At 69.8% G+C, this 48,294-nt stretch carries 54 protein-coding genes (2 of these 54 running past the window's edge); 19 read left to right on the forward strand and 35 right to left on the reverse strand.

What is annotated here, in order from left to right:
* The 4 genes from ABC319_RS11910 to ABC319_RS11925 all read left to right on the forward strand — a co-directional run.
* Window positions 1-71 carry the 3' end of a DUF1491 family protein gene (locus ABC319_RS11910; protein ID WP_413070438.1) on the forward strand. It extends 253 nt beyond the left edge of the window, so the window shows 71 of its 324 coding nt (coding positions 254-324); its start codon lies off the left edge, out of view; it ends in the stop codon at window positions 69-71.
* A gap of 153 nt (window positions 72-224) precedes the next feature.
* Window positions 225-911: a cell wall hydrolase gene (locus tag ABC319_RS11915; RefSeq protein ID WP_413070439.1), complete on the forward strand. Its 687-nt coding sequence runs from the start codon at window positions 225-227 to the stop codon at window positions 909-911.
* A gap of 70 nt (window positions 912-981) precedes the next feature.
* Window positions 982-1,479 (forward strand): MmcB family DNA repair protein, encoded by a 498-nt coding sequence (locus tag ABC319_RS11920; RefSeq protein WP_413071684.1) that lies wholly within the window; start codon window positions 982-984, stop codon window positions 1,477-1,479.
* Between the two features lie 144 nt (window positions 1,480-1,623).
* Window positions 1,624-2,283, forward strand: a complete 660-nt coding sequence (locus tag ABC319_RS11925; protein ID WP_413070440.1) for an RBBP9/YdeN family alpha/beta hydrolase — start codon at window positions 1,624-1,626, stop codon at window positions 2,281-2,283.
* 10 nt (window positions 2,284-2,293) lie between these two features.
* Here ABC319_RS11925 and ABC319_RS11930 read toward each other — a convergent pair whose 3' ends face one another.
* The 7 genes from ABC319_RS11930 to ABC319_RS11960 form a co-directional block, all read right to left on the reverse strand.
* Window positions 2,294-2,818 (reverse strand): CAP domain-containing protein, encoded by a 525-nt coding sequence (locus tag ABC319_RS11930; protein ID WP_413070441.1) that lies wholly within the window; start codon window positions 2,816-2,818, stop codon window positions 2,294-2,296.
* Between the two features lie 83 nt (window positions 2,819-2,901).
* Window positions 2,902-3,534, reverse strand: a complete 633-nt coding sequence (locus ABC319_RS11935) for a L,D-transpeptidase family protein (RefSeq protein ID WP_413070442.1) — start codon at window positions 3,532-3,534, stop codon at window positions 2,902-2,904.
* A 7-nt stretch (window positions 3,535-3,541) separates the two neighbouring features.
* Window positions 3,542-4,204, reverse strand: a complete 663-nt coding sequence (locus tag ABC319_RS11940; RefSeq protein WP_413070443.1) for a PEP-CTERM sorting domain-containing protein — start codon at window positions 4,202-4,204, stop codon at window positions 3,542-3,544.
* 293 nt (window positions 4,205-4,497) lie between these two features.
* Entirely contained in the window at window positions 4,498-5,055 is a 558-nt protein-coding gene (locus ABC319_RS11945) for a septal ring lytic transglycosylase RlpA family protein (RefSeq protein ID WP_413070444.1), read from the reverse strand.
* 133 nt (window positions 5,056-5,188) lie between these two features.
* Window positions 5,189-6,232, reverse strand: coding sequence for an extracellular catalytic domain type 1 short-chain-length polyhydroxyalkanoate depolymerase (locus tag ABC319_RS11950; protein WP_413070445.1), 1,044 nt, complete (start codon window positions 6,230-6,232; stop codon window positions 5,189-5,191).
* 303 nt (window positions 6,233-6,535) lie between these two features.
* Window positions 6,536-6,820: a hypothetical protein gene (locus tag ABC319_RS11955; protein WP_413070446.1), complete on the reverse strand. Its 285-nt coding sequence runs from the start codon at window positions 6,818-6,820 to the stop codon at window positions 6,536-6,538.
* Between the two features lie 72 nt (window positions 6,821-6,892).
* Entirely contained in the window at window positions 6,893-7,483 is a 591-nt protein-coding gene (locus ABC319_RS11960) for an ankyrin repeat domain-containing protein (RefSeq protein ID WP_413070447.1), read from the reverse strand.
* Window positions 7,484-7,552: 69 nt separating this feature from the next.
* Here ABC319_RS11960 and ABC319_RS11965 point away from each other — a divergent pair, with 69 nt between their 5' ends.
* The 3 genes from ABC319_RS11965 to ABC319_RS11975 are packed head-to-tail and all read left to right on the forward strand — an operon-like array spanning window position 7,553 to window position 9,263.
* Entirely contained in the window at window positions 7,553-8,140 is a 588-nt protein-coding gene (locus tag ABC319_RS11965) for an SCO family protein (RefSeq protein WP_413070448.1), read from the forward strand.
* Complete coding sequence (locus tag ABC319_RS11970) at window positions 8,128-8,571, forward strand: YcgN family cysteine cluster protein (protein WP_413070449.1); 444 nt, start codon at window positions 8,128-8,130, stop codon at window positions 8,569-8,571. Before ABC319_RS11965 ends, ABC319_RS11970 begins: the two co-directional genes overlap by 13 nt.
* Window positions 8,568-9,263 (forward strand): M48 family metallopeptidase, encoded by a 696-nt coding sequence (locus tag ABC319_RS11975; protein ID WP_413070450.1) that lies wholly within the window; start codon window positions 8,568-8,570, stop codon window positions 9,261-9,263. The genes ABC319_RS11970 and ABC319_RS11975 overlap by 4 nt, the downstream gene beginning before the upstream one ends.
* Here the strand turns inward: ABC319_RS11975 and ABC319_RS11980 are convergent.
* The 7 genes from ABC319_RS11980 to hisC all read right to left on the reverse strand — a co-directional run bounded on the left by ABC319_RS11980 (window position 9,239) and on the right by hisC (window position 16,751).
* The gene (locus ABC319_RS11980; protein ID WP_413070451.1) at window positions 9,239-11,353 is read right to left on the reverse strand and encodes a transglycosylase domain-containing protein; all 2,115 of its coding nucleotides are present in this window, start codon (window positions 11,351-11,353) and stop codon (window positions 9,239-9,241) included. The genes ABC319_RS11975 and ABC319_RS11980 overlap by 25 nt on opposite strands.
* A gap of 69 nt (window positions 11,354-11,422) precedes the next feature.
* The gene (gene msrB, locus ABC319_RS11985; RefSeq protein ID WP_413070452.1) at window positions 11,423-11,824 is read right to left on the reverse strand and encodes a peptide-methionine (R)-S-oxide reductase MsrB; all 402 of its coding nucleotides are present in this window, start codon (window positions 11,822-11,824) and stop codon (window positions 11,423-11,425) included.
* Window positions 11,825-11,855: 31 nt separating this feature from the next.
* Window positions 11,856-12,956, reverse strand: coding sequence for an NAD(P)/FAD-dependent oxidoreductase (locus ABC319_RS11990; RefSeq protein ID WP_413070453.1), 1,101 nt, complete (start codon window positions 12,954-12,956; stop codon window positions 11,856-11,858).
* Window positions 12,935-13,618: a methyltransferase domain-containing protein gene (locus ABC319_RS11995; RefSeq protein WP_413070454.1), complete on the reverse strand. Its 684-nt coding sequence runs from the start codon at window positions 13,616-13,618 to the stop codon at window positions 12,935-12,937. Before ABC319_RS11995 ends, ABC319_RS11990 begins: the two co-directional genes overlap by 22 nt.
* A complete protein-coding gene (locus ABC319_RS12000) occupies window positions 13,615-14,679 on the reverse strand; it encodes a type III polyketide synthase (RefSeq protein ID WP_413070455.1) in 1,065 nt (354 codons plus the stop codon). Before ABC319_RS12000 ends, ABC319_RS11995 begins: the two co-directional genes overlap by 4 nt.
* Window positions 14,680-14,685: 6 nt before the next feature.
* Window positions 14,686-15,630, reverse strand: a complete 945-nt coding sequence (locus ABC319_RS12005; RefSeq protein ID WP_413070456.1) for a prephenate/arogenate dehydrogenase family protein — start codon at window positions 15,628-15,630, stop codon at window positions 14,686-14,688.
* Window positions 15,630-16,751: a histidinol-phosphate transaminase gene (gene hisC, locus ABC319_RS12010; protein ID WP_413070457.1), complete on the reverse strand. Its 1,122-nt coding sequence runs from the start codon at window positions 16,749-16,751 to the stop codon at window positions 15,630-15,632. Before hisC ends, ABC319_RS12005 begins: the two co-directional genes overlap by 1 nt.
* A gap of 62 nt (window positions 16,752-16,813) precedes the next feature.
* Between hisC and metX the strand changes: the two genes are divergently transcribed.
* The 3 genes from metX to ABC319_RS12025 are packed head-to-tail and all read left to right on the forward strand — an operon-like array spanning window position 16,814 to window position 18,974.
* Window positions 16,814-17,929 carry a homoserine O-acetyltransferase MetX gene (gene metX / locus ABC319_RS12015; protein ID WP_413070458.1) on the forward strand — a complete coding sequence of 372 codons (1,116 nt, stop codon included), beginning with the start codon at window positions 16,814-16,816 and terminating at the stop codon, window positions 17,927-17,929.
* The gene (metW, locus tag ABC319_RS12020) at window positions 17,926-18,513 is read left to right on the forward strand and encodes a methionine biosynthesis protein MetW (protein WP_413070459.1); all 588 of its coding nucleotides are present in this window, start codon (window positions 17,926-17,928) and stop codon (window positions 18,511-18,513) included. Before metX ends, metW begins: the two co-directional genes overlap by 4 nt.
* Window positions 18,514-18,569: 56 nt before the next feature.
* Entirely contained in the window at window positions 18,570-18,974 is a 405-nt protein-coding gene (locus ABC319_RS12025) for a response regulator (RefSeq protein ID WP_413070460.1), read from the forward strand.
* Between the two features lie 86 nt (window positions 18,975-19,060).
* On the opposite strand, the gene ABC319_RS12030 is transcribed toward ABC319_RS12025, so the two are convergent.
* From ABC319_RS12030 to ABC319_RS12055, 6 genes are all read right to left on the reverse strand, one after another.
* Window positions 19,061-20,536 (reverse strand): sensor histidine kinase, encoded by a 1,476-nt coding sequence (locus ABC319_RS12030; protein WP_413071685.1) that lies wholly within the window; start codon window positions 20,534-20,536, stop codon window positions 19,061-19,063.
* Window positions 20,537-20,867: 331 nt separating this feature from the next.
* Window positions 20,868-21,437 carry a single-stranded DNA-binding protein gene (ssb, locus tag ABC319_RS12035; protein WP_413070461.1) on the reverse strand — a complete coding sequence of 190 codons (570 nt, stop codon included), beginning with the start codon at window positions 21,435-21,437 and terminating at the stop codon, window positions 20,868-20,870.
* A 15-nt stretch (window positions 21,438-21,452) separates the two neighbouring features.
* Window positions 21,453-23,315: a ferrous iron transporter B gene (gene feoB, locus ABC319_RS12040; protein WP_413070462.1), complete on the reverse strand. Its 1,863-nt coding sequence runs from the start codon at window positions 23,313-23,315 to the stop codon at window positions 21,453-21,455.
* 1 nt (window position 23,316) lies between these two features.
* Window positions 23,317-23,571, reverse strand: coding sequence for a FeoA family protein (locus tag ABC319_RS12045; RefSeq protein WP_413070463.1), 255 nt, complete (start codon window positions 23,569-23,571; stop codon window positions 23,317-23,319).
* A gap of 297 nt (window positions 23,572-23,868) precedes the next feature.
* Window positions 23,869-24,552: a COQ9 family protein gene (locus ABC319_RS12050; protein WP_413070464.1), complete on the reverse strand. Its 684-nt coding sequence runs from the start codon at window positions 24,550-24,552 to the stop codon at window positions 23,869-23,871.
* Window positions 24,549-25,523 (reverse strand): DMT family transporter, encoded by a 975-nt coding sequence (locus ABC319_RS12055; RefSeq protein WP_413070465.1) that lies wholly within the window; start codon window positions 25,521-25,523, stop codon window positions 24,549-24,551. The genes ABC319_RS12050 and ABC319_RS12055 overlap by 4 nt, the downstream gene beginning before the upstream one ends.
* Before the next feature lie 68 nt (window positions 25,524-25,591).
* On the opposite strand from ABC319_RS12055, the gene ABC319_RS12060 reads away from it, so the two are divergent.
* Complete coding sequence (locus ABC319_RS12060; RefSeq protein WP_413070466.1) at window positions 25,592-26,680, forward strand: alkene reductase; 1,089 nt, start codon at window positions 25,592-25,594, stop codon at window positions 26,678-26,680.
* A 54-nt stretch (window positions 26,681-26,734) separates the two neighbouring features.
* On the opposite strand, the gene ribH is transcribed toward ABC319_RS12060, so the two are convergent.
* From ribH to ABC319_RS12095, 7 genes are all read right to left on the reverse strand, one after another.
* Window positions 26,735-27,148 (reverse strand): 6,7-dimethyl-8-ribityllumazine synthase, encoded by a 414-nt coding sequence (gene ribH, locus ABC319_RS12065; RefSeq protein ID WP_413070467.1) that lies wholly within the window; start codon window positions 27,146-27,148, stop codon window positions 26,735-26,737.
* The gene (gene ribB, locus ABC319_RS12070; RefSeq protein ID WP_413070468.1) at window positions 27,148-28,299 is read right to left on the reverse strand and encodes a 3,4-dihydroxy-2-butanone-4-phosphate synthase; all 1,152 of its coding nucleotides are present in this window, start codon (window positions 28,297-28,299) and stop codon (window positions 27,148-27,150) included. The genes ribH and ribB overlap by 1 nt, the downstream gene beginning before the upstream one ends.
* Complete coding sequence (locus ABC319_RS12075; RefSeq protein WP_413070469.1) at window positions 28,280-28,891, reverse strand: riboflavin synthase; 612 nt, start codon at window positions 28,889-28,891, stop codon at window positions 28,280-28,282. The genes ribB and ABC319_RS12075 overlap by 20 nt, the downstream gene beginning before the upstream one ends.
* On the reverse strand, window positions 28,864-29,877 hold the full coding sequence (ribD, locus tag ABC319_RS12080; protein WP_413070470.1) for a bifunctional diaminohydroxyphosphoribosylaminopyrimidine deaminase/5-amino-6-(5-phosphoribosylamino)uracil reductase RibD: 1,014 nt from the start codon (window positions 29,875-29,877) through the stop codon (window positions 28,864-28,866). The genes ABC319_RS12075 and ribD overlap by 28 nt, the downstream gene beginning before the upstream one ends.
* Before the next feature lie 8 nt (window positions 29,878-29,885).
* On the reverse strand, window positions 29,886-30,215 hold the full coding sequence (locus ABC319_RS12085) for a hypothetical protein (RefSeq protein WP_413070471.1): 330 nt from the start codon (window positions 30,213-30,215) through the stop codon (window positions 29,886-29,888).
* A 195-nt stretch (window positions 30,216-30,410) separates the two neighbouring features.
* On the reverse strand, window positions 30,411-31,076 hold the full coding sequence (locus tag ABC319_RS12090) for an energy transducer TonB (protein WP_413070472.1): 666 nt from the start codon (window positions 31,074-31,076) through the stop codon (window positions 30,411-30,413).
* Window positions 31,077-31,167: 91 nt separating this feature from the next.
* On the reverse strand, window positions 31,168-32,496 hold the full coding sequence (locus ABC319_RS12095; protein ID WP_413070473.1) for a glutamate--tRNA ligase: 1,329 nt from the start codon (window positions 32,494-32,496) through the stop codon (window positions 31,168-31,170).
* 84 nt (window positions 32,497-32,580) lie between these two features.
* Between ABC319_RS12095 and ABC319_RS12100 the strand changes: the two genes are divergently transcribed.
* Window positions 32,581-33,516, forward strand: a complete 936-nt coding sequence (locus ABC319_RS12100; RefSeq protein WP_413070474.1) for a ribose-phosphate pyrophosphokinase — start codon at window positions 32,581-32,583, stop codon at window positions 33,514-33,516.
* Between the two features lie 14 nt (window positions 33,517-33,530).
* Here the strand turns inward: ABC319_RS12100 and ABC319_RS12105 are convergent, their stop codons facing one another.
* Entirely contained in the window at window positions 33,531-33,884 is a 354-nt protein-coding gene (locus tag ABC319_RS12105; protein WP_413070475.1) for a PilZ domain-containing protein, read from the reverse strand.
* Window positions 33,885-33,908: 24 nt separating this feature from the next.
* Complete coding sequence (locus ABC319_RS12110; protein WP_413070476.1) at window positions 33,909-34,433, reverse strand: sterol desaturase family protein; 525 nt, start codon at window positions 34,431-34,433, stop codon at window positions 33,909-33,911.
* 126 nt (window positions 34,434-34,559) lie between these two features.
* On the opposite strand from ABC319_RS12110, the gene sucC reads away from it, so the two are divergent.
* From sucC to ABC319_RS12125, 3 genes are all read left to right on the forward strand, one after another.
* Complete coding sequence (sucC, locus tag ABC319_RS12115) at window positions 34,560-35,759, forward strand: ADP-forming succinate--CoA ligase subunit beta (RefSeq protein WP_413070477.1); 1,200 nt, start codon at window positions 34,560-34,562, stop codon at window positions 35,757-35,759.
* Between the two features lie 222 nt (window positions 35,760-35,981).
* Window positions 35,982-36,731, forward strand: coding sequence for an electron transfer flavoprotein subunit beta/FixA family protein (locus tag ABC319_RS12120; RefSeq protein ID WP_413070478.1), 750 nt, complete (start codon window positions 35,982-35,984; stop codon window positions 36,729-36,731).
* Window positions 36,728-37,657 carry an electron transfer flavoprotein subunit alpha/FixB family protein gene (locus tag ABC319_RS12125; RefSeq protein ID WP_413070479.1) on the forward strand — a complete coding sequence of 310 codons (930 nt, stop codon included), beginning with the start codon at window positions 36,728-36,730 and terminating at the stop codon, window positions 37,655-37,657. Before ABC319_RS12120 ends, ABC319_RS12125 begins: the two co-directional genes overlap by 4 nt.
* Window positions 37,658-38,172: 515 nt before the next feature.
* Here the strand turns inward: ABC319_RS12125 and ABC319_RS12130 are convergent.
* Window positions 38,173-38,601, reverse strand: coding sequence for a MarR family winged helix-turn-helix transcriptional regulator (locus ABC319_RS12130; RefSeq protein ID WP_413070480.1), 429 nt, complete (start codon window positions 38,599-38,601; stop codon window positions 38,173-38,175).
* A 97-nt stretch (window positions 38,602-38,698) separates the two neighbouring features.
* Here ABC319_RS12130 and ABC319_RS12135 point away from each other — a divergent pair, with 97 nt between their 5' ends.
* Entirely contained in the window at window positions 38,699-39,124 is a 426-nt protein-coding gene (locus ABC319_RS12135; protein ID WP_413070481.1) for an organic hydroperoxide resistance protein, read from the forward strand.
* Window positions 39,125-39,214: 90 nt separating this feature from the next.
* Here the strand turns inward: ABC319_RS12135 and ABC319_RS12140 are convergent, their stop codons facing one another.
* The 3 genes from ABC319_RS12140 to ABC319_RS12150 are packed head-to-tail and all read right to left on the reverse strand — an operon-like array spanning window position 39,215 to window position 42,592.
* A complete protein-coding gene (locus ABC319_RS12140; RefSeq protein ID WP_413071764.1) occupies window positions 39,215-39,799 on the reverse strand; it encodes a hypothetical protein in 585 nt (194 codons plus the stop codon).
* The gene (nhaA, locus tag ABC319_RS12145; RefSeq protein WP_413071686.1) at window positions 39,762-41,003 is read right to left on the reverse strand and encodes a Na+/H+ antiporter NhaA; all 1,242 of its coding nucleotides are present in this window, start codon (window positions 41,001-41,003) and stop codon (window positions 39,762-39,764) included. The genes ABC319_RS12140 and nhaA overlap by 38 nt, the downstream gene beginning before the upstream one ends.
* Window positions 41,003-42,592: a lysine--tRNA ligase gene (locus ABC319_RS12150; RefSeq protein ID WP_413070482.1), complete on the reverse strand. Its 1,590-nt coding sequence runs from the start codon at window positions 42,590-42,592 to the stop codon at window positions 41,003-41,005. Before ABC319_RS12150 ends, nhaA begins: the two co-directional genes overlap by 1 nt.
* A 53-nt stretch (window positions 42,593-42,645) precedes the next feature.
* Between ABC319_RS12150 and ABC319_RS12155 the strand changes: the two genes are divergently transcribed.
* Window positions 42,646-43,212, forward strand: coding sequence for a Uma2 family endonuclease (locus ABC319_RS12155; protein ID WP_413070483.1), 567 nt, complete (start codon window positions 42,646-42,648; stop codon window positions 43,210-43,212).
* A gap of 48 nt (window positions 43,213-43,260) precedes the next feature.
* On the opposite strand, the gene ABC319_RS12160 is transcribed toward ABC319_RS12155, so the two are convergent.
* Window positions 43,261-43,593, reverse strand: a complete 333-nt coding sequence (locus ABC319_RS12160; RefSeq protein ID WP_413070484.1) for a hypothetical protein — start codon at window positions 43,591-43,593, stop codon at window positions 43,261-43,263.
* Window positions 43,594-43,771: 178 nt separating this feature from the next.
* On the opposite strand from ABC319_RS12160, the gene ABC319_RS12165 reads away from it, so the two are divergent.
* Window positions 43,772-46,522 (forward strand): ATP-dependent DNA helicase, encoded by a 2,751-nt coding sequence (locus ABC319_RS12165; protein WP_413070485.1) that lies wholly within the window; start codon window positions 43,772-43,774, stop codon window positions 46,520-46,522.
* Window positions 46,519-47,067 (forward strand): SixA phosphatase family protein, encoded by a 549-nt coding sequence (locus ABC319_RS12170; protein WP_413070486.1) that lies wholly within the window; start codon window positions 46,519-46,521, stop codon window positions 47,065-47,067. Before ABC319_RS12165 ends, ABC319_RS12170 begins: the two co-directional genes overlap by 4 nt.
* A gap of 19 nt (window positions 47,068-47,086) precedes the next feature.
* On the opposite strand, the gene ABC319_RS12175 is transcribed toward ABC319_RS12170, so the two are convergent.
* Window positions 47,087-48,294 carry the 3' portion of a dihydrolipoyl dehydrogenase gene (locus ABC319_RS12175; protein WP_413070487.1) on the reverse strand. The gene runs 217 nt beyond the window's last position, so only the last 1,208 of its 1,425 coding nucleotides appear in the window; the start codon falls outside the window, past its right edge — the gene reads right to left on this strand; it ends in the stop codon at window positions 47,087-47,089.

The raw sequence follows: 48,294 nt of genomic DNA on the forward strand, positions 1-48,294 counted from the left end.
ATCTGTGGGTGATCGAACTGAACGTCCCGGGTGCGCAACGACTCGTCGCTGAAACGATCGCGGCGAATTGACGCGACGGCGGCAAACGGCAACGCGGAACTTGTCGTAAGCGCGTTGTGCCGCGGCCGGGTGCGATCCGGGTCGGTTACGCAGTCGGGGGGAAGCCCGGACGATCGCCCACAAGCGATCGGGTCCGTGATCCAACCGCATATCGTTTTGAGTGAATGACGTTGTTTTCCCGGGTCGCGACCGTCGCGGCCATGACCCTCTCTCTCGCCGGGCTGATTGCCACGACCCCCGGCTGGGCCCATGAGCTCGATCAATCCCTGATCGCGACTCCGGCTCTCGCCACGCTCAACACGCTGGCCCCCCATGTTGTTCCCGCCAACCAAGGCGTCCTTGTCGATGGACAGCCGCTGCAGGTCGAGACTTCGTCTCCCGCTCCGGCCGCCGATCAGGTCATCGCTCCCGCCGTTCTCGACGATCAGGAGGACGATTTCGACACCCTTGCAGAAGCCGTCGCCGCCCAGGACGGCGAATCGACGCTCGATGGTGCCACCCGCTGCCTCGCCGGCGCGATCTTCTTCGAATCCAAGGGTGAGCCGCTGTCGGGCCAGCTCGCCGTTGCCCAGGTCATCCTCAACCGGGCGAAGTCCGGCCGCTTCCCCTCCGACGTCTGTGCCGTCGTCAAGCAGCGCGGGCAGTTCGGCTTCGTGCGGGGCGGGCAGATCCCGTCGATCAACGAGAATGTCGCGGCATGGCGCACTGCCGTTGCCGTCGCCCGCGTCGCGCTCGCCGATGCGTGGGATAGCCCCGCGGACGAGGCGCTGTATTTTAACACGCCGGGCCGCGCGCCGGCCTCGGGCATCCGCCGCGTCGCCGCGATCGGCAACCACGTCTTCTATCGCTGAGACGGGTCGTCGATCCCGGCGGATCGCCGGGTGATCTTGTCATGTTCGCCGGATGTTCTATCATCCGGCGATGCTCGACACGGCTCCTCCTTCCTGCCTGAACGATGACGATCCCGCCCTGTGTGCCGCGGATGTGGCGCGCGGGGTATCGCGCCTGCTGCTGCGGCACGATCTGGCGCCGATGGCGGAGGTGTCGCTCGATGGCGGCCGACGCGCCGACCTGATGGCGCTGGATGCCCGCGGCGCCATCGTCGTCGTGGAGATCAAGGTGTCGCGCGCCGACCTGATGGGCGACGGCAAGTGGCCGGACTATCTCGACCATTGCGACCGATTCTTCTGGGCGGTGCCGGCCGGATTCGATTTGCGCCCGCTCGACACCCCCGCCTTCCTGCCGGCACGAACCGGTGTGATCGTCGCCGATCGTTATGATGCGGAAATCGTCCGCGAGGCGCACAGCGTTCCTTTGCCCGCCCACAGCCGCCGCCGCTGCACCCTGGCATTCGCCCGCCGTGCCGCCCGCCGACTGACGATGACGCTCGATCCAGAGGCAGCGAACCTGATCGGTTGATGCTGTTCGGGCCGGCGCGTGTTTCCGGCCGATCATCGCAACCAGGGCCTGCCTGTATTGTCTAGTAAATGGATAGGAATTACATCGGCAGCGTTGAGACATCCATATGTCAGGGGCGAAATCAGCCCCGATCAGGAGGTTGCCATGTTCCACGATGGTGAAGCGATCGGCCCTACCGTCCTCATGGTGCCGGGCCTCGGTGGCTCGGGACCGTCACATTGGCAGTCGCTCTGGGCGGCGAGGCGCACCGACACCAGCACGGTCGATTTCGGCGACTGGAACACGCCCCATCGCAACAGCTGGGTGTCGACGCTGGACCGGGCCATCGCCAACGCCCAGGCACCGGTAATCCTGGTGGCGCACAGCCTGGGCTGCCTGGCCGTTGCATGGTGGGCTCACCTGTCGCCACAGCCTTATGGCTGGCCTGTCGCCGGCGCGTTGCTGGTAGCGCCGGCTGATGTCGATCGACCGGCGATCCAGGAGGAACTGCGCGGGTTTTCGCCCAGTCCCACGGTGCTGCTGCCCTTTCCATCGACCGTCGTCGCCAGCCGCAACGATCCGTGGATCTCCGCCCAGCGCGCCCACAGCTATGCCGCAGGCTGGGGAAGCCATTTCGTCGATATCGGCGAGGTCGGCCACATCAACGCCGCCAGCGGTATCGGTCAGTGGCCCGAGGGTGAGGAACTGCTGGATCGGGTGGTCGCGGCGGCGCTGGACGGGCATGCCCGGCCGCGGTCGCCGGGCGATGCCCGGGCCATGCTCGCGCACCGGCAGCCTGAGGCGCGCTCGCCCCGGCTCGCCTGAGCATCACGCCTCAGAAGGGGCGTTCGCCCGTATAGTTGCCCGCCTGGCTGTACCGGCAGACCAGTACGTCCTCGCGCGTGCCGGCGACGATCGCGCAGCCGACGGCATCGGTCTCGCGCCACATCATCTGCGTATAGTGATCGACATCGGCGACCCGGCCGGTGACGCTGTTGTTGGGGAAGGTGCCCTGCTTGAAATAGCGGCGTTCGCGGATCCAGGCGCCGATCATCGCCTCGATCGCAAAGGCGCCGCGCGTCCCTGCCCACAGATTCTCGCCCTGTGGACGCAGCGGGTTCTCCGGCGCATGCTGGAACGCCCCTGTCGTCGCCAGATGGCTGGCCCAGCGCCTTGCATCGGTGGCCAGCCCCGCGTCCCAGCGTAGCGGCGGGACCCCCAGAACAGCGCGTTCGCGATTGTGCCCGGCCAGCAGTCGCCCGTCCGGACTGGACGTCAGACCGGTCGCACCAAGGACCAGCGGTGACAATGCGAGCACCGCCGCCCGTGCCAGCCAATGTGCCGATCGACCGTCGACCACCCGAAAACCTCCACCGCAGAATGCGGCGAAGAATGGTCATCGACAGGTAATCAATCGGTTAAAGCGGCTGAGACCAACGACGATCAGGTGCGCTGGTGCGGCGATCCGGTGGTCGCCGGCAGAATGGCGACCGGATCGCCCCGCTTCACGACGGCGAACAATTGGCGGGCGAACGCCTCCGGCACGCCGATGCAGCCATGGGTGGCCGATCCCCGGCGCACCGCGCTGGCGTGGATGGCCACGCCGTCGCCCGTCAGCCGCAGCATATATGGCATCTCGGCATCGTACAGGCTCGATCGATGCTGCGTCGCCTTCGCCAGGATCGGAAAGATACCGGTGGGCGTGGGCTTGCCGTCGGTACCGTACAGGATCACGGCGGTGCCGATCTCGTGGCCCGCGCGGAACACCGAGATTGTTTGCTGCGCCAGGTCGATACGGACCCATGTATCGCCTTCGGGCACGGCGGCATCGTTCCAGCGAAACTCGCCATAATGCATCGCGGTCGGTGTATTCAGCAGGCTGCGTACCGGACGCACTTCGCCATCCGGCATGCTGAGCGTGGGGAGGCGGTCGCTAGGAAAACTGATGCGGACGGCATCGGTGGACGCGTCGGCGGCGTGGGTCGGAACGGTCGTGCGATCATGCGGACCACTCACCGCCACGCCCGTCATCAGCGCGGCGACGGCGCACAGCGTCACTGTCCAGCCCGATCGCATGATCGGCTCAGCGTGCGGTGAGCCGGGTGGTGCCCGTCGACCTGCGACGGCGGAGCCCCATGCCCGCCGCGAAGAATCCCAGGATCGTCATCAGCCACGTCGACGGTTCCGGTATGGCGCTGACCGGCGGCGTGCCCGGATCGACCGGCGTCGTGCCGCCGCCGCCACCACCACCGCCGCCACCGGGGATGAAGCCCGACACGGGCACACCGACGCCCGGCGAGAATCCGGGGCCACCGCCCAGCGGCGCCGGTGCACCGGCAAGGGGATCGCCGAACGCGTCGGCAGGGATCACCGGCAACGGGGTTCCGAGCGGTACCGCGGCAGCGCCCGGGGGCACGGCGGTCGGTCGGGCACGCTCCTGCCCCAGTACACGCTCGACCGGCGCCTTCGGTGCGTAGGCCAGCTTGGTTTGCGTCAGCGCGCCGGGTGCTCGGGCCCCCGGCGAGCGGGCGGCGAGTATGGCAGCGGGATCGGCCATCGCCGATGCCAGGGCGCTCTCCACCGCCGCGCTGTGACTGAACAGCAGGATGGCCGACACGGTCGCTGCCGACATGCCGCCGATCGTCGCGATCGGCTTGGCAGCCTGGCCGAGCGGAGTCGATCGGAACACGGTTCCGATCCGGTAGCCGATCGCTGCCATCCTCCCCTTCACGTCGATCGAGAGCATCTGCTCCTCCCTTTCCGCGCGCCGTTGCGCACCACATCCCGGCCGTCTTCGGTACGGGCCGCAGCCACGCCGACTCAGCGTGACTGTCGGAATGGATTACAGGAAAATGAACGAAAAGTTCCGACGTTATCGTGCAACACTTCGTCGCAAAGTGACACGACGAACCCGTTCGGGGAGGAAAGATCCGAAGTGGCCGTTCCACGGTGATACGGGCGGCACGACCGGTAACCTTTCTCCATGACCTGTCCGAGGCATGGCAAAGGCCCGAAAAGGTCGAGTCGCAGACGGGGAAACTAGGGCGTTCGGGCAGCAGACAACTGGCTGCGGAGGTTCTGCAGCACGCGCGCCGATACGGGGGGCAGCGGCCGTGCGGCTTTGCCCTTCCTCAGGCGCTGCCGATCGGCTTCGGGCGGGTCGATACGCCGGACCCTGACCGCCGTGGAACCTCGTTCACGAAAGCCCAGGGCCTCGGCGGCGCCTTTGGACAGGTCGATGATCCTCGCGCCGCCCGCAAACGGCCCGCGATCGTTGATCCGCACGACGATCCGCCGGCCGCTGTCGAGGGAGGTCACCTCGGCGTAGGTCGGCAGCGGCAGGGTGGGATGGGCCGCGGTGATCCAGCGCGCGCGGAACCGTTCGCCATTGGCAGTCCGGTTACCCGACTCACTGCCGTACCAGCTTGCATAGCCAAGCATGTCGAACGAGGGGTCGGCCGCGGGGACATAGGTGACGCCGCGCACCTGATAAGGCGGCCCGATCCGCACGGGGACATCCCGGACCGCCGCGCCGCCCGCACAGCCGCCCAGCAGCAACACCACGCCGCCTGCGATCAATCCATTGGTCTTCGACATGGCGCCAGGCTGTAGCATCGAGCGAACGGGCGCGTCCGGTGGCAATTTCGGTCGGGAACCATGCGCAATGCTACACGCGGCGCGTGGCGAGGAGATGTCGAGCAGGGCTATCGATAACTCGCCACGGGCGGTTTTACCGCATCAGGCCGGCTGCCCGCAACGCATCCTCGATCACCTGGGCGGGACCTGCCTGCACCGGAGATCGGGCCGGTTCCGGGGCGACATGCGGCGTCGCGGTCGTGACGACGACGGGGCGACGTACGGCGGCCGGCGTATCGGTCAGTTGCCAGAATGCCGCGATGTGGCGCGTCGACGAGATGCCCATATCGAGCATGTGCGGCCCGGCGACTTCGCTACCCTCGCTACCCCGCGCGTCGAGCGGCGTGCCGTGGCCCATCCCGGCGATCCGGTATTCCTCGATCACCGGCCGGTCCGCCGCATCCCGCCACAGCCGATGCTGGAAGCCGTCGACCACATTGGTCTCGGCTGCTCCGTCACCCACCCCGTGCAGTGTCTGCCACTGTGCCAGGGTCGCGGCCGCGTTGCTGGGATGGACGGTCGGGTCGGTGCTGCCATGCCACACCGAAATGCTCGGCCAGGCACCGCGATGATCCGATGCCGCACGGACCGATGCGGCGAGTGCCATCGCGTCGGCGGCGCCATGACCGCGCATCCGGTCGAGCGCCTGGACCACCGACGTGGCGCTGCCATAGGGGAGCCCGGCAATGATCGCGCCGCCCGCGAACAGCTCCGGATAGGTGGCCAGCATCACCGACGTCATCGCCCCGCCCGCCGACAGTCCGGTCACGAAAATGCGGGTGGGATCGACGCTGTACTCGCGCGCGACCGTGTCGATCATCGCGCGGATCGACGCCGCCTCGCCACGCCCGCGGCCGATGTCCTCCGGCTGGAACCAGTTGAAGCAGAGGTTGGGATTGTTGGCGCGCTGCTGCTCCGGATAGAGGACGACGAAACCGTGCCGATCGGCGAGCCGCGACCAGCCGGAACCGGCATCGTAGCTCGCCGCCGTCTGGGTGCAGCCGTGGAGCACGACGACCAGCGCCGGCCGATCGATTACGGTATCCGGGACGTGGATGTGCCCGCGAAGGTTGCCGGGATTGTCACCGAACTCACCCAGATCGCGCAGACGATCGCCCGCGCCGCCGGTCTTCGTCATCGGCAGGGGGAGCCTGGCCTTCGCCAGACGTTGAATCGTGTCGGACAATCGTCGCATGCGAACACTCCATTAGCGGATCGTCCGCCCAGCACGCGCCATCTTGTGCTGCATTGCACAATATGGACCGATACGCGCACATAACAACCCGTTTGAGTTCGCCACCGTCATGCGAATGGCTCGCCTCGGCATCACGACCGAACGATGCCGCCCAACTCGCCGCCAACGAATAACGGCTAGCGGGCGGCGTAAATTCGAATCTCAACTTCGATGCCAACACATGAGATCAGGCAGCAGCGGCGAGGGTCAGTCCGCTTTGGCCCGCCGCTTCGCCGGCTTGCCGCGGCCGGCGGGCTTGCGCCGCTTCGGTTTGCGGTCGCCCCTCAGCAGGAACGTGCCAGCAATCGCGGCGATGGCACCGACACCGGCGACGATCGCGATGGTCAGCAAATTGTTCGAGTGCTCATCGGCATCGTCGTCGTCGTGAGCGGGCCGGACGGCAGCGCTCGGGGCATCATGGTGCGGGTGGGGCGGCTCGGCCCGTGGAAAGGGCGACTGGTTGCCGGGCGGGACGGGTGGGGAATGCGTCATGGGAAACTCCTTCGAATCCCATGACGAACGCCCGGCTACCCCAGCGGTTCACCGGCGCCCCGGGAGCAAGCCCTAAAGCCGCGGACCGGCGACGTTCGGCCTGGCACGCTTGGGAGCCTCGGCGAACAGCTTGGCGATGGCGCCGGCACGACTGTCCTGATCGGCATAGTCGCGTGCGGACATGCCGGCGATCACGTCCTTCTGGTCGGGATCGGCCTTGGCCGCGAGCAGCACGCGAACCATGTCGATGCTGCGGCTCTGTACCGCCAGGATCAGCGGGGTGACGCCCGACTGGTTGCCCAGATTGGGATTCGCCTTGCCGGCGATCAGTGTCGGCAGGATGTCGCGCTGGCCCTGCTGCACCGCCAGCAGCAGCGGCGTATTCCCCTGACGGTCGCGAAGGTTCGGATCCGCGCCCTTCTGCAGCAGGTAGCGAACATATTTTTCGTCGCCGCGCTTCACCACGATGTGCAGCGCGCCCTCGCCGGAACTAGCCTCACGCGTGTTGACGAGGTTGCTGCCGGGGCGATCAAGCATGTCGATCACCTCGTTTCCCTTGGCGTCCTTGACCGCCTGCAGGAACTTGTAGCTCTCCGACTGCTGCTGGGCGGTGGCGGGGACGGACAGGGCAAGGGCCGCCAGAATCAGGGGGATGCACTTCATTGAAACGTCCTCTGGGTCGATCGGTGCTGCTTGCGCGGGCCCGGCTAACAGATCAAGGGTGGCTGCGCCATGAACCTGCGCTGGATCCTCCTGTCGCTGGCGCTCGCCGCCTGCCAGAACGCGACGCCCGATAATTCCACGTCCGCTCCACCGCTGGCCGGGGCGCGGATCGGCGGGCCGTTCACGCTGATCGATCAGGATGGCCGCACGGTCACCGATCGCAGCTTCGCGGGCAAGTACCGGCTGATGTATTTCGGCTATACCTTCTGCCCCGATGTCTGCCCCACCGACGTGGCGGCGATCGCCGCGGGGCTGAAGCAGGTGGCGGACCGTTCGCCGGCGCAGGCCGCGAAGGTCGCGCCGGTCTTCGTCAGCGTCGATCCCGAGCGGGACACGCCGGCGGTGCTGAAGCAGTTCGCCGGCGCCTTTCCGATCCGCCTGACCGGGCTGACCGGCAGCACCGCGGCGATCGATGCGGTGAAGAAGGCATACGGCGTCTATGCCGCCAGGGGCGAGGCGACGCCCGGCGGCGGATATATGGTGGATCACAGCCGTCAGGCCTATCTGATGGATCCCGACAACCGCCCCATTGCCCTGGTCCCGCAGGACAAGGGACCGGACGCGGTCGCCGCCACCATCGAGCAATGGGTGAAATGACCGCACGCTTCTGGGAAGACACGCCGATCGAGCGGCTGGACCGCGGCCAGTGGGAGGCGCTGTGCGACGGGTGCGGCAAATGCTGCATCCACAAGCTGGAGGACGAGGAGACTGGGGAGGTCCACCCGACCAACGTCGCCTGCCGCCTGCTCGATCGTCGTAGTGGACAATGTTCGGATTATCGCCATCGCCGCGCCTATGTACCCGAGTGCGTCCGCCTGACTGCGGGCAATGTGCGGGACATCGACTGGCTGCCATCCACCTGTGCCTATCGTCTGCGCGCGGCGGGCGAGGCGCTGCCGGCGTGGCATTATCTGGTCTGCGGCGACCGGGAAGCGGTGCATAGCGCCGGACAATCGGTACGCGGCTGGACGGTCAGCGAGGACGATGTCGGCGACATGGAGGATCATCTGGTCGAGCGCGAGCTGTGACCGGCCGACCGGCCACGGGGCTGGAAGGGGTGGAGATCGTCCGCCACCCGCGGGCGCGTCGCTGCACCCTGTCGATCGATCCGGCCAGCGGTCGTGCCCGTCTGGTCCTGCCGCGCCGTGCCGCGCTTGCGACCGCGCTTGCCTGGGCGGAGGAAAAGGCAGGCTGGCTCGCCGAGCAGCGGGCCACACTGCCGATCGCGCGACCGTTCGTGCCCGGCGCGACGTTCGTGGTCGCCGATCGGCCGGTCACCATCGTTCGCGACGAGGGGCGCCGCCGGACACTGATCCACGACGGTGACCGGCTGCTGGTCGCCGGACCCGAGGAGACGATCGCCCGCCGCGTCGAGGCATGGCTGCGCACCGCCGCGCTCGACCTGCTGAGCGACGAGACGGCCGAGTTCGCCCGCAAGGCCGGGGTGACCGTCAGCGATGTCGGCATCGGCGACCCGCGCCGGCGCTGGGGCAGCTGCGCGTCGTCGGGGATCATCCGCTACAGCTGGCGACTGCTGCTCGCACCGGGCTGGGTGCGGCGGGCGACCGTCGCACACGAGGTGGCGCACCGCGTCCACATGAACCATGGCGCGCAGTTCCATGCCCTGGTCGCGACCCTGCTGGACGAGGATCCGGCACCGGCCCGCGCGTGGCTGCGCGAGCACGGCGCCGCGCTTCACTGGTTCGGCAGGGCTTCCTGAGGAGGACGCGGCGTCGGCACCGTGGCCGGTGGTGCCGGGGTGTCGCGCCGCTGCGGATCGCGCGCGGGCCGATCACGACCCGACACGCTTTCGATCAGGTCGTCCAGCTGCTGCTGTGGCGTTCGCGGCGGGGGAGCGGTGCGGACCGGCTCCTCCTCGCCGATGTCGGCCGGCGGTACCGGATCGGCGGGCTGCTGGGGCAGGGGCTCGCCATTCTCGTCGACGAACGATCCGTTGTCGGGACCGCCGAAATAGCTCTCCTCGTCCGGCTCCAGCTGCCATTCGGGCAGGGTCACCTGCGTGTCGAACTGCTCGATCGGGCGGCTTGCCGTCGCCGGACGCATGAAGGCGGCGAACGCCCGCGCGGGCGCGGTGCCGCCGTGCAGCCCCGCGACCGGCCGCGCATTGTCGCGGCCCATCCACACGCCCGTCGTCAGGCCGCTGGAGAAGCCCAGGAACCAGCCGTCCTTCTGCGACGAGGTCGTGCCGGTCTTGCCGGCCACCGGGCGTCCGATCTGCGCCTCGCGACCGGTGCCGGTGTTGACGGCGGTCTGGAGGAGATCGGTCATCGCCGCCGCGACATAGGGGGCGACCAGTACCCGACTGCGATCCACCTCGTGCGTGTAGATCGTCTCGCCGTTCGCGGTGACGCGGGTGATACCGTACGGCACGACGGCCACACCCTTCGACGCGACGCTCGCGAAGGCGCGGGTCATGTCGATCAGGCGCACGTCCGACGTGCCGAGCACCATGGACGGATGCGTATTGACGGGCGTGGTGATGCCGAAGCGCCGTGCCATGTCGGCGATCGTGGCGAACCCCACTTCCTGCCCCAGCTTCGCTGCCACGGTATTCAGCGAATAGGCGAAGGCGGTGCGCAGCGTCACGTTGCCGGAATTGCGGCGTGAATCGTTGCGCGGGCTCCACCCGTCGATCGTCACCGGCTCGTCGACGACCACGTCCTCGGGCTTGTGCCCCGCCTCCAGTGCGGCGAGGTAGACGAAGAGCTTGAACGCCGATCCGGGCTGGCGCACCGCCTGCGTCGCACGATTGTAGATCGACGAGACATAGTCGGTGCCACCGACCATCGCGCGCACCGCGCCGTCGCGATCGAGCGAGACGAGCGCGCCCTGTGCCCCCTTGGGCACGTTGGCGCGGATCGCGGTATCGGCCTGACGCTGCATGGCGGGATCGATCGTCGTCCACACCTCCAGCGGCGCCTGAGTCTCGTCGATCAGCGTGTCGAGCTGGGGCAGGGCCCAGTCGGTGAAGTAGCGCGCGCTGTTCTGCGGCGGCTCCGGCGTCAGTTTCAATCCTTCCGGATCCGCCTGATCGGCCTGGACCTGGGTGACATAGCCGTTGCGGACCATCTGGCGGATCACCACGCCCGCCCGGCCGACCGCCGCATCGGCATCGGCGGTGGGGGAATAGTTGGACGGCGCCTTGACCAGCCCGGCGATCACCGCCGCCTCCGCCAGGGTCAGCCGATCGGCGCCATGGCCGAAGAACTTGCGGCTGGCGGCATCGATGCCGTACGCGCCGCCGCCGTAATAGACCTTGTTCAGGTACAATTCGAGGATCTGGTCCTTGGTGAACTTGCGCTCCAGCGCCAGTGCCAGGATCCACTCGCGGAACTTGCGGCCGAACTTCTTCTGGCTCGACAGGAAGACGTTGCGGGCCAGCTGCTGGGTGATGGTCGATCCGCCCTGCACCCAGCGTCCGCGCTCGTATCGTACGATCACCGACCGGCCGATACCGACCGGATCGACGCCCAGATGCGACCGGAACCGGCGATCCTCGACCGCCACGGTCGCGTCGCGCATCACTTCCGGAATGACGCGATAGGGCAGCCACTCGCCATAGCTGGGGCCGATCGACACGATTACCGATCCGTCGGCGGCATGGACGCGGATCATCTGGCCATTGGGCGACGACTTCAGTTCCTCGAAGCTGGGTAGCTGCGAGCGGGCGACGTACACCGCCACGATCAGCGCGCCCAGGCCGAGCACGGCCAGCGCGATCAGGATCTTCAGGGTCAGGCCCAGGCGGCGACGCCAGGGTGAACGGGATACGGGACGCGTGCGGGCCATGAGCGGCCCGCGAAATACGCGTTAACCCTGCCGCCGACAAGCGTTACCGCATGTCGGCGTTCCCGATCGTCAGTCGCCCTTGCGCGGGCGGAATTCGAGCGAGATCGAGTTCATGCAGTAACGCTGGCCGGTGGGTGGCGGCCCGTCCGGGAAGACGTGGCCCAGATGGCTGTCGCAGCGCGAGCAGCGCGTCTCCGTCCGCACCATCCCGTGGCTGCGATCGGTATGGTCGGTGACCCGGCCCGGCGCGATCGGCTGCGTGAAGCTGGGCCAGCCCGAGCCGCTGTCATATTTGTCGGCGCTGTCGAACAACTCGTTCGCGCACGCTGCGCACCGATAGACGCCGTCGGCCTTGTTGTCGTTCAGCGCGCCGGCGAACGCACGCTCGGTGCCCGCCTCACGCAGGACGTGGTACTGCTCGGGCGTCAGGCGACGGCGCCATTCCGCTTCGGAAAGGTTGATCTGATCCATGGCCATGATTTCGTGAGCGCCCCCCGCGCGATCAAGTACCCTGCGATGCTTCTATGTGATCGATCCGTGTCGCATCCGCGACTAACTGGATCAAGCCGGGGAAGGCGGCGCGTACCATCCACGGCGCAACCGGCCCCTCTGCCAGGCGGCGCAGCAGCCCCGCGACCGCCATCGGGCGCCGGGCGGTGGCGGCGAAGCGCGCCTGCCATCCGGTCGCGGCGTCGCTGCCGCCCCGCAGAAGGGCGTGGGCGGCGGAAACGCCGCTGGCCAGGGCGATCCCCATCCCCTCACCCGCCAACGAGGGGATGACGGCGGCCTGGTCGCCCAGCCGGAACAGACCCGACCGCCCCTTGCGCGCGCGCCAGCCATACGGGACGTTGGCGATCGCCTGGATCGGCTCCGACGTCATGAACGCCAGCCGCTCGCCCAGCACCGGTTCCTCGCGGCCCAGCGTCGCCAGCAGCGCCGCGGGCGAGCCGGCCTCGTCCAGCCGCGACCGGTGGACCGCCATGCACAGGTTGACGGCGCCATCCTCCTGCCGGGCGATCCCGGCATAGCCACGCCGGAACAGGTGGAGCTCGATCCGCTGCCCGACGAGGCGCGCGAGCGCCGCGGACGGTGCGAGCCGGACCCGCAGTCCGAGAACAGGATCACTCCCCCGCGCGGTTGGGGGGCGGGGGACGCCGCGCAGGTCGTACTTGCCCGTTGCGAGGAACAGGGAGTCCGTGGATAGCACCGATCCGTCCGCAAGCCGGGGCAGGCCATCCTCGATCGCGCGGACGGCCACGCCCCGCTCGACCGCGGCGACCGCCGATGCGCGGGACAGCAACAGGGTGTCGAGCGTGCGGCGCGACACGGTCAGCCCCGGCTGCGGCAGGGAAGCCGAGGAGCTTTGCCCGCCGGCGAACAGGCGCACCTCGCCGATGCGGTCGCGGTTGAGCGCATCGGCGGGAATCCCCAGTCGCTCCAGCGCCGCCAGCGAGCGCCAGCTGAGGAAGCCGCCGCACAGTGCGTCCCCGGTCTCCACGGTCCGCTCCAGCAGCAGCGGGCGGACGCCGCCTGCCGCCAGCGCGATCGCGGCGGCAGCCCCGGCCGGACCGCCGCCGACGATCAGCGGCGCCGTTCGACGCACAGCCGGAACGGAAAGGCGCGGAACACGCGGGCATCGTCGATCCCGGCATCCGTCAGCAGCGTGGTCCAGTCCGCCGCACGGAAGGCGCGGGCGATCGACACGGTGCCGTCGTGCCGGACGATGGGATGCCAGCGCGCCAGCCGGGCGAGCAGCGGGAAGCCGCGATGGGCGACGGCGTGGCGGTGGAGGTCGTTGACGAACCACCCGTCCGCATGCCCCTCCATCCAGCGGAGGAAGGCGACCAGCTCGGTCGTGGTCATGTGATGGGCGACCAGGCTGCTGACGACGGCGTCCCAGCCGCGCCCCATCTCCTCGTAATCGCCGGTGCGATAGCGGATCGTCGAGCCGGGGGGCGTGTGAAGCCGCGCCGCATATTCGCTGCGCGGGTTCAGGTCGACGCCGACCAGCTCGACCGCGAGCCGCTTCCTCACAGCCCAGCGCTCGATCCGGCGCAGCATGTCGCCGTCGCCATACCCGACGTCGAGGATGCGGAGCCGATCGCGCCCCTTCGCCAGCCGCGACAGGAAGGCGAGGGTTGGCCGGGCGGCCAGCGTCACCGTGTTGACGCGGGCGAGATCGCCGACCACGGCGGCGTAGGTCTCGCGGTCGAGGTCGTCGTCGTCCATCAGTTCGCGGGCGACCGCGCGCGTCTCCAGCATCACCGCGCGCTCCGGAAGCCGAGCCCCTCGGCGGCGAGGCCGGGGCCGAACGCCAGCGCGACGCCGTGCGTAACCGGCGGACCGGCCAGCAGGCGGGCCAGCGTGAACATCAGCGTCGCCGACGACATGTTGCCATGGTCGCGGAGCACGCCGCGGGCGGCGTCGAGGGCGTCGTCGGGCAGTGCCAGGGCGGTCTGCACGGCATCCAGGATCGATCGCCCGCCGGCATGGACCGCCCACGCATCGATCCCGCCGGCGCCATGTCCGCCGGTGACCGTGTCGCAGAAGCCCGGATCGGCCAGCGCCGTGCCGATCCGGCGCGGCACCTCTCCCGACAGGATCATCGCGAAGCCGCGATCGGTGATGGTCCAGCGGATCAGCGCGTCGCTGTCGGGCAGGGTGGCCGCGAACGGGCGTTCCAGCGCGAAGCCGGCCGGCTCGCCCGTGACCAGCGCCGCGGCCGCGCCGTCACCGAACTGCAGCTGGGCGAGGAGCGATTCGGGTTCGCTGCTGTCCTGAAGGTGCAGCGTCGACAGCTCGCAGGCGATCACCAGCACCCGCGCCGCCGGTTCCGATCGGACGATATGGCGCGCGCTGCGCAGCGCGGCGACCGCCGCGTAGCAGCCCATGAAGCCAATCAGCAGCCGCTCCACCGAACCCGGCAGCCCCAGCCGTCGGGCGACGATCTGGTCGAGACCGGGGGCGACGAAGCCGGTGCAGCTGGCGACGACCAGGTGGGTGATGCCGTCCAACGGCACCTGCGCCGCCAGCGCCGCCACCGCCTCCAGCGCCAGGGTGGGTGCGGCATCGGCATAGATCGCCATGCGCGACGCGGTTCCCGGCAGCGGCGCATCGGCGTAGAAGCCGCCGGGCGACACCGGCGAACCGCCGTCCGCAGCCGGTGGCAGGACCGACCAGCGATGATCGATACCCGCGCGCCGCGTCATCCGCTGGAACACCGCCCGCGCCCGCGGCTCTACCCGGTCGGCAGCCCAGTCGATGAAGGCGCGGTGGACATCATGGTCGGGCGTGGCGACGCCGATGGCGTGGAGGTAAGCGGACACCTGCTCCTAACGCGCGATGTGAGGATCCGGCGCCAAGTCGCTGTCGCCGTGCGAACGGCCGAAATCCGCCGCCGGATCGTCCTGTCCCTGCTCGATGATGGAACGGCGGATCGCGCGGGTGCGGGTGAAGAGGTCGAACAGCGCGTCGCCATCGCCCCAGCGGATCGCGCGCTGGAGCATCGTCACGTCCTCGGTCAGGCGCTGGAGGATCTCCAGCACCGCCGCACGATTGTTGAGGAAGACGTCGCGCCACATCGTCGGATCGGAGGCGGCGATGCGGGTGAAGTCGCGGAAGCCGCCCGCCGAGAATTTGATGACCTCGCTCTGGGTCACCTCCTCCAGGTCGGACGCGGTGCCGACGATCGAGTAGGCGATCAGGTGCGGGACGTGGCTGGTCACCGCCAGCACCAGATCGTGGTGGCGGGGCGTCATGATCTCCACATCGGCGCCGAGCGCCTCCCAGAACGAGCGCAGGCGGGCGACCGCCGTGGCGTCGGCGTCCTCCTCCGGGGTCAGGATGCACCAGCGACCGCGGAACAGCGTCGCGAAGCCCGCCTCCGGGCCACTATGCTCGGTTCCGGCGACAGGGTGGCCGGGGATGATCGTGGCAGCGGGGAGGGCGCCGCGCAGCGCCGCGATGACACTGTCCTTCGACCCGCCGACGTCGGTGACGATCGCATCGGCGCCGAGATCGCCGGCGATCGCCGCGGCCGCCGCGCCCATCGCACCGACGGGTACGCAGAACATGACCAGATCGGCCCCGCGCACCGCTTCGCCGGCGGTATCCGCGATGCTGTCGGCGAGCGCGATCCGCGTGGCCGTCGCCCGCACCGCCGGATCGGCATCGAAACCGGTGATCCGGACGTGCGGCAGGGCGCGGCGGGTGGCGCGGGCGACGGACGAGCCGATCAGTCCCAACCCGATGATCGCGATGTGCGCAAAGCCGGGCATCAGCCGGCCCGTTCCGCCTCGTCGCGCAGCACGCGGGCGACGGCGCGCATGTCCGCCTCGCCGCCGATGGTGATGCGCAGGCCGTGCGCCAGCCCCTGACCCGGCAGCCAGCGGGTGGCGTAGCCCGCGGCCATCAGCGTCTGGTACGCCGCCTCGGCGGTCAGCGCGCCCTGGAACAGGACCATGACGAAATTGGCCTTGCTGGGCACCGCGCGCAGGCCGGCGGCGGCGAGCGATTCGATCTGCCCGACGAACCAGTCGCGCCATTCGAGATTGTGGGCGCGGCTGGCCGCGATGAAATCATGGGCGTCGAGCGCGGCGATCGCCGCCCGCTGCGCCCCGATGCCGAACGAGAAGGGGGCACGGATGCGGTGCATGGCATCGATGATCGCCGGCGCGCCATAGCCCCAGCCGATCCGCTCCGCCGCCAGCCCGAAGATCTTCGAAAAGGTCCGCGTCACCAGGACGTTGGGTTGGGTCCGCGCCAGTTCCAGCGCGCCGTCGTCGTCGGCCGGCTCGAGATATTCGGTATAGGCCTGGTCGATCACCAGCAGCACGTCGCGGGGCAGCGCGGCGTGCAGCCGGGCGATGTCGGCGCGCGGCGTGTAGGTGCCGGTGGGATTGTTGGGATTGGCCAGGAAGATCACCCGCGTACGATCGGTCACCGCGGCGAGGATCGCATCGACGTCAGACGCATAGTCGCGATCGTCGGCCACCACCGGCACCGCGCCGACCCGCCGCGTCGCGATGTCGTACACCGCGAAGCCGTAGCGGACATGGATGATCTCGTCCCCGACGCCGGCAAAGGCGCCCGCGGCGAGGTGCAGCACCTCGTCCGACCCGGTGCCATAGACGATGCGCTCCGCCTCTATGCCGTAATGCGCCGCCAGTTTCGCGCGCAGCTCGACCGCGGCGGCATCCGGATAGCGCTCAAGCTCGCCGGCCGCGCTGCGATAGGCCTCGCGCGCGGCCTCCGGCGTGCCCAGCGGGTTCTCGTTGGAGGACAATTTGGCGACCTTGCGTCCGTCGTCGGCGGTCGCACGGCCCGGGACATAGGGGGCGATCGCGGCGATCCAGGGCTTGGGAACAGGCCGGGAGGCGGGGGCGGTGTCGTGGGTCATGGTGCCTGCGCATAGCGGCGGCGGCCTTGCCTTGCCAGAGCAGCCGCCCTAGCGCGCGTGGCATGGAAGACCAGCGCTTCGGGCTATCGCGCCGCGTGACGCTGCCCGGGCCGCTCAGGCTCGACGGCGGGGCGTCGCTGTCGCCGGTCGAGATCGCGTACGAGACGTACGGCACGCTCGACGCCGATGGCGGCAATGCGGTGCTGATCTGCCACGCGCTGACCGGTGACCATCACGTCGCCTCCACCCACCCGCGCACGGGCAAGCCGGGCTGGTGGACGCGGCTGGTGGGTGCCGGCCTGCCGATCGATCCGGCGCGGGATTTCGTGATCTGCGCCAATGTCTTGGGCAGCTGCATGGGATCGTCGGGCCCGGCGAGCATCGATCCGTCGACCGGCTCTGCCTATGCGATGGGATTTCCCGTCATCACCATCCGCGACATGGTGCGGGCGCAGGCGATGCTGCTCGACCATCTGGGCGTGGCCACGCTGAAGGCGGTGGTCGGCGGATCGATGGGCGGGATGCAGGCGCTGTCCTGGCCGGCGACCTTTCCCGATCGGGTACGCGCCTGCGTGGTGATCGCGTCCACCGCGCGTCACACGGCGCAGAATATCGCGTTCCACGAGGTCGGGCGGCAGGCGATCATGGCCGATCCGAAATGGCGCGGCGGCGACTATTACGGGCACGACGATCCCCCCGCCGCCGGGCTGTCGGTGGCGCGGATGGCGGCGCACATCACCTATCTGTCGGAGGCCGGGCTGACCGAGAAGTTCGGCCGCAAGCTGCAGGCGCGGGAAGCCAAGGGCTTCGGGTTCGATGCCGATTTCCAGGTAGAAAGCTACCTGCGGCATCAGGGATTGAGCTTCGTCGACCGGTTCGACGCCAATTCCTACCTCTACATCACCCGGGCGATGGATTATTTCGATCTGGCCGAGGAGCATGGCGGGCTGCTCGCGAACGCGTTCCGGCGGACGGCGGCGCGGTTCTGCCTCGTCAGCTTCGACACCGACTGGCTGTACCCGACGATCGAGTCGCGGCACATCGTCCACGCCCTGAACGCCGCCGGCCGCGCAGCGACGTTCGTCGAGTTATCAAGCCCTTACGGCCATGACGCGTTCCTGCTGGAGGCACCGGAGATGAACCGCGTTGTCGACGGGTTCCTGCGGGGCGGGCGATGAGCCTGCGTGCCGACCTGGCGATCATCGCCGATCATGTCGATCCGGGTGCCCGCGTGCTGGACGTGGGATGCGGCGACGGGGCGCTGATGGCGGCGCTGCGCGATACCCGCGGGGTGGATGCGCGCGGGCTGGAGATCGATCCGGCCAACGTCGCGGCGGCGGTGGGGCGCGGGCTGCCGGTGATCCAGGGCGACGCGGACCTGGACCTAAGTGGTTATCCCGACGCGAGTTTCGATTACGCCATCCTGAGCCAGACGTTGCAGACGTGCCGTGCGCCCGACCGGGTGCTGGAGGAATTGCTGCGGATCGGACGGCGGGCGTTCGTGTCGTTCCCGAACTTCGCCCACTGGCGCGTGCGGCTGTCGCTGCTGTGGGGCGGGCGGATGCCGGTGACGCGGCTGCTGCCCGAGCAATGGTACGACACGCCCAACATCCACCATGTCACGATCGACGATTTCCGGGCGTTCCTGGACGAGCGCGGCGTCGCGGTGGAGGGCGCCTGGTTCCTGTCGAAGCGTGGCGCGAGAGCAACAATGGGAGCCAATCTATTGGCGGAACACGCTGTTTTCCTGCTGCGGCGGTGAGCGGCGGAACCAAGTGAGTGAGCGAAGGTTGATCCACATCATATCTAGGCTGGCTCATGTGTAAAACCGCGCTGATTGTCGAAGACGAGATCTTCGTCGCACTGGATCTTGAGCGAATCCTGATAGATGCGGGTTATGAGGTTGCCGCCATCGCCGCCGATTCGGAGAGCGCGCTGAAGGCTGCGCCGGATTGCGGCTTCGCATTCGTCGACGTGAACCTGCGCGATGGACCCACGGGGCCGACGATCGCGCGCCGGATCGCCGCCGAGCATGGCATCAAGGTAGTGTTCGTGACCGCCAATCCTTCGCAGATCGGCGATGGCGACGGGGCGCTCGGCTATATCCGCAAGCCATTCAGCGAAAAGGCGATTCTGGCGGCCGCGGCGATGGCGACCGATGTCGATGCGCCCGCCAACGACGATGTGGTGCCGTTCCCCGGACGAGTCGACGCGGCGGAGTGAGCGGTCCGGGTCAGCCGGGTCACATTGCCGCCGATCACACAGCGCAAGATATCTTCGGTACTTTTGGCCGGGCCCGATTGTAACAATCAGGCGCGGCGCAATGCCGTCAACTGAACGTTGACCGTCAACACCAGCCCCTCGCGCTGCCACTCACGCTCGACGGTGCCGCCGAGCTGGCGGACGGCGGACAATTCGACCAGCTGACTGCCGAAACCGCCGTTGCCGGCAGGCGGCGCGACGATCGGCGGACCGCCGCGTTCCGTCCAGCGGAGCCTGACCTGACGATCGTCGCGATCGATCAGGATCGTCACCATGCCGTCGGCGACCGACAGCGCGCCGTACTTGCTGGCGTTGGTCGCCAGCTCGTGGAACAGCAGGGCGAGCGGGGTCGCCGAACGGTCGTCGATCAGCACGTCGTCGCCGGTCAGCGTCACGCGGGTCTCGCCGGCGGGTGCGTAGGGCGCGAACAGGTCGGCGAGCAGGCCCTTCAGACTGTCCTGCTGCGCGGAGGGGCGCGACTGCATGCTGTGCGGGCGGACGAAATCGTGCGCACGGCCGAGCGCGGTGACGCGCTGGCGCAGGTCGGTGGCGATCGGCTGGAATTCCGGGCGCGAGCGGGCGGCGAACTGGATGAGCCCGGCGATGACCGCGAAGATGTTCTTGATGCGGTGCGACAGTTCCTGGCTGATGATCTCCCGCTCTTCCATCGCCAGCTTCTGCTCGTGGATGTCGGTGCAGGTGCCGAACCAGCGGGTGATCGCGCCGGCCGCGTCGCGGACCGGCAGCGCGCGGCCGAGGACCCAGCGATAGGTCCCGTCGAAATGCTTCAGCCGGTATTCGATCTGGTAGAGCTCCCCGGTCGCCAGGCTGTGGCGCCAGACCGTCCATGCCCGGTCCTGATCGTCGGGGTGGAACATGTCGTTCCACCCCTCTCCATCGGTGGTGCCGGGCGGCACGCCGGTGAATTCGTACCAGCGGGCGTTGTAATAATCGTGGAAACCGTCGGGCCGGGTCGACCAGACCATCTGCGGCATGGTGTCGGCGAGGGTGCGGAAGCGAAGATCGCTCTCCTCCAGCGCGCGGCGCGACTCCGCCTCCGCCTCGCCCTGTTCGCGGGTGCTGCGCCGGTCGTCGAGGCGCGCCATCGCCGCGCGGGCGAGCAGGGCCAGACCGTCCTTCTGCAAGGGCGTCAGCCCCGCACGCGGCTTCGTGTCGAGGACGCACAGCGTGCCCAGGATCGTGCCGTCGGTCGCGCGCAGCGGCGCGCCGGCGTAGAAGCGGACGAAGGGGGCGGCGGTGACCAGCGGATTGCGGACGAAGCGGGGGTCGAGCCGGGTGTCGGGCACCTCGATCGCGGCATCGGCGGCGACCGCGTGCATGCAGAACGAAATGTCGGCGGGCGTACCGCTCAGGTCGGTGCCCAGCCGCGAGAGGAAGTGCTGGTACTCCGCCTCGATCAGGGTGACGAGGGCCACGGGGGCGTCGCACAGCGCGGCGGCGAAGCGGGTCAGGTCGTCGAGGTCGCCGGCCTGCGTCACCCCGTGCGCGTCATAGACCGACATCAGGCGGGTGCCGGGATCGGCGCAGAACGCGGGATCGTCGCTCAATTGCTTGCCTTCGGATCGGGTGACATCGGGCTGGTCCATTCGTGTTGGGCGACGCCGGGGCATCCCGAGGCCCGTGGCGATCACCTTCGTTGAAGGATCAACGGTCGTGTCGCCGGACCGATCCGATCCTGCCGCGGCCCGGGGGATGCACCGTATCCGGCCGTCGCCCCCGGGTAATGGCCGATAGTGGCAGGAGCGGGAGCCCGGCGCAGGGCCGGGGTGACGGAGAGAGGGGCGGGACCGGGCGGCGGCCGCTGCGGCCAGACGCCCGGATGGCGGCCGGATCCTAGAACGGAACGTCGTCGTCGAGATCGTCGGCGAAGCCGCCACCGCCACCGCCGCCACCGTTACCGCCGCCGAAGCCGCCACCGCCGCCACGACTGCCGCCGCCGCCGCGCGCTGCGCCACCCGAGCCGCCGCCGAAATCATTGCCGCCGCCGGCCCAGTCGTCACCGCCGCGGCCGCCGCCGGCGCCACCGCCCGCACCGCCGCCCTGACCGCCACCCGGACCATCGAGCATCGTCAACACGCTGTTGAAGCCCTGCAGCACGATCTCGGTCGAGTATTTGTCCTGGCCCTGCTGGTCCTGCCATTTGCGGGTCTGGAGCGCCCCCTCGATATAGACCTTCGACCCCTTGCGCAGGAACCGCTCGGCGACGTTCGCCAGCCCTTCGTTGAAGATCGCGACCGAGTGCCACTCGGTCTTTTCCTTGCGCTCGCCGGACATCTTGTCCTTCCACGACTCGGAGGTCGCGATGCGCAGGTTCACGACCTTGCCGCCGTTCTGGAAGATGCGCGATTCGGGGTCGCGCCCCAGATTGCCCACGAGAATGACCTTGTTGACGCTGCCCGCCATATACTGCCCCGAGAATTAGAGGCCGACGGCGACCGCCAGCCAGTAGGTGATGCCTGCCATGATGTACGCGGCGGCGAACAGATACCCTACCATGAACGCCGGCCAGCGCCACCCGTTCGTCTCTCGCCGGGTCACCGCGATGGTCGAGATGCACTGGGGCGCGAACACGAACCACATCAGGAAGGCGAGGGCGGTCGGCACGCTCCAGCGGTTGCGCAGATTGTCGGTGATGGCACGCTGGCCGCCCTCTCCCTCGGGATCGTCGATCGCGTAGACGGTGCCGATCGCTGCCACCGCCACCTCGCGCGCGGCCATCGCGGGGATGAGCGCCAGCGCGATGTCGCGGTTGAAGCCGATCGGGCGCACGACGACTTCCAGCCCGCCGGCGATGCGGCCCGCGACCGAATAGTCGACCGGCGAGACGGTGCTGCCCTCCGGCGGTTTGGGGAAGGAGAGGAGCGCCCAGAGGACGACCGTGGTCAGCGCGATGATCGTGCCGGCGCGCTTCAGGAAGATGGCGGTGCGACCCCACAGGCCCAGCACGACGTCGCGCCACTGGGGCAGCTGGTATTTGGGCATCTCCATCATGAAGCCCGACGACGCGCCCTTCGTCACGGTGCGGCGCAGGAGCAGCGCGGCGACGAAGGCGCCGAGGATGCCCATGACGTAGAGGCCGAGCAGCACCAGCCCCTGCAACCCGATCCAGCCACCGACGGTGCGATCGGGAATGAAGGCGCCGATGATGATCGTGTAGACCGGCAGGCGGGCCGAGCAGGTCATCAGCGGGGCGATCAGGATGGTGGTCAGCCGGTCCTTCTCGTCGTCGATCGTGCGGGTCGCCATGATGCCGGGCACCGCGCAGGCGAAGCTGGAGAGCAGCGGGATGAAGGCGCGGCCCGACAGGCCGACGCGGGCCATCATCCGGTCCATCAGGAAGGCGGCGCGGACCATGTAGCCGGTCGCCTCCAGCACCAGGATGAAGAGGAACAGGATCAGGATCTGCGGCAGGAAGACGATGACCGCGCCGACGCCCGCGATCAGCCCGTCGGTGATCAGCGAGCGGACGAAGCCGTCGGGCAGCAGGTCGCGCACCCCCGCCTCCAGCGCGGCGAAGCCGGCCTCGATCCACCCGATCGGCGCCTCCGACCAGGCGAACACCGCCTGGAACATGACGAAGAGGAGGGCGAGGAGCAGGACGGGGCCGAAGACGGGATGGAGCGCGACGCTGTCGAGGAGATGGCTCCAGCGGCGGCCCGGCGTCTCGCCGACGACGGCGGCGTGGGCGATGACGCGGGCGCGGCGCTGGAGCGTCACGATGTCCTCGATCACTCCGCCGGAGGCGGGCAGGGTGCGGTGCGCGGTGCCGCCGACGACGTCGGTCAGCGCGGCGCGCAACTGGTCGAGCCCGCGCTTGCGCACCGCGACGGTGGGGATGACGGGGACGCCGAGTTCGCGCTCCAGCACGGCCGGGTCGAGGGTCAGCCCGTCACGCTCGGCCAGATCGACCATGTTGAGCGCGACGACGACCGGCAGGCCGAGGGCGAGCAGCTGGAGCGTGAAGCGGAGATGATTGTCGAGATTGGCGGCATCGACGACGATGACGATGGCATCGGGCAACCGCTCGAACCCACCGCGGCCGGTGACGACGTCGCGGGTCACGCGCTCGTCGGCGGAGGAGGGATCGAGGCTGTAGGTGCCGGGCAGGTCGACCAGCTCGACCGGGCGCCCGTCGTCGAGCGCGAGGCGGCCGGAATGACGCTCGACGGTGACGCCGGGATAGTTGCCGACCTTCTGCCGCGCGCCGGTGAGCGCGTTGAACAGCGCGCTCTTGCCGGCATTGGGATTGCCGACGAGCGCGACCAGGGGGGCGGGGTTCACGTCAGCTGCGGGCGGAAACGCTGATCGCGGCGGCGACGGTACGGCGCAGCGCCACGGTCATCCGCCCGATCCGGCAGGCGATCGGGCCGCTGCCCAGCCGGGCGCGGTGCAGCACCTCCACGCCGACGCCCTCGTCGAAGCCGAGTTCGCGCAGGCGCCGCGCCTCCGGCAGCGCGAGCCGCTCCCAATCGATCGCGGCGACGGTGGCGCGCTGGTGACGGGGGAAGGTGACGAGGCTGTCGATCATGGTCGCCATGATTGCCACCTAGTGGCTTTGCGAGTGATTATCAATTGGCGGGTGCGGGATTAGCCGCTTTTGGCGGACCGGTATCCGCGTTGGTCCTCCCCGCGCGGACGGGGATCCAGTCACGCGGCGTTCGGGCAGGGGTCGCAACGTCAGCGGTTCTGGATCCCCGCCTGCGCGGGGAGGACGGTGGCGGTGCTGGGATGACGGTGGTGGTGCTGGGATGACGGTGGTGGTGCGGGGGTGGCGGTGGCGGTGCGGAATTGACGGTGGCCGGTGCGCATCGAGCGGGGTGGGGACCGGCATTCCCTACACCGCCGGGTAGCGGAGGCGGCCGATGAAGCGGGAGAGGCTGGGGCGGTGCTCGGTGCGGCGGAGGAAGCCGGCCTTGGCCTTCTCGAAGCGCATGATGCCGTCGATCCGGCGCGACAGGAAGGCGCGGGTGTCGGCCAGGGCGTCGCTGTCGTCGTTGAGGAACACCGACACGGTGGCACCGTAGACGGCGAGCAGCATCGCCCGCTTGGTATAGTGGTTGTAGTCGGTGGCGGTGTCGCCGGCGGCGCGCCACATCCGGTCGACGCTGCGCCAGCCGAGGCGGGCGGCGGTGGCGACGTTCTGCGGCATGGCCAGGATGGCGAGGGCGCGGCGCAGCGCCTCCCGCTCCGGGGCCAGCGCGGCGAGGCGCGACTCGACCAGCGCGGTGATGCGCTGGCGGATCTTCATCGCGGCGAGGCGCTCCGGCGGCAGATCGGCGGCCATCGCCCGGTCGACCGCGTCGAACCACGCGTCGATCATCGCCACCGGGCCGTCGGCGAAGGCGAGGCGGGCGATGTCGGGATCGATGCCCTGCAGATCGGCCGCGAGATCGCGCGCGGCGTCGCCCCATCCGTCGAACGCCGCGTTCGATGCGATGGCGGGGGCGAGCGCGAGGCGCACCTCGTCTAGGGTCAGGCCGGGGTCGGCGGCGGGCTGGACGGCGGGCAACTGGGTCATCGCGGCTCCTTCGCCTCCACATGCGCATCGTCGGGGAGCGGCGCAAGCGGCGAGACAAGCGGTGGGGCGGGGCGGCGGACCAGCACCAGCGCGGCGGCGACCATCGCCACGCCGACCAGATCGGGCGGCGCCAGCCGCTCGCCATAAGCCACCCAGCCGATCGCGCCGGCGACGACCGGCTGGATCAGGAGGGCGATGCCGATGACCAGCGGCGGCAGGTTGCCCAGCGCGTAGATCATGCAGCCCTGGCCGATCACCTGGCTGACCAGCGCCATGCCGATCAGCGGCGTCCAGTCGGTCGGCCACAGCCGCTCGCCCAGGAAGCCGGCGAACAGGAACAGCGGCACGATGCTGGCGATCGTCGACAGGGCGAGCGCCGACAGCGGCGCCATGCTGGCCCGCACCCGCACCATCAGCACGAAATAGCCGGTATAGAGAAGGCCGGCGGTCAGCGAGAGCATGTCGCCGACCAGGTTCTGCGGGTCGAGCTGGTACGAGCGGCCGAGGAGCAGCCCGCCGCCCGCCGCCGCCAGCAGCAGCGCGCCCCCTTGCGTCCGCGTCGGCCAGGTGCGGGCGACGAGGAAGCCGTAGACGGGGAAGACCAGCGTCGCGCAATTGCCGAACAGCGTCGCGTTCGCCAGCGTGGTGCGCAGGATGCCGAGGTGCCAGGCGCCCAGATCGGCGGCGAAGGCGATCCCGGCCAGACCCAGCATGATCCACAGCAGCCATGGCAGCCGCTGCGGCCGGGCGCCGCCCGCCAGCGCCAGCCCGGCGAGCAGCGGGGCGGCCAGCGTGATCCGCCAGAACGCCGAGGCGACCGGCCCCGTGTCCGCCGCACGGACGAACCAGGGGCCGAACGCCAGGCAGACATTGGCGACGACGGCGGCCGCGAACGCCAGCCCGGTGCCGCGGGTTCCCGCGCTCGCGCTTGGCGCGGCAGCAGTTTTTCTTGGGCGGGCGGCGTAATGCATGGCGCCGTGTAGCGACCTATGTTGCGGCGCGACAGGTCGGCCGTGCCGATCCGGTTTCAGGAGTTTGCATGCCCAGCCTATTCGATCCAATCACCCTGGGCGCCATCGAGGCGCCCAACCGCATCCTGATGGCGCCGCTGACCCGTGGCCGGGCGGACCGGCAGGGGGTGCCGACGCCGGTCATGGCGGAATATTACGCGCAGCGGGCGAGCGCGGGCCTGATCATCTCCGAGGCGACGGGGATCAGCCGGGGCGGGCTGGGCTGGCCGTATGCGCCGGGGCTGTGGTCCGACGAGCAGGTGGCGGCGTGGACGCCGGTGACCGCGGCCGTGCATGCCGCGGGCGGGCGGATCGTCGCGCAGCTGTGGCACATGGGGCGGCAGGGCCATTCGTCAGTGTACGAGGCGCAGCCGGTATCGTCGTCGGCGACGCGGACCGCGGGGCAGGCGCATACCTTCGACGGCAAGCAGGATTTCGAGACGGCGCGCCCGCTGACGCTGGAGGAGATCCCGGCGCTGCTGGAGGATTACGAGCGGGCGACGCGCAACGCGCTGGCGGCCGGGTTCGACGGGGTGCAGATCCACGCCGCCAATGGCTATCTGATCGACCAGTTCCTGCGCGACAACGCCAATTTCCGCGACGACCGCTATGGCGGCAGCGCCGACAACCGCATCCGGCTGCTGCGCGAGGTCGCCGAGCGGGTGGCGAGTGTCGCGGGCGCGGACCGTACCAGCGTGCGGCTGTCCCCCAACGGCGATTCGCAAGGGGTGGACGACAGCAATCCGGCAGCGGTGTTCGTGCCGGCGGCCAGGGCGCTGTCGGACATCGGCATCGCGTTCCTGGAACTGCGCGAGCCGGGCCCCGACGGAACGTTCGGCAAGACCGACGTGCCGAGACTGAGCCCGCAGATCCGCGAGGTCTTCACCCCGCCGCTGGTGCTGAACTCGGATTACGACGAGGCGAACGCGCAGCAGGCGCTGGACGAGGGGATCGCGGACGCCATCGCGTTCGGGCGCACCTTCCTCGCCAATCCCGACCTGCCGGCCCGCTTCCGCCTGCGCGCGCCGCTGAACCAGGACGACATGAAGACGTGGTACAGCCAGGGGCCGGAAGGGTATATCGACTATCCGGCGCTGGAAGCGACCATCGACGCGTAAGCGCGGCGGCCCGACCGTCCCCTTCCACGCAGCGGAGGGGACGGGAGCGGGGCGTCAGGCGAACCGGTCGCGCAGGTCGAGCATGGCGAGTGCGGCCTTCGCCGCCTCGCCGCCCTTGTCCTTTTCGGTCGGTCGGGCGCGGGTGAGCGCCTGCGCCTCGTTCTCGGTGGTCAGGATACCGTTGCCGATCGCCAGCCCGTCCATGGTCAGCGCCATGATGCCGCGCGCACTTTCGCCCGCGACGATCTCGAAATGCCAGGTCTCGCCGCGGATCACGACGCCCAGCGCGACGAACGCGTCGTAGCGCTCCGCCGCCAGCGCGATCGCGCCGGGCACCTCGAGCGCGCCGGGGACGGTGACCGTCTCGTGGGTATGGCCCGCCGCCTCGATCGCGGCGCGGGCGCCCTGGAGCAGCAGGTCGTTCAAATGGTCGTAGAAGCGTGCCTCGACGATCAGGACGTTGGCCATCAGATATCCTCGATACGGCGTTCGCCGACCACCGACAGGCCATAGCCGTCGAGGCCGACCAGCGTGTGGTGGGTGTTGGTGAGCAGGACCATGTCGTGGACGCCGAGTTCGGCGAGGATCATCGCGCCGACGCCGTAGTCGCGCAGTTCCTCCATCGGCACCTCCACCTTCTCGCCGGCCTGGGCGCGGACGGCGGTGGTGAAGGCGTCGGCGCGCTGGCGGTTGATCAGGACGATGACGCCCGACCCCTCTGCCGCGATCATCTCCATCGATCGCTGGAGGATGCGCCCGCGCGAGCTGTCCTCGCCGAACACGTCGGCGAAGGGGGAAAGGGCGTGCATGCGCACCAGCACCGGCTGCGTCACGTCGAGCCGGCCCTTGACCAGCGCCACCTGTTCGGTGCCGGTGGCGGTGTTGCGATAGGCGCGGACCGACCATTCGCCACCCCAGCGGCTGGTGAAGCGCGATTCTGATTCGAGCGCGACCAGATGGTCGTGGCGGCGGCGATAGGCGATCAGGTCGCGGATCGTGCCGATCTTCAGCCCGTGCAGCTGCGCGAAGGCGATCAGGTCGTCGAGGCGGGCCATCGTCCCGTCCTCGTTCATCACCTCGCAGATGACGCCGGCGGGGTTGAGCCCGGCGAGGCGCGAGACATCGACCGCCGCCTCGGTATGGCCGGCGCGGACCAGCACGCCGCCGTCCTTGGCGATCAGCGGAAAGACATGGCCGGGCGTGACGATGTCGGCGCGGGTCTTGGTCGAATCGATCGCCACCGCGACAGTGCGGGCACGATCGGCGGCGGAGATGCCGGTCGTCACCCCCTCCCGCGCCTCGATCGAGACGGTGAAGGCGGTCTCGTGACGGGTGCCGTTGTTGCGGCTCATCAGGTCGAGGCCGAGTTCGTCGACGCGCGCCTTCGCCAGCGCCAGGCAGATCAGGCCGCGGCCGTGGCGGGCCATGAAGTTGATCTTCTCCGGCGTCGCCATCTGCGCGGGGATCACCAGATCGCCCTCGTTCTCGCGATCCTCGTCGTCGACGAGCAGGAACATGCGGCCGTTCCGCGCCTCGTCGATGATCTCCTCGGGCGGGGACAGGAAGGCGTGGCGCAGGCGCGCGACGTCGGTGCTGGTATCAGGCAGCGGGGCGGGCACGATATTGCTCCATCCGTTGGAGGTAGCGGGCAAGGACGTCGATCTCGATGTTGACGGTGTCGCCCGCGGCGATGGCGCCCAGCGTGGTCGCCGACTGGGTGTGGGGAATGACGTTGACGCCGAACCGCGTCGCATCGGCCGCATCGTCGACCGTGTTGACGGTCAGCGAGACGCCGTCGATCGTCACCGATCCCTTGGCCGCGACGAAGGGGGCGAGCGCGGCGGGCAGGGTGAAGGCGATGCGGTGCGAGTCGCCGTCCGGCACGACATCGGTGACGGTGGCGACGCCGTCGACATGGCCGGTGACGATGTGGCCGCCCAGTTCGTCGCCCAGCTTCAGCGCGCGTTCGAGATTGAGGGCGCGACCCTCCCGCCACTGGTCGGCGGTGCGGCTGACCGTCTCGGCGGAGACGTCGACGGCGAACCAGCCGGGCCCCTTGTCGACGACGGTCAGGCAGACGCCCGAACAGGCGATCGAGGCGCCCAGATCGACCCCGGCGGTGTCGTAGGCGGTGCCGATCGTCACGCGCGCGTCGCCGCGATGCTCGACCGAGCGGATGGTGCCTATATCGCTGACGATGCCGGTGAACATGGCGGCTCCTTATCCCGGGCGCGCTCGTAGACCTCCAGCCGGTCGCTGCCAAGCCGACGGGCGTCGACCAGGTTCCAGCGGCCATGCGCGTCGGCGAGGCTGGTGAGGCCAATGTCGCCCAGCGCGGGCACGCCGCCGCCGATCAGGATCGGCGCGCGGTAGAGGAGCAGCCGGTCGACGAGGTCGGCAGCGAGGAAGGCGGCGGCGGTGGCGGCGCCCCCCTCCACCAGCAGATGATCGGCGGGAAGGGTAGCGATGGCGGCTGGCGCGGGGATGGCGGTCCACCCTCCACCCTCGTCGCCGGGGAGACGGGATGTGGTGAGGACGACGCGCATCGGGCTGCGATCCCCGAGCCCGGGCAGGCGCACGTCGAGGCGGGGGGCGTCCGCCGCCAGCGTGCCGCGGCCGACCAGGATCGCCTCGTGCCGGGCACGTTCGAGATGGGCGTGGGCGCGCGCCTCCGCGCCGGTGATCCAGCGGCTCTCGCCATCGGCGCGGGCGATGGCGCCGTCGAGCGAGGTGGCGAGCTTCAGCGTGACGAAGGGGCGGCCGGCCGACCGGCGGGTCAGGAAGCCGGCGATCGCACGCCGCACCGCCGCTTCCTCCACGCCGGTCGTCACCGCGATGCCCGCATCGGCCAGGCGGGCGAGCCCGGCACCGGCGGTGCGCGGATCGGGATCGACGATCGCCGCGACCACCCGCGCGACCCCGGCGGCGACCAGCAGGTCGCTGCACGCGGGGCCGCGGGTCGAGCGATGGGCGCAGGGCTCGAGGGTGACGTAGCAAGTTGCGCCGCGCGACTTGGCACCGGCCTGTTCCAGCGCCTCCGCCTCCGCATGGGGGCGACCGCCGGGCCGGGTCCAGCCGCGGCCCACGACGCGGCCGTCCGCCACCAGGACGCAGCCGACATTGGGATTGGGCGCGGTGCGGCCGCGGGTCCGCTCCGCCAGCGCCAGCGCGGTATGCATCCACCGCGCGTCAGACATGACGCGCGTCAGAGACCCCAGCGCGACATGGCATCGTCGAGCTTCTTGAACCCCGCCTGCTTCTTCTCGCGCGCGGCACGGTCCTCAGCCAGCCGCTTCGCCTTAATCGGCGCGTCGATCGCCTGTTGCGCGCGGATCTGGGCGTCGGTGCGGTCGGCGTTCCACTGTTCGACATAGACGATGTCGCGCTTGTAGGTCGGCTCGACCGCGCTGTCCTTGGCGAAGGCGTAGATGAAGAAGGTGGTGATCGCCATCGCGGCGACCAGGAACACCAGCTCGTACGGCTCGCGCCCGGCAAGGAACAGGCGGAGATCCCGGTACGCGCGCAGTGGCGACATGCGGCCGAAGAAGTTCATGGAGAAGGAAATAGGCGCTCGGCGGGGGGAGCGCCAGTGGGGGTGGCGCGCGTGACGACCGTCATCCGCGCGAAGGCGGGGATCCAGAGGCACTGGCGGTTGAGCGCCATAGCTGCCGTTCGCGTATCTGGATTCCCGCCTTCGCGGGACTGGCGGACGGAAGGGGCGGCAGGCGGGTCAGCTGTCGAGCACGAACCTGACCGTCATCGTCCGCCATGCCTCTTGCGGCACGCCGTCGCGGGTGCCGGGGCGGAAGCGCCAGCGGGAGAGGGCCTGACGCTCGGTGGCGCGGAAGAAGGCGTCGCTGGCGGCGGCGACGCGCTCGACCTGCTTCACGCGGCCGTCGATGCCGATCAGCACGCGGACGGTGACGGTGCCGGTATTGCCCAGCCGCTGTTCGGACGGCGGATAGGCGGGCTGGAAGACATCGGCATAGCGCGGGTCGATGCCGGGGGCGACGATCACCGGCAGGGCGGGCGGCGGAACGGGAATGTCGACCGGGGCGGTGCCGGTGCCGCCGGCCGTGCCGCCGCCGGCGGGCTGGTCGGGGATCGGGGGCAGGGGCTGGAGGGTCCAGGTGTCGGTGGGGGGCAGCGGGATCGGCGGTACGGGGGCGTCGATGCGCGGCTGGGTCTTCGCCTCGACCCGGGGTGCGGGATCGGGCGGCGGCACCGGATCGAGCGGGATGCGATAGGTTTCCAGCGGCTCGTCCGGCGCGGGCGGAGCGGTGACCAGCGGTGCCGCGACCATCAGGGCGCCGATCACCGCAACGTTGATCCCGATCGCGGCGGCAAGGCCGGTGGGACTGAACCGGCGATCGCCGGCGTATCGATCCGCGTACATATACCCGTCTCCTCTGCATGAGTGAGCGAGTCGGCCGTTTCGCAACCGTGATGCTACGCTTTCCGTAGGGGAAGGCAAGCGGACGATGCGGCTATGCCGTGCGCAGTCTTTCGAGCGCGCGCTCGCGCCCGATCAGGGGGAGGAGCGCGGCCATGTCGGGCCCGTGATCGAGCCCGGTCAGCGCGCGGCGGAGCGGCAGGAACAGCGGCTTGCCCTTGCGCCCGGTCCGCTCCTTCAGCGCGGTGGTGAGGGCGTGCCACGGGTCGGCCGTCCAGTCGATCGCGGCGGCGGCGTCGGCGGCCTGCGCCAGATAGGCGACGTCATCGGCGGCGGGAGCGGGAGCGGCGACGGGGCCTTCGATCACCTGCCACCATGACGCCGCGTCGGCGACCGTCGACAGGTTGGGGCGCACCGCCGCCCATTCCGCCGGACCCATGCCGGCGGGCAGGCGGTCCGCGACGGCGGCGTGGGGCAGCAGGTGGAGGATGCGGGCGTTGAGTTGCGCCAGTTCCGCCTCGTCGAAGCGGGCCGGGGCGCGGCCGAAGCGGGCGAAGTCGAACCCGGCGACGAGCGCGCCGGCATCGACCAGCGGCTCGACCGGATCGCTTGTGCCGATGCGGGCGAGGAGCGCGCGGACGGCGGCGGGCTCGATCCCGATGTCGCGGAAGTGATCGACGCCGAGCGAGCCGAGGCGTTTGGACAGCTTCCCCTCCGCGCCGGTCAGCAGCGCGGTGTGGGCGAAGGCGGGCGGGGAGGCGCCCATCGCCGCGAACATCTGGAGCTGGAGCGCGGTGTTCGAGACATGGTCCTCGCCGCGGACGACATGGGTGATGGCAAGGTCGATATCGTCGATCGCGGAGGGGAGCATGTACAGCCACGATCCGTCGGCGCGGCGGACGACGGGGTCGCTCATGGTGGCGGGATCGAAGGATTGCGGCCCGCGGATCAGGTCGTCCCAGGCGAGCGGCGCGTCGTGATCGAGGCGGAAGCGCCAGTGCGGGCCGACGCCCTCCGCCGCCAGCGCGGCTCGCTGCGCATCGGAGAGCGACAGGGCGGCGCGATCATAGACCGGGGGCAGGCCGCGGCCGAGCAGCACCTTGCGCTTCAGGTCGAGTTCCTGCGCGCTCTCCCAGGCGGGATAGAGGCGGCCGTCGGCGACCAGCTGGTCGAAGCGCCGCTGGTAGAGGGCGAAGCGTTCGGACTGGCGGAACACCGCGTCCGGTGCCAGCCCCAGCCAGTCGAGATCGTGGCGGATCGCATCGACGAAGCGTTCCTCGCTCCGCTCGGCATCGGTGTCGTCGATGCGCAGGACGAAGCGGCCGCCGCCCTTCTGCGCCCACAACCAGTTGTGGAGCGCCGCCCGGATATTGCCGACGTGCAGCCGGCCGGTCGGCGAGGGGGCGAAGCGGGTGGTGATCATGCGGTGAACCCCTAGGGGGCCGCAGCCCCTTCCGCTACCCGGCCCCGCCGCCTAAGGACCGCCGCGACGCGGGGAGTCACATCAATGAAACTGATTACCGGTAATTCGAACCTGCCGCTCGCACGCGCGATCGCCGGCTATCTCGAAAGTCCGCTGACCGACGCGCTGGTCCGCCGCTTCGCCGACGAGGAGATCTTCGTCGAGATCCAGGAGAACGTCCGCGGCGAGGACGTGTTCGTGATCCAGTCGACCGGCTATCCCGCCAACGACAACCTGATGGAATTGCTGATCATCATCGACGCGCTGAAGCGGGCGTCGGCGCGGCGGATCACCGCGGTGATCCCGTATATGGGCTATGCCCGGCAGGACCGGAAACCGGGCCCGCGCACGCCGATCTCGGCCAAGCTGGTCGCCAACCTGATCACCGTCGCCGGCGCGGACCGGGTGCTGTCGGTGGACCTGCATGCCGGGCAGATCCAGGGCTTCTTCGATATTCCGACCGACAACCTCTATGCCGCACCGGTGATGTCGGCGGACATCCTGGCCCGATTCCGCGACCGCAACCTGATGGTGGTGTCCCCCGACGTCGGCGGCGTGGTGCGTGCGCGGCAGCTGGCCAAGCGACTCGACAACGCGCCGCTGGCGATCGTCGACAAGCGGCGCGAGCGGGCGGGCGAATCGGAGGTGATGAACATCATCGGCGACGTCGAGGGCCGGTTCTGCGTGCTGATCGACGACATCGTCGATTCGGCCGGCACGCTGTGCAACGCGGCGGCGGCACTGCGCGAGGCGGGGGCGGAGGACGTCGTCGCCTATGTCACCCACGGCGTGCTGTCGGGCGGGGCGGTGGCGCGGGTCGCGGGATCGGCGCTGCGCGAACTGGTGATCACCGATTCGCTCGGCAATCACGAGGCGATCGGCACGACCGACAAGATCCGCCACCTCCCGATCGCGCCGCTGCTGGGCGAGGCGATCAAGCGGATCGCGGACGAGACGAGTGTGTCGAGCCTGTTCGACTGACGGCCGGGCGCCGCTCAGACGGTCCCCTGCGCCGCCATCGCCAGCATGTGCTCGTGCACCGCCGGATGCAGCGGGCGGGCGAAGGCGCAGCCATAGTGGTAGCGGTCGCGCCAGGCGACCACCGCCTCGATCGGGGCGAGGCCGGGCAGCGTCAGCCAGACGATCGTGCCGGGATAGAGGGTGAAGCTGGTCGCCGCCTTGAACCCGGTCGACGACAGGTCGGTCACGTCGAGGTCGAAGCGGGTCTGACCACGGTCGCGGAGATGGGCGTGCATGCGGACCGGACGTCGCGCGGTGTCACGGCGGTCCGCGGTGGCGGCGGGCGCCGCGACGGGGGTGAAGGGCGGGGCGAAGACCGGGCGTTCCATGCCCGGGACCATGGCGGATAATGGTTAACGCGGGGTTGAGGCCTCGCGGTGGGAGCGGCTGGGCGCGCGGACGCCGGCGCGCGAGCGGCGCTTCAGCTCGGCCTTCAGATCCTCGGGCTTCGGCGCGACGAGAAAGCCGAACGAGACGTTGCCCTCTTTCGTCTCGACGACGTGGTGCAGCCGGTGCGCCTGGACGATCCGCTTCATGTAGCGCGATTTCGGCAGGTAGCGGGTCGGGATGCGCTGATGGACGATGATGTCGTGGAAGCCGAAATAGATCGCGCCATAGGCGGCGACGCCGGCGCCGATCCACGCGAAGCCCGGCCACCAGCCGAGCTGCAGCGCCCCGAAGATCAGGACGAACGACGGGACCGCGAAGATCACTGCGTAGAGGTCGTTCCATTCCCAGTTGCCGGGCCGTGCGCGGTGGTGACTGGCGTGGAGGAACCAGCCCGGTCCATGCATGATCCAGCGGTGCGCGGCATAGGCGAAGCCTTCCATGCCGATCACGGTCAGGGTGAAGATCAGGGCGCCGACAGGCCAGGTCATCGTATTTCCAATATTGCGTCGCGTTCGCAACAGAGTTTTCGCGTGCCCGACCGCCGAGGGTGGATTCGCGTGCCCGCCTGTGCGAAGGGCGGATCATCCCGATAGCATCATAAGGCGAGGCCGCCCATGAACATCCACGAATATCAGGCAAAGGAATTGCTGGCCAAGTTCGGCGTGCCCGTTCCCGCCGGTTTTGCCGCCATGTCGGTGGAGGAGGCGGTCGAGGCCTCGAAGAAGCTGCCCGGACCGCTCTATGTCGTCAAGGCGCAAATCCATGCCGGCGGCCGCGGCAAGGGCAAGTTCAAGGAACTGGGCCCCGATGCCAAGGGCGGCGTGCGGCTGGCCAAGACCGAGGACGAGGTCCGCGCGGCGGCGACCGACATGCTGGGCAACACTCTGGTGACGATCCAGACCGGCGATGCGGGCAAGCAGGTCAACCGCCTGTACATGACCGACGGCGTCGACATCGCCAAGGAATTCTACCTCGCGCTGCTCGTCAACCGCGCGACCGGCCGCATCTCGATGGTCGCCTCGACCGAGGGCGGCATGGATATCGAGACGGTGGCGCACGACAGCCCCGAGAAGATCCATTCAATCGACATCGATCCCGCCACCGGCTTCCAGGGCCATCACGGCCGCGCCGTCGCGGCTGCGCTGGAGCTGAAGGGCGATCTGGCCAAGCAGGCGGCGAACGTCGCATCGAAGCTGTACGACGCGTTCCTGGGCACCGATGCCGAGCAGATCGAGATCAACCCGCTCGCCGTCACCGAAGACGGCAAGCTGATGGTGCTCGACGCCAAGGTCGGCTTCGACGGCAACGCCATGTTCCGCCACAAGGACCTCGCCGCACTGCGCGACGAGACCGAGGAGGACTCGATGGAGCTGGAGGCGTCGAAGTACGACCTGGCGTACATCAAGCTGGACGGCGACATCGGCTGCATGGTGAACGGCGCCGGGCTGGCCATGGCGACGATGGACATCATCAAGCTGAACGGGATGTTCCCGGCCAACTTCCTCGACGTGGGCGGCGGCGCCAACAAGGAGAAGGTGACCGCGGCGTTCAAGATCATCCTGTCCGATCCCGCGGTGAAGGGCATCCTGGTCAACATCTTCGGCGGCATCATGCGCTGCGACATCATCGCCGACGGCATCGTCGCGGCGGCGAAGGAAGTGAACCTGTCGGTGCCGCTGGTCGTCCGGCTGGAGGGTACCAACGTCGAGAAGGGTAAGGACATCCTGGCCAACAGCGGCCTGGCGATCGTGCCCGCCAACGATCTGGGCGACGCCGCCCGCAAGATCGTCGCCGAGGTGCAGAAGGCCGCCTGAGCCGATCCGGGCATGGATGGCGCCGGTCCGAATCGGGCCGACCGACATTTCCAGCGGGGCTCGGGCGGAAACGTCCGGGCCCCGCTTCGTTGTGGCGATATGGCATAGCATCGTTGCCGCTACGGCAACCTCGGCCAACCATACCGGACTTGCGAAAACCGCCGTTTCGCGCCTAGTGACGACGCGAAGCGGCTACGATGAGCGAAATCGAGAGGAGCCCCGATGAAGGTGCTGGTGCCGGTCAAGCGCGTGCTTGACTACAACGTGAAGCCCCGCGTGAAGGCGGACGGATCGGGCGTCGATCTGGCCAACGTCAAGATGTCGATGAACCCGTTCGACGAGATCGCCGTCGAGGAGGCGATCCGGCTGAAGGATCGTGCCGGCGTGACCGAGATCGTCGTCGTGTCGATCGGCGAGCAGAAGGCGCAGGAGACGATCCGCACCGCGCTGGCGATGGGTGCCGATCGCGGTATCCTGGTCGTCAGCGAGACGCGGGTCGAGCCGCTGGGCGTCGCCAAGATCCTGGCGAAGATCGTCGAGGAGGAGCAGCCGCAGCTGGTGATCCTGGGCAAGCAGGCGATCGACGACGACAACAACCAGACCGGGCAGATGCTGGCCGGGCTGCTCGGCTGGGCGCAGGGCACCTTCGCCTCGAAGGTCGAGATATCGGGCGACACCGCCACGGTGACGCGCGAGGTCGACGGCGGGCTGGAGACCGATGCGCTGAAGCTGCCGGCGATCGTGACGACCGACCTGCGGCTGAACGAGCCGCGCTATGCCTCGCTGCCCAACATCATGAAGGCCAAGTCGAAGCCGCTGGCGCAGAAGACGGCGGCCGATTTCGGCGTCGACGTGACGCCGCGGGTCACCACGCTGAAGGTCGCCGAGCCGAACAAGCGGTCGGCGGGCGTGAAAGTGGCCGATGTCGACGAGCTGGTCATGAAGCTGAAGGCGATGGGAGTGGCGAAGTGAAGACGCTGGTCTGGGTCGAGCATGACGGTACGGCCGTCAAGGACGCCACGCTGGCGGCGGTGACCGCCGCGTCGCAGCTGGGCGAGGTGCATCTGCTGGTCGCGGGGCAAGGCGTGGGCGGCGTCGCCGAGGCGGCGGCGAAGATCGCCGGCGTCGGCAAGGTGCATGTCGCCGACGATGCGGCCTATGCCCATGCGCTGGCGGAGAATGTCGCGCCGCTGGTGGTCGAGTTGATGGGGCATCACGATGCCTTCGTCGCGCCGGCGACCACGACGGGCAAGAACATCGCGCCGCGCGTCGCGGCGCTGCTCGACGTGATGCAGATCTCTGAAGTGCTGTCGGTCGAGGGGCCGGACACGTTCACGCGGCCGATCTATGCCGGCAATGCGATCGCGACGGTGCAGACGTCGGACGCCAAGAAGGTCCTGACGATCCGCGGCACCGCGTTCGCGAAGGCGGCGGCCGAGGGTGGATCGGGGACGATCGAGGCGGTGGCGTCGACCGGCGACAAGGCGCTGTCGAGCTTCGCGGGATCGGAGATCGCGGCCAATGCGCGGCCGGAGCTGACGAGTGCCAAGATCATCGTGTCGGGCGGTCGCGCGCTGGGATCCGAGGAGCAGTTCCATGCGCTGATCGATCCGCTGGCCGATGCGCTGGGTGCGGGCGTCGGCGCATCGCGCGCGGCGGTGGACGCGGGCTATGCCCCCAACGATTATCAGGTCGGGCAGACGGGCAAGATCGTCGCACCGGAAGTCTATGTCGCGGTAGGCATTTCCGGTGCGATCCAGCATCTGGCGGGGATGAAGGATTCGAAGACGATCATCGCGATCAACAAGGACGAGGACGCACCGATCTTCCAGGTGGCCGACATCGGTCTGGTCGGCGACCTGTTCAAGGTGATCCCGGAGCTGACCGGAAAGCTGTAGCGAGCGAGGGGCGCGGCGAAGCTCTCGCTGCGCCCCGCGAGCCGGCCGGCGTCGCCCCGGCGACGTCCGACGTCATGGGACTTGCTCCCATGACAGCCACGCAGGGCCGAATCGCGATCGGTGTGCGTCACCGCCCGGCCAAGCACCTGCGGTAACGCCGTATCAGCCACTCCCGTCTATCCGCCCGTCATCCCGGACTTGATCCGGCTTCCCGCTATTCTCGTTTCACGGGCTTCGGCAGGAAAGCGGGACCCCGGCTCAGGGCCGGGGTGACGTGAGTGCATCGGGCGGCCTCTAGAGCGGTTTCCGACCATGTCGAACCATCGTCATCGCCCTGCGGGCGACGGCTGCGCGGCGGGTCGATTTCGGCCCGGGGCGGCGTTGCTCGTCGGTCACGATGCCCTGGCATCGCTCCTTCCTCGCGCCTTGCCCCGAACCGGAATCGCCGCCGTGCCGACGATCCGACATGGTCGGAAACCGCTCTAGTTCAAGTAGACGCGTCTCCGCCCTTTCGCCTACCCGGCCAGCGCCGTCCGCAACGCCTGCACGTCGCGGTTCAGGCGCTGGATGTCGGGCATCGACAGGCCGGACCGCTCGACCAGGCTGTCGGCGAGGCAGGTGCATTCCTCCTGCAGGGCGCGGCCGCTGTCGGTCAGGGCGACGCGAACCTGACGCTCGTCGTGCGCGTCGCGGGTCCGGGTGACGAAGCCGGCGACCTCGAGCCGCTTGACCAGCGGCGTGACCGTGCTCGATTCCAGCGACAGACGGGCAGCGATGCCGCCGACGGTGCGATCGTCGTCATCCCACAGCGCGCCCAGGACCAGGAACTGCGGATAGGTGATGCCGAGCCGGTCGAGCATCGGCTTGTACAGGCGATTGATCGCGAGACTGGCTGCGTAGAGCGAGAAGCAGAGCTGGCGATCGAGGGGCAGGGGTGCAGTCATCGACGATCCTTATCGCGATACTATTTCGGCTGGACAAGCGTCCGTTCGCTACCTAAATAGGTATTGCGATAAACAATACAGCGATAAGGAAAACGCAATGGCCGTCGACGTCAAGTACCGCACCAGCGCCTATGCCACCGGTGGCCGCGACGGCCATGCCGCGGTGGAGGGCGGCGGGTTCCAGGTGGATCTGGCGACCCCGCGCGAGCTGGGCGGTGCGGGCGGCGAGGGGGCGAACCCGGAGCAGCTGTTCGCCGCCGGCTATTCGGCCTGCTTCGTCGGCGCGATGAAGGCGGTGGCGCCGTCCTTGCAGCTGAAGGTGCCCGCCGATGCGAAGGTGACGGCGCAGGTCGGCATCGGTCCCCGGTCCGAGGGCGGGTTCGGCATCACCGCCGACCTGACCGTCGACCTGCCGGGGCTGGACCGCGCCGATGCCGAGCGGCTGGTCGAGGCGGCGCATCAGGTGTGCCCCTATTCGAACGCGACGCGCGGCAATGTCGATGTCGGCCTGACCGTCGCCTGAGTTTCCCGGTTACCTGGCGCGACCTCCCCGCCGCCGGGTGATCCGCACGGGTCGGCCTCCCTCCGCCGGCCCGTGCGTCGATCCTGCCGTTCAGGCGGGACGCTTGTAATAGACGAACGCGAACCAGCGCGCCGCCTCCTCCCACCCCTCCCGCGCGATGATCGCCGGGTCGAGCGGGCCGGCGGACCGGCGATGCGCCCAGGGGCGGTCGGTCTGGCGGAAGAGCAGCCGCGTCGCATCGACGCCGGTCAGCTCGCGGCCCGCCGCGCCCTCTCGATCCAGCCATTCCTCCTCGGTCGCGGTGCCGGTGCCGGGTACGACGACGATGGTGCCGAACGGTGCCGATCCGCCGCGGTCGCGGCCGAAACGCTGTTGCGCGGCCTGTTTGCTGATCCCGATCAGATCGCCGATATCGCCCCAGCCCATGCCGGCGCGGCGCCCCGCCTCCACCCAGCTGGCAAGCGCGGCCCTCGCCTCGTCCGCCGCGACCTGTGCGGCCTCGATCAGGGGGCGGTACTGGCGGAGCTGGTCGCCGGTGAAGCGGCCGAGCTCCTCCTCGATGAAGGCGAGCGGCAGCTGGGCGGCGCGGTGGCGGAGCCTGGTCTCTAGTTCGGGTGGCATCCGGAGGTCGTAGAAGTCAGCCTGGTTGACGGTCAACCGAACGTTGACCGTCAACCGGTTTGTCCGACAGACGCAGCACCAGATAACCGCTGATCGCCGCGAGGATCGAGCCGGCGAGTACGCCCAGCTTCACCTCGTCGGCAAGGACCGGATCGGCGGGGAAGGCGAGCTGTCCGATGAAGAGGCTCATCGTGAAGCCGATGCCGGCGAGCAGCGCGACGCCGTAGACCTGGCGCCAGGGCGCACCGCCCGGTCGGCCGGCGAGGCCGAAGCGCTCGGCCAGCCAGATCGCGCCGAACACGCCCACCTGCTTGCCGACGAACAGCCCGGCCGCGATCGCCAGGACGAGCGGATGGGTAAGCGTGTCGAGCGACACGCCCGTCACCGCGACGCCGGCATTGGCGAAGGCGAACAGCGGCACGATCGCATAGGCGACCCATGGATGCAGCGCATGTTCGAGCCGATGGAGCGGCGACGCGGCGTCGTCCGGCGTACCGGGCGAAAGGGTGAGCGGGATGGTGAAGGCGGCGAGCACGCCGGCGACGGTCGCATGCACGCCCGAGACGAACATCAGATACCAGAGCAGGACGAAGCCGAGCAGATACGGCGCGAGCCGGACGACGCCGTGGCGGTTCATCGCGGTCATTGCCGCCAGCACGCCCGCCGCGGCGGCCAGCGCCCCCCAGTCGATATGGGCCGTGTAGGCGAGCGCGATGATGGCGACCGCGCCCATGTCGTCGACGATCGCGACCGCGGTCAGGAAGATCTTCAATGCCGGCTTCACCCGCGATCCGAGCAGCGCGAGGATGCCGACGGCGAAGGCGATATCGGTCGCCGCCGGAATCGCCCAGCCGCGGGTGAGCCCGGGCGTGCCGCCGGCGATCGCGAGATAGAGGCAGGCGGGCACCGCCATGCCGGCGGCGGCGGCGAGGAATGGCAGGGTGCGCCGGGCGGGCCGGGCGAGCCCGCCATCGATCAGCTCGCGCTTGATCTCCAGCCCGACGAGCAGGAAGAACACCGCCATCAAGGCGTCGTTGATCCAGAGGTGCGCGGTCATCGGCCCGTGGGCGGGGCTGATGACCGGCCCGGTCCGCCAGTGCAGGAACGCGTCGTAGAGGCCCCGCGTCGCAGGCAGGTTGGCGGCGAGCATCGCGGCGAGCGCGGCGGCGATCAGGACGATGCCGCCCGACGCCTCGCTATTCAGGAAATCGCGCAGCGCCGATAGCGGACGAACACGCACCAGCCGCCGCAAGCCCATCACGTCCGGGCGAGGGCGTCGGCGATCAGCGCGCGCGAGTTGGCGATGCCGTACAGCTTGATGAAGCTGCCCATGCGGGGGCCCTGCGACGAGCCGAGCAGGGTTTCGTAGAGCGCCCGGAACCAGTCGCGCAGCTCGGCGAAGCCACCCGTCTTGCCGATCTCGTAGACGATGTTCTGGATGTCCTCGGCCGGTGCGTCGGCGGGCAGGGCGGCGAGTTCGGCGTCGAGGCGGCGGAGCGCGTCGACCTCCACGCCCTCCGGCGCGCGGCGGTGCAGCGTCGGCGCGACGAAATCGCGGGCATAGGCCAGCGCGTGGCCGATCAGCCGGTCCAGCGCCGGGTAGCGCGCCGGATCGGCATCGGGAACATAGTTGGCGAGATAGCCCCAGACCTGCTCCTTCGACGCCTCCCCCATCACGCCGACGAGGTTGAGGAGCAGGCCGAAGGTGACCGGCAGCGCCTCTTCGGGGACCTTGCCGTCATGGATGTGATGGACGGGGTTGCCGAGCCGCTGCTTCACGTCCTGGCCGGCGTAGTTGCCGCGGAACTGCCAGTATTCGTCGACCGCGCGGGGAATGACGCCCATGTGCAGCTGCTTGGCCTTTTTCGGTTCGCGATAGGCGAAGAAAGCGAGCGATTCCTGCGGGCCATAGGTCAGCCACTCGTCGATCGAGAGGCCGTTGCCCTTCGACTTCGAGATCTTCTGGCCGTGTTCGTCGAGGAACATCTCGTAATTGAACCCCTCGGGCGGACGGGTGCCGAGGACGCGGGCGATCTTGCCCGACTGGATGACCGAATCGATCAGGTCCTTGCCCGCCATCTCGTAATCGACGCCGAGCGCGACCCAGCGCATCGCCCAGTCGACCTTCCACTGCAGCTTCGACAGGCCGCCGAGCGCGGACTGCTCGATCCGCTGGCCGTCCTCGTCGGTGAAGGCGATGGTGCCGGCGTCCGCGTCGACCACCTCGACCGGGACCTGCAGGACGACGCCGCTGGTCGGCGAGATCGGCAGGACCGGCGAGTAGGTCGCGGCGCGCTCCGCCCGCAACGTCGGCAGCATCACCGCCTGGATCGCGTCGAAATGGCGCAGCACCAGCCGCAGCGCGTCGTCGAACCGGCCGCCGGTGTAGTAATCGGTCGACGAGGCGAATTCGTAATCGAAGCCGTACTGGTCGAGGAAGCTGCGCAGCCGGGCGTTATTGTGCGCGGCGAAGCTGTCGTGCGTGCCAAACGGATCGGGGATGCGGGTGAGCGGCTTGCCGAGGTGCTGGCGCAGCATGTCGCCGTTCGGCACGTTGTCGGGCACCTTGCGCAGCCCGTCCATGTCGTCGCTGAACGCGATCAGCCGGGTCGGCTGGTCGGACAGGGCGTGGAAGGCGTTGCGGACCATCGTCGTCCGCAGCACCTCGTTGAAGGTGCCGATGTGCGGCAGGCCCGACGGTCCGTAGCCGGTTTCGAACAGGATCGGCGCGGGGCGGCCGTCCACCGCAGGCTTGCCGGCCGGATAGCGGGCGAGGAGCTTGCGTGCCTCCTCGTACGGCCAGGCCTTGGACTCGAGGGCGGCGGTGCGCAGATCGGTATCGGTCATGATGGTGGCATCTGGCGCTTTAGCGGGCGCGACGCAAATGCTATGGGTCGGGGATGAACATGCTGGCCCCCGCAGAGCCGCAGCCGTTCAAGCTGCGCATCGAAGATTTCGAGTTGCTCGACCGTGCAGGCGCGTTCGAGGGCGCGAAGGTGGAGATGATCGAGGGAGTGGTGGTCGCCGTGAATGCCGAGATGCTGCCCCATACCCGGTTGAAGGCCGAACTGATGTTCCGCTTTCGGCTGGCATTGCGGGCACTCGGGTCGCGATACGACGCTTTCGTCGAGCCGAGCCTGTCGCTGCCGCCGCACAACATGCCCGAGCCCGACATATTGATCGCGCGCGCCGATGCGACCGGCGCCTATTTCGGCCTGCACGATGCGGCGTTGGTGGTCGAGATCGGTGCGACGTCGCTGCGCGGTGACCTGGGGGTCAAGAAGCGGATGTATGCCGCACAGGGACTGCCCGAATATTGGGTAGTCGATGTGGCGCGGCGGGAGGTCCATCAGTTCTGGACGCCGGCGGGAAGCGACTATGCCGATACCCGGCTGGTGGCGCTGGACGGCGAGTTGCGCAGCGCGACGGTGGCGGAGCTGGCGATCGACGGTGCGGGGATCGTCTGAGGCGCGAAGGACCACCGGGTCATCGCGCCGGACGATCCCCGGTCCCGATCAGGAGCGTTCCAGCAGGTCCAGTTCGCGGTTGCGCGCTGTGTTCAGCTTGTCCAGCCTGGCCTGCAACCCGGCGATGCTGGCGGGGGTGAGGCGTCCGCCATCGGCCGCCTGCTGCTTCAACGCCGTCTTGCGCAGTCGAGCGAGGCCGTAGCGGTAATCCTGCTCGATGAGCGCGCGCGAGATGAAGACCGTCGGACCGAGGCGCGAATCGGTGCGCGGCGTCGTGACGGGAAGCGCGCCGGTCGCCAGCGCGACCGCGCTCGATTGAGCAGCAGCGGGTACGGCCGCCATCATCAGGGCAGTCCCGCCGATCAACACCATGTAGCGCATGACATATCCTTCTTTCGAAGCGATAATCCGCGAAGGTAGAACGCTTCGTCCATAGCAGCAACAGCGATCGGGGCGGATGGTTGCGCCGGTTCGGGGCGCCCGCTTGTCGAAAGCGACAGGGTGTATAAGGCCGTCGTTCCCACATCGGCCATGGCGTTCCCTGCCCGTTCCGCCCTACATGGCGGACGTGCTGCCCTACCCCGCCCTTCACGCCAGCCACGGCGGCATCTGGATCGCGTCGGCCGACGGGACACGGCGTGTCGGACGGGGAGAGGCGATCCGGATAGCGGCGGAGACGCCGGTCATCCTGCTGAACGCGCCGCTGGTCGGGCAGCGGCTGGGCTATGCCGAGCTGTCGGGACTCGATCTGCTGGAGCTGTACGCGTTCCTGCATCCGGCACGGTTCGCGGTGCCGACGCCGGCCGGGCTGGCGCGCGCGGTCGACCTGTCGCCGCCCGGGCGCGACGACGATGTCGCGTCGTTCCTGCTGGAGGCGACGGCGGCGCTGCTGGCGGTGCCGGCGGGGGAGTGGGCCGAGCGCGAGGGGGCGTGGGCGGCGGTGCAGGCGCTGGGGCGGCTGCGCTGGTCGTGGGCACCGGTGGTGGGCCCGGCCATCGCGCGCCCACGGGTCGACGAGCGCTGGCTGTTCTCGAAATTGCCCGAGTGGGAGGAGAATGCGCCGCGCCCCGCGCCGCGGACGATCGAGATCGGGCCGGGCGAGGCGGAGGAGCGGCTGGCGCGGTTGACCGGCGGCGCGGCGGAGGAACGGCCCGGGCAGCGCGCCTATGCGACCGCCGCCAGCGCCGCGTTCGCGCCGCGCGCGATCCGCGAGGCGCCCAACATGGTGCTGGCCGAGGCGGGAACGGGGATCGGCAAGACGCTGGGCTATCTGGCGCCAGCCAGCCTGTGGTCCGAACGGGCCGGCGGCGCGGTGTGGATATCGACCTATACCAAGGCGCTGCAACGGCAGTTGGCCGCGGAGACGGTGCGGCTGTATCCCGATCCGGTGCTGCGGCGCGAGCGGGTGGTGACGCGCAAGGGCCGCGAGAATTACCTGTGCCTGCTGAACCTGGAGGATGCGTTACAGGGCGGATTCGCCGGGCGCGCGGCGGTGCTGGCGCAGCTGGTGGCGCGCTGGGCGGCGTTCAGCGCGGACGGCGACATGGTGGGCGGCGACCTGCCGGGCTGGCTGCCGACGCTGTTCCGGCGCAACGGGCCGGCGGCGCTGACCGACCGGCGCGGCGAGTGCGTGTATGCGGGCTGCCCGCACTATCGCAAATGCTTCATCGAGCGGGCGGCGCGGGCGAGCGCGGAGGCGGACATCGTGATCGCCAACCACGCGCTGGTGATGGTAAACGCGGCCCGCGGGCGCGAGGCGAACACGCGGCCGACCCGCTACGTGTTCGACGAGGGACACCATCTGTTCGACGCGGCGGACGCGATGTTCGGCGTCGCGCTGACCGGCGGCGAGACGATCGAGCTGCGCCGCTGGGTGCTGGGCCCGGAGGCGGGCGGGCGCGGGCGGCGGCGCGGGCTGGCGGCGCGGCTGTCGGACGTGGCGAGCTATGACGAGGGCGGCGCACGCGCGATCAGCGATGCGGTGCATGCGGCGCAGGGGCTGGCGGCGGAGGGATGGCTGGGCCGGCTGGCCGAGGGGCAGCCGTTCGGGCCGATCGAGACGCTGCTCGCGGCGGTGCGCGGGCTGACCTATGCCCGCGCCGAGCAGCCCGGCGACGCGGGATACGGGCTGGAGACCGAACTGGCGGAGCCGACCCCGGCGCTGATCGAGGCGGCGGCGCCGGCGGCGCATGCGCTCGACGCGCTGCTGCGCCCGCTCCACGCGCTGGGGCGGCGGCTGGAGGCGGTGCTGGCGGAGGCGCCGGACTGGCTGGACGCGGCGGCGCGGGCGCGGGTGGAGGGGGCGATCGCCTCGCTCGGCTGGCGCGCGGAGACGGTGGCGGCGTGGCTGGCGCTGCTGGCGCGGATCGGCGGACCGGTCGATCCGGAGGTGGTCGACTGGATGGCGGTCGACCGGGCGGAAGGGCGGGAATACGATGTCGGGCTGCATCGCCGCTGGCTGGATCCGACACGCCCTTTTGCCGAAGTGGTGCTGAAGCCGGCGCACGGCGTGCTGGTGACATCGGCGACGCTGACCGGGGGCGGCGGTGCGGGCGACGACGGCTGGCAGGTGGCGGAGGCGCGGACCGGCGCACCGCATCTGGCACGGGCCCCGGCGCGGTTCGCGGCGGAGAGCCCGTTCGACTATCCGGGCCAGTCCGAGGTGCTGATCGTGACCGACGTGAAGCGGGGCGATGCGGCGGCGCTGGCCAATGCCTATGCGCGGCTGATCGTGGCGGCGGGGGGCGGGACGCTGGGGCTGTTCACCGCGATCCGGCGGCTGCGCGCGGTGCACGGCCGGATCGCCGACCGGCTGGCGCGCGAGGGGCTGCCGCTGCATGCGCAGCATGTCGACCCGATCGACACGGGCACGCTCGTCGACATCTTTCGCGACGATCCCGCCGCCAGCCTGCTGGGCACCGACGCGCTGCGCGACGGGGTCGACGTGCCGGGCCGGTCGCTGAGGCTGGTGGTGATGGAGGGGGTGCCATGGCCGAAGCCGACGGTGCTGCATGCGGCGCGGCGGCTTGCCGCGGGTGGGTCGGCCTATGACGACCGGATCGTGCGCGCGCGGCTGGCGCAGGCGTTCGGGCGACTGATCCGGCGGGCCGACGACCAGGGCGCGTTCGTGCTGCTGTCGGCGGCGATGCCGTCGCGATTGCTGCCCGCCTTTCCGCCCGGCGTGCCGGTGGCGCGGGTGACGCTGGACGAGGCGGTGGCACGGGTGGCGGCGCGGCTGGCGCCCGCGCTTTCCTCCGGCGCGCGGATCGGGCATGGGGAGGGCCTGCCGCTCCCGACGGAGAATCCATGAAGACGCTGACGCTGCTGCGCCACGCCAAGTCCGGCTGGGACGACGAGGTCGCCCGCGATTTCGACCGGCCGCTGAACCCGAAGGGCAAGCGTGCCGCGCTGACCATGGGTCGGCACCTGCGCGACGGGACGGTCGCGTTCGACCATGTCGTCGCCAGCCCCGCCCTGCGCGTGGTCGAAACGCTGGCGGCGGTGGCGGAAGGATATGGCGCGCCGCTGGATCCGGCGTGGGACCGGGCGATCTACCTGGCCAGCGCGGCGACGCTGCTCGACCTGGTCCGCGACCTGCCGGACAGTGCCGGGCACGTGCTGATGGCGGGCCACAATCCGGGGATCGAGGAGCTGGTGCTGCTGCTGGTCGCCGACGAGAGCGGCGGCGACGCCCCGACGCTGCGCGATGCGGTGGAGGCGAAATACCCGACCGGGTCGCTCGCCGAGCTGACGCTGCCCGGGCGCTGGGCGGAGGCGGCGCGGGGCACGGCGACGCTGACCCGCTTCGTCCGCCCCCGCGACCTCGACCCCGCACTGGGGCCGGACGCGGACTGAACCGGCGGCGGCGGGCGCGTCAGTCGGCGATGCCGGCGAGATCGCGGGCGGCGGACTGCAGCGCCTCCTCGATCGTCGGGTGATACCAGGGCTGGTCGGCGAAATCGGCGACGCTGATCCCGCGATCGATGCCCAGCGCGACGAGGTGGCCGAGATGCTCGCCGCCATGCGCGACGATCGATGCGCCGATCAGCATGCCGTCGCCGTCGCCGTACAGGCGGACCAGCCCGGCCGCCTGCGCCTCCGCCGTGGCACGGCCGTTGTCGGCCATCGTCGAGCAACCGATCCCGCTCCCCTCCGGCAGATCGGCGAAGGCGCAGCCGACCTCGACCATGTTCGGCTCGGTAAAGGTCACCGCGAACCGGGGCAGGGGACGCGGCGCCTCGCCACCCGCCGCGACTTCGCCGGCGATGCGACCACCGCGCGCCGCCTCGTGCAGGACGGGCCGCCATGCGCCGGCATCGCCCGCGACGAAGATCGACGAGGTACCGCATCGGTGCGTTTCGCGATCGAACAGCGGCGTGCCGCGGTCGTCCAGCTCCAGCCCCGTCGCAGCGAGATCGAGCGTGTCGAGCGAGGGCGGGCGCCCGGTGGCGGCAAGGATCAGGTCGACGGTCACCTCTCCCTCGCCGGCGCCGGTCCAGCGCAGCCGCGCCTGCGATCCGGCCCGCTCCGCGGTGGCGGTCACGCCCAGGCGCAGGTCGAGCTCGCCGCCGATCGCCGCCACCGCCGCCTCGATCGCCGCGGGATCGCCGAGCCCGCCGATCGATTCGCCGTCGTCGATCAGGGTGACGGCGCAGCCGAGCCGGGCAAAGGCCTGGGCCAGCTCGACGCCGACGGGGCCGGCACCCAGCACCGCGAGGCGTGCGGGTAGCGCCTCGATCTCGAAGATCGTCTCATGGGTGCGGACCAGATCGCGGACCGAATCCAGCGTGTCGGGGATCAGCGGGGTGGCGCCGGTGGCGATCACGATCGCGCCGGCGCGGATCGCCTGATCGCCGACCGCCAGGGTATCCGCACCGGTGAAGCGCGCCACGCCGGCGATCCGCCGGTCGGCGGGGATCGCGTGGTAATCGTCGAGTACCGAGTCGACGAAGCGGTCGCGCTCCCCGCGCAGCCGGCGCAGCACGGCGGCGCCGTCGATCGTCGGCGACGCCTCGATCCCGAACACCGTCGCCCGGCGGGCCGCTTCGGCGGCGTTGGCGGCAGCGAGCAGCAGCTTCGACG

The sequence above is a fragment of the Sphingomonas phoenicis genome, assembly GCF_047238005.1.
Lineage (GTDB): Bacteria > Pseudomonadota > Alphaproteobacteria > Sphingomonadales > Sphingomonadaceae > Sphingomonas.

What these genes read in the sequence shown, in the direction of transcription:
- ABC319_RS11935 (WP_413070442.1), bottom strand. Translation starts at nt 3,534, where the DNA reads ATGCGATCGGGCTGGACAGTGACGCTGTGCGCCGTCGCCGCGCTGATG.
- ABC319_RS12085 (WP_413070471.1), bottom strand. Translation starts at nt 30,215, where the DNA reads ATGTCGCCACTGCGCGCGTACCGGGATCTCCGCCTGTTCCTTGCCGGG.
- ABC319_RS11915 (WP_413070439.1), top strand. Translation starts at nt 225, where the DNA reads ATGACGTTGTTTTCCCGGGTCGCGACCGTCGCGGCCATGACCCTCTCT.
- ABC319_RS12150 (WP_413070482.1), bottom strand. Translation starts at nt 42,592, where the DNA reads ATGACCGATACCGATCTGCGCACCGCCGCCCTCGAGTCCAAGGCCTGG.
- ABC319_RS12165 (WP_413070485.1), top strand. Translation starts at nt 43,772, where the DNA reads ATGGCGGACGTGCTGCCCTACCCCGCCCTTCACGCCAGCCACGGCGGC.
- ABC319_RS11950 (WP_413070445.1), bottom strand. Translation starts at nt 6,232, where the DNA reads ATGACGAAGACCGGCGGCGCGGGCGATCGTCTGCGCGATCTGGGTGAG.
- ABC319_RS12130 (WP_413070480.1), bottom strand. Translation starts at nt 38,601, where the DNA reads ATGACTGCACCCCTGCCCCTCGATCGCCAGCTCTGCTTCTCGCTCTAC.
- nhaA (WP_413071686.1), bottom strand. Translation starts at nt 41,003, where the DNA reads ATGGGCTTGCGGCGGCTGGTGCGTGTTCGTCCGCTATCGGCGCTGCGC.
- ABC319_RS12100 (WP_413070474.1), top strand. Translation starts at nt 32,581, where the DNA reads ATGAAACTGATTACCGGTAATTCGAACCTGCCGCTCGCACGCGCGATC.
- ribD (WP_413070470.1), bottom strand. Translation starts at nt 29,877, where the DNA reads ATGTCTGACGCGCGGTGGATGCATACCGCGCTGGCGCTGGCGGAGCGG.
- ABC319_RS11965 (WP_413070448.1), top strand. Translation starts at nt 7,553, where the DNA reads ATGAACCTGCGCTGGATCCTCCTGTCGCTGGCGCTCGCCGCCTGCCAG.
- ABC319_RS11970 (WP_413070449.1), top strand. Translation starts at nt 8,128, where the DNA reads ATGGGTGAAATGACCGCACGCTTCTGGGAAGACACGCCGATCGAGCGG.
- metW (WP_413070459.1), top strand. Translation starts at nt 17,926, where the DNA reads ATGAGCCTGCGTGCCGACCTGGCGATCATCGCCGATCATGTCGATCCG.
- ABC319_RS12060 (WP_413070466.1), top strand. Translation starts at nt 25,592, where the DNA reads ATGCCCAGCCTATTCGATCCAATCACCCTGGGCGCCATCGAGGCGCCC.
- ABC319_RS12110 (WP_413070476.1), bottom strand. Translation starts at nt 34,433, where the DNA reads ATGACCTGGCCTGTCGGCGCCCTGATCTTCACCCTGACCGTGATCGGC.
- ABC319_RS11920 (WP_413071684.1), top strand. Translation starts at nt 982, where the DNA reads ATGCTCGACACGGCTCCTCCTTCCTGCCTGAACGATGACGATCCCGCC.
- ABC319_RS11960 (WP_413070447.1), bottom strand. Translation starts at nt 7,483, where the DNA reads ATGAAGTGCATCCCCCTGATTCTGGCGGCCCTTGCCCTGTCCGTCCCC.
- ABC319_RS12160 (WP_413070484.1), bottom strand. Translation starts at nt 43,593, where the DNA reads ATGCGCTACATGGTGTTGATCGGCGGGACTGCCCTGATGATGGCGGCC.
- ABC319_RS12005 (WP_413070456.1), bottom strand. Translation starts at nt 15,630, where the DNA reads ATGCCCGGCTTTGCGCACATCGCGATCATCGGGTTGGGACTGATCGGC.
- metX (WP_413070458.1), top strand. Translation starts at nt 16,814, where the DNA reads ATGGAAGACCAGCGCTTCGGGCTATCGCGCCGCGTGACGCTGCCCGGG.
- ABC319_RS12095 (WP_413070473.1), bottom strand. Translation starts at nt 32,496, where the DNA reads ATGATCACCACCCGCTTCGCCCCCTCGCCGACCGGCCGGCTGCACGTC.
- ABC319_RS11980 (WP_413070451.1), bottom strand. Translation starts at nt 11,353, where the DNA reads ATGGCCCGCACGCGTCCCGTATCCCGTTCACCCTGGCGTCGCCGCCTG.
- ABC319_RS12090 (WP_413070472.1), bottom strand. Translation starts at nt 31,076, where the DNA reads ATGTACGCGGATCGATACGCCGGCGATCGCCGGTTCAGTCCCACCGGC.
- ABC319_RS12120 (WP_413070478.1), top strand. Translation starts at nt 35,982, where the DNA reads ATGAAGGTGCTGGTGCCGGTCAAGCGCGTGCTTGACTACAACGTGAAG.
- ABC319_RS12075 (WP_413070469.1), bottom strand. Translation starts at nt 28,891, where the DNA reads ATGTTCACCGGCATCGTCAGCGATATAGGCACCATCCGCTCGGTCGAG.
- ABC319_RS11925 (WP_413070440.1), top strand. Translation starts at nt 1,624, where the DNA reads ATGTTCCACGATGGTGAAGCGATCGGCCCTACCGTCCTCATGGTGCCG.
- ssb (WP_413070461.1), bottom strand. Translation starts at nt 21,437, where the DNA reads ATGGCGGGCAGCGTCAACAAGGTCATTCTCGTGGGCAATCTGGGGCGC.
- ABC319_RS12055 (WP_413070465.1), bottom strand. Translation starts at nt 25,523, where the DNA reads ATGCATTACGCCGCCCGCCCAAGAAAAACTGCTGCCGCGCCAAGCGCG.
- ABC319_RS12030 (WP_413071685.1), bottom strand. Translation starts at nt 20,536, where the DNA reads ATGTCGGTCTATGACGCGCACGGGGTGACGCAGGCCGGCGACCTCGAC.
- ABC319_RS11945 (WP_413070444.1), bottom strand. Translation starts at nt 5,055, where the DNA reads ATGTCGAAGACCAATGGATTGATCGCAGGCGGCGTGGTGTTGCTGCTG.
- ABC319_RS12135 (WP_413070481.1), top strand. Translation starts at nt 38,699, where the DNA reads ATGGCCGTCGACGTCAAGTACCGCACCAGCGCCTATGCCACCGGTGGC.
- msrB (WP_413070452.1), bottom strand. Translation starts at nt 11,824, where the DNA reads ATGGATCAGATCAACCTTTCCGAAGCGGAATGGCGCCGTCGCCTGACG.
- sucC (WP_413070477.1), top strand. Translation starts at nt 34,560, where the DNA reads ATGAACATCCACGAATATCAGGCAAAGGAATTGCTGGCCAAGTTCGGC.
- ABC319_RS12050 (WP_413070464.1), bottom strand. Translation starts at nt 24,552, where the DNA reads ATGACCCAGTTGCCCGCCGTCCAGCCCGCCGCCGACCCCGGCCTGACC.
- ABC319_RS12155 (WP_413070483.1), top strand. Translation starts at nt 42,646, where the DNA reads ATGAACATGCTGGCCCCCGCAGAGCCGCAGCCGTTCAAGCTGCGCATC.
- ABC319_RS11955 (WP_413070446.1), bottom strand. Translation starts at nt 6,820, where the DNA reads ATGACGCATTCCCCACCCGTCCCGCCCGGCAACCAGTCGCCCTTTCCA.
- ABC319_RS11940 (WP_413070443.1), bottom strand. Translation starts at nt 4,204, where the DNA reads ATGCTCTCGATCGACGTGAAGGGGAGGATGGCAGCGATCGGCTACCGG.
- ABC319_RS12170 (WP_413070486.1), top strand. Translation starts at nt 46,519, where the DNA reads ATGAAGACGCTGACGCTGCTGCGCCACGCCAAGTCCGGCTGGGACGAC.
- ABC319_RS12045 (WP_413070463.1), bottom strand. Translation starts at nt 23,571, where the DNA reads ATGGCGACCATGATCGACAGCCTCGTCACCTTCCCCCGTCACCAGCGC.
- ABC319_RS12105 (WP_413070475.1), bottom strand. Translation starts at nt 33,884, where the DNA reads ATGGAACGCCCGGTCTTCGCCCCGCCCTTCACCCCCGTCGCGGCGCCC.
- hisC (WP_413070457.1), bottom strand. Translation starts at nt 16,751, where the DNA reads ATGACCCACGACACCGCCCCCGCCTCCCGGCCTGTTCCCAAGCCCTGG.
- ABC319_RS12025 (WP_413070460.1), top strand. Translation starts at nt 18,570, where the DNA reads ATGTGTAAAACCGCGCTGATTGTCGAAGACGAGATCTTCGTCGCACTG.
- ribH (WP_413070467.1), bottom strand. Translation starts at nt 27,148, where the DNA reads ATGGCCAACGTCCTGATCGTCGAGGCACGCTTCTACGACCATTTGAAC.